The organism is Halalkalibacter akibai JCM 9157, assembly GCF_000513135.1.
In the GTDB taxonomy this organism is placed as follows: Bacteria; Bacillota; Bacilli; order Bacillales; family Bacillaceae_D; genus Halalkalibacter; species Halalkalibacter akibai.
In genome coordinates, this window is sequence record NZ_BAUV01000022.1 from 1 (window position 1) to 57,671 (window position 57,671).

The 57,671-nt window shown below is 36.7% G+C and carries 58 protein-coding genes, 1 tRNA gene and 4 pseudogenes (1 of these 63 running past the window's edge); 50 read left to right on the plus strand and 13 right to left on the minus strand.

Translation table 11 applies throughout. From position 1 onward, the window contains the following. The 7 genes and pseudogenes from JCM9157_RS23430 to JCM9157_RS12795 all read left to right on the plus strand — a co-directional run. On the plus strand, window positions 1-2,581 hold a 2,581-nt coding region (locus tag JCM9157_RS23430; protein ID WP_052013124.1), incomplete at its 5' end, for a DUF4116 domain-containing protein. Between the two features lie 582 nt (window positions 2,582-3,163). After that, the gene (locus JCM9157_RS12765) at window positions 3,164-4,246 is read left to right on the plus strand and encodes a PIN domain-containing protein (RefSeq protein ID WP_035665212.1); all 1,083 of its coding nucleotides are present in this window, start codon (window positions 3,164-3,166) and stop codon (window positions 4,244-4,246) included. A 633-nt stretch (window positions 4,247-4,879) separates the two neighbouring features. Then, entirely contained in the window at window positions 4,880-5,242 is a 363-nt protein-coding gene (locus tag JCM9157_RS12770) for a GIY-YIG nuclease family protein (protein WP_035665214.1), read from the plus strand. Continuing rightward, complete coding sequence (locus JCM9157_RS12775) at window positions 5,235-5,714, plus strand: hypothetical protein (RefSeq protein WP_035665215.1); 480 nt, start codon at window positions 5,235-5,237, stop codon at window positions 5,712-5,714. Before JCM9157_RS12770 ends, JCM9157_RS12775 begins: the two co-directional genes overlap by 8 nt. Before the next feature lie 662 nt (window positions 5,715-6,376). Continuing rightward, window positions 6,377-7,024 carry a hypothetical protein gene (locus JCM9157_RS12780; RefSeq protein ID WP_035665217.1) on the plus strand — a complete coding sequence of 216 codons (648 nt, stop codon included), beginning with the start codon at window positions 6,377-6,379 and terminating at the stop codon, window positions 7,022-7,024. 598 nt (window positions 7,025-7,622) lie between these two features. Then, a pseudogene (locus JCM9157_RS12790) lies at window positions 7,623-7,766 on the plus strand (iron chelate uptake ABC transporter family permease subunit); the annotation flags it as partial. Continuing rightward, complete coding sequence (locus JCM9157_RS12795) at window positions 7,766-7,957, plus strand: hypothetical protein (protein ID WP_035665221.1); 192 nt, start codon at window positions 7,766-7,768, stop codon at window positions 7,955-7,957. The pseudogene JCM9157_RS12790 and the gene JCM9157_RS12795, both read left to right, overlap by 1 nt. 353 nt (window positions 7,958-8,310) lie before the next feature. Here the strand turns inward: JCM9157_RS12795 and JCM9157_RS25340 are convergent, their stop codons facing one another. The 4 genes from JCM9157_RS25340 to JCM9157_RS12815 all read right to left on the minus strand — a co-directional run bounded on the left by JCM9157_RS25340 (window position 8,311) and on the right by JCM9157_RS12815 (window position 13,157). Beyond that, on the minus strand, window positions 8,311-9,066 hold the full coding sequence (locus JCM9157_RS25340) for a restriction endonuclease (RefSeq protein WP_052013125.1): 756 nt from the start codon (window positions 9,064-9,066) through the stop codon (window positions 8,311-8,313). Window positions 9,067-9,929: 863 nt separating this feature from the next. Beyond that, window positions 9,930-10,889, minus strand: a complete 960-nt coding sequence (locus tag JCM9157_RS12805) for a tyrosine-type recombinase/integrase (protein WP_035665222.1) — start codon at window positions 10,887-10,889, stop codon at window positions 9,930-9,932. Window positions 10,890-10,891: 2 nt separating this feature from the next. Next, window positions 10,892-11,962 (minus strand): tyrosine-type recombinase/integrase, encoded by a 1,071-nt coding sequence (locus JCM9157_RS12810; protein ID WP_035665223.1) that lies wholly within the window; start codon window positions 11,960-11,962, stop codon window positions 10,892-10,894. Beyond that, window positions 11,952-13,157, minus strand: a complete 1,206-nt coding sequence (locus tag JCM9157_RS12815; protein WP_035665224.1) for a tyrosine-type recombinase/integrase — start codon at window positions 13,155-13,157, stop codon at window positions 11,952-11,954. Before JCM9157_RS12815 ends, JCM9157_RS12810 begins: the two co-directional genes overlap by 11 nt. A 498-nt stretch (window positions 13,158-13,655) precedes the next feature. On the opposite strand from JCM9157_RS12815, the gene JCM9157_RS12820 reads away from it, so the two are divergent. The 4 genes from JCM9157_RS12820 to JCM9157_RS23440 all read left to right on the plus strand — a co-directional run bounded on the left by JCM9157_RS12820 (window position 13,656) and on the right by JCM9157_RS23440 (window position 16,332). Next, window positions 13,656-14,513 (plus strand): hypothetical protein, encoded by an 858-nt coding sequence (locus JCM9157_RS12820; protein WP_035665225.1) that lies wholly within the window; start codon window positions 13,656-13,658, stop codon window positions 14,511-14,513. Between the two features lie 61 nt (window positions 14,514-14,574). Continuing rightward, on the plus strand, window positions 14,575-14,781 hold the full coding sequence (locus JCM9157_RS12825) for a hypothetical protein (RefSeq protein ID WP_035665226.1): 207 nt from the start codon (window positions 14,575-14,577) through the stop codon (window positions 14,779-14,781). 35 nt (window positions 14,782-14,816) lie between these two features. Continuing rightward, the gene (locus tag JCM9157_RS12830) at window positions 14,817-15,092 is read left to right on the plus strand and encodes a helix-turn-helix domain-containing protein (RefSeq protein ID WP_369384747.1); all 276 of its coding nucleotides are present in this window, start codon (window positions 14,817-14,819) and stop codon (window positions 15,090-15,092) included. 115 nt (window positions 15,093-15,207) lie between these two features. Beyond that, complete coding sequence (locus JCM9157_RS23440; protein WP_052013126.1) at window positions 15,208-16,332, plus strand: tyrosine-type recombinase/integrase; 1,125 nt, start codon at window positions 15,208-15,210, stop codon at window positions 16,330-16,332. A gap of 100 nt (window positions 16,333-16,432) precedes the next feature. Here JCM9157_RS23440 and JCM9157_RS24410 read toward each other — a convergent pair. Beyond that, a tRNA-Sec gene (locus JCM9157_RS24410) sits at window positions 16,433-16,529 on the minus strand. A 255-nt stretch (window positions 16,530-16,784) separates the two neighbouring features. Here JCM9157_RS24410 and hutP point away from each other — a divergent pair. The 7 genes and pseudogenes from hutP to JCM9157_RS12865 all read left to right on the plus strand — a co-directional run bounded on the left by hutP (window position 16,785) and on the right by JCM9157_RS12865 (window position 23,851). Beyond that, a complete protein-coding gene (gene hutP, locus JCM9157_RS12840; protein WP_035665227.1) occupies window positions 16,785-17,225 on the plus strand; it encodes a histidine utilization transcription antiterminator HutP in 441 nt (146 codons plus the stop codon). Window positions 17,226-17,348: 123 nt separating this feature from the next. Continuing rightward, window positions 17,349-18,868, plus strand: a pseudogene (hutH, locus tag JCM9157_RS12845) (histidine ammonia-lyase). A gap of 13 nt (window positions 18,869-18,881) precedes the next feature. Then, window positions 18,882-20,548 (plus strand): annotated as a pseudogene (gene hutU, locus JCM9157_RS12850) (urocanate hydratase). Between the two features lie 3 nt (window positions 20,549-20,551). After that, window positions 20,552-21,835: an imidazolonepropionase gene (gene hutI, locus JCM9157_RS12855; RefSeq protein WP_035665228.1), complete on the plus strand. Its 1,284-nt coding sequence runs from the start codon at window positions 20,552-20,554 to the stop codon at window positions 21,833-21,835. Next, window positions 21,804-22,763, plus strand: a complete 960-nt coding sequence (hutG, locus tag JCM9157_RS12860; protein WP_035665229.1) for a formimidoylglutamase — start codon at window positions 21,804-21,806, stop codon at window positions 22,761-22,763. Before hutI ends, hutG begins: the two co-directional genes overlap by 32 nt. 51 nt (window positions 22,764-22,814) lie before the next feature. Next, a complete protein-coding gene (locus tag JCM9157_RS24665) occupies window positions 22,815-22,955 on the plus strand; it encodes a hypothetical protein (protein ID WP_156321493.1) in 141 nt (46 codons plus the stop codon). A 377-nt stretch (window positions 22,956-23,332) separates the two neighbouring features. Further along, a complete protein-coding gene (locus tag JCM9157_RS12865; RefSeq protein WP_035665231.1) occupies window positions 23,333-23,851 on the plus strand; it encodes a YfiT family bacillithiol transferase in 519 nt (172 codons plus the stop codon). Window positions 23,852-23,960: 109 nt separating this feature from the next. On the opposite strand, the gene JCM9157_RS12870 is transcribed toward JCM9157_RS12865, so the two are convergent. Beyond that, the gene (locus JCM9157_RS12870; protein WP_035665232.1) at window positions 23,961-24,275 is read right to left on the minus strand and encodes a hypothetical protein; all 315 of its coding nucleotides are present in this window, start codon (window positions 24,273-24,275) and stop codon (window positions 23,961-23,963) included. A gap of 169 nt (window positions 24,276-24,444) precedes the next feature. Between JCM9157_RS12870 and selB the strand changes: the two genes are divergently transcribed. From selB to JCM9157_RS12900, 6 genes are all read left to right on the plus strand, one after another. Continuing rightward, window positions 24,445-26,361 (plus strand): selenocysteine-specific translation elongation factor, encoded by a 1,917-nt coding sequence (selB, locus tag JCM9157_RS12875; RefSeq protein WP_035665233.1) that lies wholly within the window; start codon window positions 24,445-24,447, stop codon window positions 26,359-26,361. Further along, the gene (locus tag JCM9157_RS12880; RefSeq protein ID WP_052013127.1) at window positions 26,330-27,376 is read left to right on the plus strand and encodes a glycosyltransferase; all 1,047 of its coding nucleotides are present in this window, start codon (window positions 26,330-26,332) and stop codon (window positions 27,374-27,376) included. The genes selB and JCM9157_RS12880 overlap by 32 nt, the downstream gene beginning before the upstream one ends. An 84-nt stretch (window positions 27,377-27,460) precedes the next feature. After that, window positions 27,461-28,414, plus strand: coding sequence for a phosphate/phosphite/phosphonate ABC transporter substrate-binding protein (gene phnD, locus JCM9157_RS12885; protein ID WP_035665234.1), 954 nt, complete (start codon window positions 27,461-27,463; stop codon window positions 28,412-28,414). A 12-nt stretch (window positions 28,415-28,426) separates the two neighbouring features. Further along, entirely contained in the window at window positions 28,427-29,188 is a 762-nt protein-coding gene (gene phnE, locus JCM9157_RS12890) for a phosphonate ABC transporter, permease protein PhnE (protein WP_035665236.1), read from the plus strand. An 11-nt stretch (window positions 29,189-29,199) separates the two neighbouring features. Further along, window positions 29,200-29,934: a phosphonate ABC transporter ATP-binding protein gene (gene phnC, locus JCM9157_RS12895; protein WP_035665237.1), complete on the plus strand. Its 735-nt coding sequence runs from the start codon at window positions 29,200-29,202 to the stop codon at window positions 29,932-29,934. Between the two features lie 134 nt (window positions 29,935-30,068). Further along, window positions 30,069-30,788: a hypothetical protein gene (locus JCM9157_RS12900; protein WP_035665238.1), complete on the plus strand. Its 720-nt coding sequence runs from the start codon at window positions 30,069-30,071 to the stop codon at window positions 30,786-30,788. 89 nt (window positions 30,789-30,877) lie between these two features. Here JCM9157_RS12900 and selD read toward each other — a convergent pair whose 3' ends face one another. Then, window positions 30,878-31,927: a selenide, water dikinase SelD gene (gene selD / locus JCM9157_RS12905; RefSeq protein ID WP_081734170.1), complete on the minus strand. Its 1,050-nt coding sequence runs from the start codon at window positions 31,925-31,927 to the stop codon at window positions 30,878-30,880. Between the two features lie 177 nt (window positions 31,928-32,104). Here selD and JCM9157_RS12910 point away from each other — a divergent pair. The 3 genes and pseudogenes from JCM9157_RS12910 to JCM9157_RS12920 form a co-directional block, all read left to right on the plus strand. Then, window positions 32,105-32,296: pseudogene (locus JCM9157_RS12910) on the plus strand (Rdx family protein); the annotation flags it as partial. Between the two features lie 96 nt (window positions 32,297-32,392). Then, window positions 32,393-33,802 (plus strand): L-seryl-tRNA(Sec) selenium transferase, encoded by a 1,410-nt coding sequence (gene selA, locus JCM9157_RS12915; protein WP_035665242.1) that lies wholly within the window; start codon window positions 32,393-32,395, stop codon window positions 33,800-33,802. 1 nt (window position 33,803) lies between these two features. Next, the gene (locus JCM9157_RS12920; protein ID WP_035665243.1) at window positions 33,804-34,295 is read left to right on the plus strand and encodes an acyl-CoA thioesterase; all 492 of its coding nucleotides are present in this window, start codon (window positions 33,804-33,806) and stop codon (window positions 34,293-34,295) included. A gap of 274 nt (window positions 34,296-34,569) precedes the next feature. On the opposite strand, the gene JCM9157_RS12925 is transcribed toward JCM9157_RS12920, so the two are convergent. Continuing rightward, complete coding sequence (locus tag JCM9157_RS12925) at window positions 34,570-34,707, minus strand: small acid-soluble spore protein P (protein ID WP_035665245.1); 138 nt, start codon at window positions 34,705-34,707, stop codon at window positions 34,570-34,572. A 111-nt stretch (window positions 34,708-34,818) separates the two neighbouring features. Between JCM9157_RS12925 and JCM9157_RS25770 the strand changes: the two genes are divergently transcribed. Further along, the gene (locus tag JCM9157_RS25770; RefSeq protein ID WP_268870950.1) at window positions 34,819-34,947 is read left to right on the plus strand and encodes a hypothetical protein; all 129 of its coding nucleotides are present in this window, start codon (window positions 34,819-34,821) and stop codon (window positions 34,945-34,947) included. A 44-nt stretch (window positions 34,948-34,991) separates the two neighbouring features. Here the strand turns inward: JCM9157_RS25770 and JCM9157_RS24420 are convergent, their stop codons facing one another. Beyond that, the gene (locus tag JCM9157_RS24420; RefSeq protein ID WP_148296866.1) at window positions 34,992-35,123 is read right to left on the minus strand and encodes a small acid-soluble spore protein O; all 132 of its coding nucleotides are present in this window, start codon (window positions 35,121-35,123) and stop codon (window positions 34,992-34,994) included. Between the two features lie 277 nt (window positions 35,124-35,400). On the opposite strand from JCM9157_RS24420, the gene acnA reads away from it, so the two are divergent. The 6 genes from acnA (at window position 35,401) to JCM9157_RS12940 (ending at window position 40,214) form a co-directional block, all read left to right on the plus strand. Then, window positions 35,401-38,118 carry an aconitate hydratase AcnA gene (gene acnA, locus JCM9157_RS12930; protein WP_035665246.1) on the plus strand — a complete coding sequence of 906 codons (2,718 nt, stop codon included), beginning with the start codon at window positions 35,401-35,403 and terminating at the stop codon, window positions 38,116-38,118. A gap of 155 nt (window positions 38,119-38,273) precedes the next feature. Then, window positions 38,274-38,417: a protein YpzF gene (gene ypzF / locus JCM9157_RS24920; RefSeq protein WP_162831765.1), complete on the plus strand. Its 144-nt coding sequence runs from the start codon at window positions 38,274-38,276 to the stop codon at window positions 38,415-38,417. 76 nt (window positions 38,418-38,493) lie between these two features. After that, entirely contained in the window at window positions 38,494-39,195 is a 702-nt protein-coding gene (locus tag JCM9157_RS12935) for a DUF421 domain-containing protein (RefSeq protein ID WP_035665247.1), read from the plus strand. Between the two features lie 56 nt (window positions 39,196-39,251). After that, window positions 39,252-39,392, plus strand: a complete 141-nt coding sequence (locus JCM9157_RS24040) for an FbpB family small basic protein (RefSeq protein WP_081734172.1) — start codon at window positions 39,252-39,254, stop codon at window positions 39,390-39,392. Window positions 39,393-39,439: 47 nt separating this feature from the next. Beyond that, entirely contained in the window at window positions 39,440-39,586 is a 147-nt protein-coding gene (locus JCM9157_RS24045; protein ID WP_060475452.1) for an acid-soluble spore protein N, read from the plus strand. Between the two features lie 169 nt (window positions 39,587-39,755). Next, window positions 39,756-40,214, plus strand: a complete 459-nt coding sequence (locus JCM9157_RS12940; protein WP_035665249.1) for a VanZ family protein — start codon at window positions 39,756-39,758, stop codon at window positions 40,212-40,214. A gap of 59 nt (window positions 40,215-40,273) precedes the next feature. Here JCM9157_RS12940 and JCM9157_RS12945 read toward each other — a convergent pair whose 3' ends face one another. Further along, window positions 40,274-40,906 (minus strand): TVP38/TMEM64 family protein, encoded by a 633-nt coding sequence (locus tag JCM9157_RS12945; RefSeq protein ID WP_235714987.1) that lies wholly within the window; start codon window positions 40,904-40,906, stop codon window positions 40,274-40,276. 176 nt (window positions 40,907-41,082) lie between these two features. On the opposite strand from JCM9157_RS12945, the gene JCM9157_RS12950 reads away from it, so the two are divergent. From JCM9157_RS12950 to tlp, 5 genes are all read left to right on the plus strand, one after another. Then, window positions 41,083-41,283 carry a hypothetical protein gene (locus tag JCM9157_RS12950; protein ID WP_035665252.1) on the plus strand — a complete coding sequence of 67 codons (201 nt, stop codon included), beginning with the start codon at window positions 41,083-41,085 and terminating at the stop codon, window positions 41,281-41,283. An 85-nt stretch (window positions 41,284-41,368) separates the two neighbouring features. Continuing rightward, window positions 41,369-42,298, plus strand: coding sequence for a DMT family transporter (locus JCM9157_RS12955; RefSeq protein ID WP_035665253.1), 930 nt, complete (start codon window positions 41,369-41,371; stop codon window positions 42,296-42,298). A 42-nt stretch (window positions 42,299-42,340) separates the two neighbouring features. Continuing rightward, window positions 42,341-44,680 (plus strand): AAA family ATPase, encoded by a 2,340-nt coding sequence (locus tag JCM9157_RS12960; protein WP_035665254.1) that lies wholly within the window; start codon window positions 42,341-42,343, stop codon window positions 44,678-44,680. Beyond that, entirely contained in the window at window positions 44,681-45,097 is a 417-nt protein-coding gene (locus JCM9157_RS12965; protein WP_035665256.1) for an acyl-CoA thioesterase, read from the plus strand. An 84-nt stretch (window positions 45,098-45,181) separates the two neighbouring features. Next, window positions 45,182-45,418 carry a small acid-soluble spore protein Tlp gene (tlp, locus tag JCM9157_RS12970; RefSeq protein WP_035665259.1) on the plus strand — a complete coding sequence of 79 codons (237 nt, stop codon included), beginning with the start codon at window positions 45,182-45,184 and terminating at the stop codon, window positions 45,416-45,418. Window positions 45,419-45,477: 59 nt separating this feature from the next. Here tlp and JCM9157_RS12975 read toward each other — a convergent pair whose 3' ends face one another. Further along, the gene (locus tag JCM9157_RS12975; RefSeq protein ID WP_035665260.1) at window positions 45,478-46,974 is read right to left on the minus strand and encodes an amidase family protein; all 1,497 of its coding nucleotides are present in this window, start codon (window positions 46,972-46,974) and stop codon (window positions 45,478-45,480) included. Window positions 46,975-47,097: 123 nt separating this feature from the next. Here JCM9157_RS12975 and JCM9157_RS12980 point away from each other — a divergent pair, with 123 nt between their 5' ends. The 9 genes from JCM9157_RS12980 (at window position 47,098) to JCM9157_RS13020 (ending at window position 53,314) form a co-directional block, all read left to right on the plus strand. Further along, on the plus strand, window positions 47,098-47,409 hold the full coding sequence (locus JCM9157_RS12980) for a hypothetical protein (RefSeq protein WP_035665261.1): 312 nt from the start codon (window positions 47,098-47,100) through the stop codon (window positions 47,407-47,409). A gap of 49 nt (window positions 47,410-47,458) precedes the next feature. Further along, window positions 47,459-48,292 (plus strand): NAD(+) synthase, encoded by an 834-nt coding sequence (gene nadE / locus JCM9157_RS12985; RefSeq protein ID WP_035665263.1) that lies wholly within the window; start codon window positions 47,459-47,461, stop codon window positions 48,290-48,292. A gap of 140 nt (window positions 48,293-48,432) precedes the next feature. Further along, window positions 48,433-48,942 (plus strand): DUF4352 domain-containing protein, encoded by a 510-nt coding sequence (locus tag JCM9157_RS12990; protein WP_035665264.1) that lies wholly within the window; start codon window positions 48,433-48,435, stop codon window positions 48,940-48,942. 12 nt (window positions 48,943-48,954) lie between these two features. After that, window positions 48,955-49,803 carry a PHP domain-containing protein gene (locus JCM9157_RS12995; protein WP_235714992.1) on the plus strand — a complete coding sequence of 283 codons (849 nt, stop codon included), beginning with the start codon at window positions 48,955-48,957 and terminating at the stop codon, window positions 49,801-49,803. Window positions 49,804-49,886: 83 nt separating this feature from the next. Then, window positions 49,887-50,378: a YajQ family cyclic di-GMP-binding protein gene (locus JCM9157_RS13000; RefSeq protein WP_035665267.1), complete on the plus strand. Its 492-nt coding sequence runs from the start codon at window positions 49,887-49,889 to the stop codon at window positions 50,376-50,378. 162 nt (window positions 50,379-50,540) lie between these two features. Then, window positions 50,541-51,668 carry an acyltransferase family protein gene (locus JCM9157_RS13005; protein WP_052013128.1) on the plus strand — a complete coding sequence of 376 codons (1,128 nt, stop codon included), beginning with the start codon at window positions 50,541-50,543 and terminating at the stop codon, window positions 51,666-51,668. Between the two features lie 19 nt (window positions 51,669-51,687). Then, a complete protein-coding gene (locus tag JCM9157_RS13010) occupies window positions 51,688-52,041 on the plus strand; it encodes a nuclear transport factor 2 family protein (RefSeq protein WP_035665268.1) in 354 nt (117 codons plus the stop codon). 38 nt (window positions 52,042-52,079) lie between these two features. Then, window positions 52,080-52,550, plus strand: a complete 471-nt coding sequence (locus JCM9157_RS13015) for a GNAT family N-acetyltransferase (RefSeq protein ID WP_035665269.1) — start codon at window positions 52,080-52,082, stop codon at window positions 52,548-52,550. A gap of 206 nt (window positions 52,551-52,756) precedes the next feature. Beyond that, window positions 52,757-53,314, plus strand: a complete 558-nt coding sequence (locus JCM9157_RS13020; protein WP_081734175.1) for a GNAT family N-acetyltransferase — start codon at window positions 52,757-52,759, stop codon at window positions 53,312-53,314. Window positions 53,315-53,935: 621 nt separating this feature from the next. On the opposite strand, the gene JCM9157_RS13025 is transcribed toward JCM9157_RS13020, so the two are convergent. After that, a complete protein-coding gene (locus tag JCM9157_RS13025) occupies window positions 53,936-54,607 on the minus strand; it encodes a reverse transcriptase-like protein (RefSeq protein WP_369384751.1) in 672 nt (223 codons plus the stop codon). A gap of 173 nt (window positions 54,608-54,780) precedes the next feature. Between JCM9157_RS13025 and metA the strand changes: the two genes are divergently transcribed. Beyond that, window positions 54,781-55,695, plus strand: coding sequence for a homoserine O-acetyltransferase MetA (gene metA / locus JCM9157_RS13030; RefSeq protein ID WP_035665271.1), 915 nt, complete (start codon window positions 54,781-54,783; stop codon window positions 55,693-55,695). 80 nt (window positions 55,696-55,775) lie between these two features. Here the strand turns inward: metA and JCM9157_RS13035 are convergent, their stop codons facing one another. Then, window positions 55,776-57,278: an HD domain-containing phosphohydrolase gene (locus tag JCM9157_RS13035; RefSeq protein WP_035665272.1), complete on the minus strand. Its 1,503-nt coding sequence runs from the start codon at window positions 57,276-57,278 to the stop codon at window positions 55,776-55,778. A 260-nt stretch (window positions 57,279-57,538) separates the two neighbouring features. Between JCM9157_RS13035 and JCM9157_RS13040 the strand changes: the two genes are divergently transcribed. Next, a protein-coding gene (locus JCM9157_RS13040; protein ID WP_035665274.1) for an EAL domain-containing protein crosses the window boundary here: on the plus strand, window positions 57,539-57,671 show its 5' portion. The gene runs 1,085 nt beyond the window's last position; only the first 133 of its 1,218 coding nucleotides appear in the window; its start codon is at window positions 57,539-57,541; the stop codon falls past the right edge of the window.

Below are 57,671 nucleotides of genomic sequence, written 5' to 3' on the forward strand. Positions count from 1 at the left end.
AGCCAATTCCACGTATATTCCTGATTTGTTCCGAACAAAAAAACTTTATCTTGAGGCAATAAAGCAAAACGGCAAAGCCCTTGAATATGTGCCCGATAAGTATAAGTCGGAAAGATTTTGTAGATTAGCTATTATGCAAAATGGTTTAGCACTCGAATTTGTTCCGAAAAATATTCTGTCAAAAGAATTATTCTTGCTAGCAGTTGAGCAAGACGGATTGGCCTTGGAATATGTCCCATATAAAAACAGAAGCAAAGAAATATGTAATGCTGCTCTTAATAATGATGTATTGGCATTAGAGTATGTACCTAACAGATATAAAAAGACGGAGTTGTGCAAAGTGGCAATCAACTCGAGTTGGGAAGCTTTTCTTTTTGTGCCTGAGAGTATGTATACTTTAAATAATTGCCTCGAGTTATTTGAAAGGGTATTAAGGGAATGTGACGATCCTTCTGTGATGTCGTATAGTGACCGCTCTTGTGTTAGAGAGATAGCAAAACGCTTGCCAGATAGTATAAACAATGATATTCAAATTATCAATTTGGCAAGACAATTACGGGTAAGGGAATTTAAGAGAAAATACTTCGATAGTGAAACACATAGATTTATAACAATAGAAAGAATCAGTTATAGAGAAGAGGATGAAGTAAGAGAATTTGATTTATTTGTTGACTTTTATAAATATATAGATGGGGATTTGAGAAATGCAAATCTGCATGATTATGATTTTAAAGAGGTGAGTCTGGCCAATTTTAATATTGAAGGTGCCTATATTAGTAGCGCTGTATTAATCGAACAGCACTTATATGACGATTCTTTTTACGATGAAAACATCAAAGATTTCGAACGCAACACGGAACTTATGATTTCTAAAGAAAATGAGGTAGTAGAATCTATCTCTGTTCTTCATGATATCGGTTTGGTTTCAAATGAATCACTAAATGACAATTCTCACAAGATATATTATATCAGCGATATCCATCTAAATCATAAGCTTCTAAAAGCATTCCCAATAAGTGCAACTGAATTGGAAGTTAAGATGTATATCAGACAGTTAGTAAAAAAAATGGTCGATACTGCTACAGATCATTCTTATGAGGACTACTTATTAATAGCTGGCGATATATCTTTTAACTTTGAAATATCAACATTGTTTTATACAGAATTAGTCAAGTATCTGAAGTCAAAGCGTTGGAATCCTCTTCAAATAGTAGTAGTGCTTGGGAATCACGAATTATGGGATTTCAATAGACACGGGAGCACACATGCCAATTTGCTTACATTGGATGAAATTATTCAGCAATTCCGGGATTTGTTTTCAAGTCTAGGCATATGCTTTTTGCAAAATGATTTGTTGCTTTCAAACGGAGAGATTATTTCAAAACAACAATTGGAATCAATTGATCAGTACGAGTTAAAGCAAATGTGTTTGAAAAGTGCTTTTGTAATACTGGGTGGATTAGGGTTTACCGGATTAAGTTCACAATTTAACGCTACGCATGGAATTTATCGGCAAACCATTATGTCTTTAGATGAGGACATTAAACAGTCAAACCAATTTAACTTTATTTACAATAAAGTTAATGGTGTTTTAGGCAAAGATAAAGTTATTATTTTAACTCATACTCCAAAAGAAGACTGGTCGAATGAAGATTACAATCGTAACTGGATATATGTGAATGGACATACTCATCGAAATGATTACTGTTGTGATGAGGAAAAGACTTTTTATTCGGACAATCAAATTGGTTATTATTCTAAAAGTATAGGTTTAAAGCATTTTAAACTATCAAGAGTGTATGATATTTTTAAGTATTATCCTAACGGAGTTTATTCTATTTCGAGAGAGCAATATTTGGACTTTAACAGGGGTCTTGAGATTAAAGTAATTTTTAATAGAACAGGAACTATACATATGCTTAAAAACAATAATGTATATTGTTTTATACTTGAAGACCAGAATAAAGGCAAAATACATTTGTTAAATGGTGGGAGAATTAATAACTTAGAACATAACGACATCAATTATTACTTTGAGAGAATGGCGTATTATTCAGATGCCATCAGAGTGTTATTTAGCGATTACAATCAAGCATTAAAATCTATAGCTGATAGTATTAAAAAAATTGGCGGTGTTGGGACAATCCACGGCTGTATTGTTGATATAGATTTCTTTAATCACATTTATGTGAATCCGGATGACGGAACCGTAACCCCGTATTATGCCTTGTCGATGGTAGATAAGTATATCTATCCAAATGTCAAATCGCTTTTGTTAGCTCAAAGAAAAGATTTATATGATAATTATATGAAACTTTTAGACGGAGAGAGCGAGGGCGACAAGCTGTTGAGAGGTGAAATAAAAGCAGGAAGCATTGAAATATCAAGATTTGTTCCAGATACTTATATGTATAGACCATCAAGAATAATGAAGTCATTACAGTACCTCACAGAAGTTAATGTTATAAGGATATGGAATGATCGTATTTTCGAATCTCAAGTTCAAAGAAAAAGTAAAGCAAAAGATTTGTGTGATAATAACGACGATACTTTGTTGCTGTCCGCTAAACAACAGGAGTAACAATTAACGCCGCTTTTTGATACAAGAACAACCATATTTTCAATCTTTGCGGAATCATTATATACAGTTGCTTTTTATATTATTCACCGTATTCAAGATATGGAGAATGACTTGGGTATCCTGGAAAGAAACACCCTTAACGTTAAGTGGGGAAGTGTACTTCTTCAAGATTAAGCTGTCAAGGAAAGTAAGCGTAACGCGGAAGTGATGATAGATCCTTGGTTGGACAAGGATCTATCATTTTTGTTTGGATCTATTGCTGAGGAGTACACCGATACATATTGAAAAATTACAGAGACGATTACGTTTATAAGTGAGCGTCTCTGCTGCGCAGTAAACTCATACTGTGCAGTACACTTAATATTGGTTGTTAATTAATTCCCTTATAAAATAATTTTCTCTGTAAAAAATTTAAGCTGAGATCATCTGGTTTATTTTCATTAACAAGTGTTTACTTAATTAGTATCGAAAAAGTGAAAATGAAATGAAACTAACTATCTTGAAGTGAAAAGTGTGATAGAATGCCATTAAAAGATATTTCACTAGTTTGGATATTGCAAATTCAATATACGGAGGAAATTGATGAACTTTTTTCTGGATTCAACGGTGTTCCAAAAAGGAAAAGATGTATTTTTTAATAATTGGCTTAGTCAGGAATTTCTAAATATTTGTAAGCAACAAAATTTTTCAATATATATATCCTCTGTGGTTATTGAGGAGATTCGGAGGCAATTTAGTATATTTATTAATAATCAAATAGGAAATATTAATTCAGGAATCGGTGCTATTAATACAATTCCTCAACTTCACAACATTCATTTACATCTTCCACAGCATGAAGAAGTTATGCGCTCCTTTGATACTTATTTTGAAAGATTACAAGATGAGGGGATATTAAAAGTTGTTCAATATTCAAATGATTTTCTTCCTGAGTTAATACATAAATCAATTCATCGAATTAAACCTTTTACAGAATCAAAACAAGAGTTTCGTGATGCTGTTATTTGGTTTTCATATGCAAAATTAGCTGAAGAACAGCAATTACAAAATTGCTTTTTGATAAGCGGTAATACTACGGACTACCTTAATAAGCATGGGCAACTTCACGAAGAATTAGCCAAAAAATCAAATCGATTCACTTTTTTTAGAGATGTGTATTCATTACTAAACTCCTCCTTAATGGAGCCATTTAAAGAAACCAATGCTTTACTTGAATCACTCAAGGAGAAAGAATGGGACAATGTAACAATCTTAAATTTCTTAAAAGAAGATACGTCCAAAAGCTATATAAAAAAGCGTTTAACTGATGATATAGATGGTCCCTTAAGAGTAGAATTATGGAGTAGTGTGTACTATTCGCAAAGGAAAATATTAAATCTAGACCTTGTGAATTTATCTAGAGTTTCAGTCCGCGGTCTTAACTTTATTAACGATAATTTTATTGTAAGTGGTAATTTCGAAGTGAAGATTCGATTTGTGTCCGAATTAGAATCTGAAACTCCTGATTTAAGGGACACTCAAGTTGGCCATGAAGAATTGATGATATTTTTTGATGCAGTTTATTATCCAGATTCCAACACGTTTTCAAATCTTGAAATTAGTAGTTATGAAGATGCCCATGAGTATTGGATGGGCGTGCATCGTGTTCAGCAGGATAGCTTTTAACATAATTGAGGGTTTCTTTAATGTGTAATTAATGGTGAACGAGTGTGACCGAGCTAGGTCATAGCATATAGCTGGTGGTATTCCCTCCGAGTAAGAACTAGACATTACGCTCGTACCGAGTCTTGGTGGCTAAAGGTAACTTTAGTCGCTAAGCGTAGACAGTGATGGTAGTGAGTCGAAAGCCAAATTATTAAAGGGATTGAACTTCTAAGGGTAGTCATTCAAGAGGGATGAGGCTTTTCGTTCAGCAGGCAAGCTACATTTTCCGTCATTAGGGCGAGAAAGATAAAATCTGGATTCAGAGACCTTTGCATTGTTTACACATTGATATGATACGACAACTTGTGGAGATACTAATGATTTCGTCTAGACACATTTACTACGCCCAGAGGTAAATATAATGAAATTAAAAATTTAAGGAAAGCAGACATGTGAATGGTACAAGGAGAAGCCTTTGTACGTGAATAGCGCAAGGACGGTTCTGTGAAGGGGAACACAATCTAATGAAAGGAAGAAAGGTTCTCTTCTACTTAGCTACTTGCATAAGGTATCCTACGATTTTCTTATTAAACTAAACGGTTTAAATTTTTTCGAGAAGAAACTGCTATTACTAGAGTAAAAGGAGAAAAAGAAATGAATGCTTTAAATTTAAACTACATCGACATCTTACCAACACTAAATATTGCTGCTTTAAAGAGCTATTACATTTGGGATGCTGAAAAATTCCCGCCTAATTCGGGAGTATATATAATGTATGGAAAAAATGATGAACCTTTATATGTAGGTGAAGCTCAGTCTATACAAGAAAGAATAGCTGAACATGTAGAAGAAGGAGAAAAGGGAAGATATAAGAATGTAAAAGAATCAAGGAAACGTAATATCGAAAGGCAAAAAAAAGGTGAAGAAATAATACCTGATGAAAATCAAGCATGGTATAAACGCTATTTTTATAAAGTTAAGTTTATTGAATGTGAACCAGTAGAAAAAAATGCTTGAGATTTATTTAATCAATAGCTTAGATTCACCATTTAATAAGAAAGACAATATGTTCTATAGAAAAGGATACTCGGTTGAGTATGAAACAGAACATTTAGAAAATCTAATGTACTCAGTAGAAGAAGAGGATGTACTTAATCCAGCGGAAGAATTAGCAAAATTTATTAAATCACCTACAGAGGAAGTTATACTTTTCTATTTCTATAATAACTTAGCAAATTCAACTAAAGCGATTATCGGAGAACCAATGATTTATGGGGAATTCAAGGGAAGTAAACTTGAACGCACATTAGAAACAATTCTAAAAAAATGGGCGGGAACAAACTATGAAATACATAAAAGCTATTTTGCTAAGTATCTTCATGATGGTCCAGATTCTTATGACGATTTAGATAATGTCTTTATAATTTCGACGCAGCATGATGAAAAATTTGATGAGTTAATAGAAGTTATTAATAGTTTACATATTTAGATTTGATTAGCTTAAAATGCATACTTTTCTTGAATAGGAAATGGATTTATAACTGGATCTTTGGCTGCGCAGTACAAGGAAACTGTTCAATTGATATTAATATAAAGACGAGACTAAATCTATAATAAAGAACTCTTTAATCAAATCATTCAGGACTTAAATGCTAGAGGCTTAATATCATTAGACTGTTTGCAATTAGTTATATCTGAAAAAGATGAGAAGAAAACTTTTTTAACAAATTTCGGTAGAGAGTTTGTTGATTTTATAAGTGAATAAAATGTCAGATATATATAGATGAGGCGAAATAAATGTATATAACTATATTAGTTGTTTTAATTCGGATAACTGTATTCTATATATCACCTAAATTATCAGTAATAGAGCTTAGCTTCAGAGAAAATTGTATTGGTGGGAGAAAGTGTTGTTTTATCCGTTTGTAGTAATTTTATGGATTGGAATATGGATATTAGGAGCAATGGCAGCAAATAGCTTAAGACCTATTACAGGTGACAACATATTATGTTTACCTTAATAATATTTATTGTTGTATTTATATTTTTATTTATCAAAATAACTTCATTAATGAGCGATCAAGCTATAGAAAAAGCAAAGAAGGAATGGGTATAGATAATTAAAATAATCACTTTAAAGGAGGACAAATCATGGATAAAGAAAAAGCAACACAAATAACACATGCAGCTATAAGAGGTACATTAGGCGCAGTATCAGGTGGAATTCTTGCTGAAGTTTTCAACTTAGTTATCGCAGATCCAGCCTCAAAAAGAAGAGATAATGCATTATCTGAAATAACTGAAAGAATTTTAAATTTAGAGAAAAAAGATATGAATCTAGATGAATTAGCTGAAAATGATGAATTTATATCAGTTGTAATGAAGGCATACAATATTTATCTTAGGACTCATCAGAAAGAAAAGCGACTAGCACTATTAAATGCAGTTGAAAATACACCTATTTTAGACATAGATGAAAGTATTAAGCAAATGTATCTAAATTATATTGACGAGTTTAATGAATGGCATTTGGAGATTCTACACCTTTTAGATAATCCAACAAAGTACCTAAGAGAAGATCAATTTCCTTATATGGGTGGGTTAGAACAAATTCTAGTTATTGCTTTCCCAGAATTAAAAGATAAAGCAGAGTTTTATAAACAAGTGACAAGAGATTTATATGATAGAGGCTTAATGAATACGGATGGACTTGGAGGAACAATGACAGGGCAAGGTTTAAAAGCAAGTAGAACTACAAATTTCGGTAAAGAATTTATAAGCTATATAACATTAAGATAAAGCATCGCTTTATCTTAATAACCTTCTAGGGAGATCTAATCAATCTCTATGTCTATAGTTCATTTCAAATGGAGATCACAGTAGGGTACACTGTGATCTGCCTAGAGGGTTATTAGATAAAAGAAATGATTTAAAGAGGATGTGTGTATTTTGGCGAATAGCGTTCATGTTAGACACAATGGTAAAGGTGTAATACTTAGAAACAGATATAATGGAGAAATGTTTTTTGATGACAAAGTATTAGCAATATGCACAAAGACGGATAAAGGCACATTTATATGTAGACACTTGGAGTTTGGCTTTGTGGTGGAAGACAAGAGGAAAGGTGACTGCCTAAAAAGACTATTTAATTATGTTGAAGACAATCTCAGATAAATAAGGTTTTTAGATAGAAGCAAAGGAGGGGGACAATATTAAGAAAACTAATATATTGACTTCTTATTGAACTTGTAAAAAGAGCTTTAAATGTGTAAATACCTCGAAGGAAGGGTGTATGTAACGAATAGGCATGTATTTGCATTAAGTAGTGATCATATAAAGAGGCATCAAGAACATGTTAACTATCATATCAATAGCGATATACATAAAAGAATTGTCTTTAGGGGCATTGCTTTTAGTTTTTTCGGATATTGGGGCACGAATGATTAATCCACCATTTGAAACTCCAGTTGGTGCCATTACAGCGCTGGTTGGTGTACCGTTTTTCCTCTACCTCGCACGTAGTGAAAGGAGAGGATTGTAATGGTATTAGTGAAAAAGACAAACAAAGATTACAATGGGAATCCTATTTGTACTTATTCTTTTAGCTTTTTTATAAGCTTTAATATGGCGTTTATCCGTATTGTTTCACTTGATGTTATTAAAAAGATTGTTGGAGCTGGAACGGAAAAAGATCAACTTGTTCTTTTTGATTTCCTTTGCCAAGAATGGTGATTGCTTTATTGATAGGAGCGGGTCTAGCTGTTGTATTATTTATTTTCTTCTTTCAAGGGTCGACACCCTCTCACTTAGTACCCTCTCACTTAGTACCCTTTCAATTTTTGTTATGGCATTAGCTACTTTTCTTATTTATACGTTAGCTTAGAAAAAAGGGGTTACTCCTGAGTTGGGATAGGGATTAATGCTGCATTTGGGGCGGCTTTGATCAGCATTCTGATATATCCTCATCTGAAGTAATGTCCTTTCACTTCATTGAATAACATCGCTTTCTTAAGATAATTTGTTACAAAATATCAACTATTTTTTGTCTTATTGATGACTGATGAGGTAAGTCCTTTTTTATTTTATTAGATTGGTTCCACTGAATTTGGTACAGTTTTCTGAGAATTCACTTCTTTAATCATCATAATTAAATTATCACGATTTACTAGCTTTACATTATTAGCAGTAGCGGATATTTTAGCATTTTTAGTAAAGTAACGGTTAGTTACAACAATTTTTTTATTAGCACCATGAACACCTGCACCACCTAGTACTTCATTTATAGCATCAACACCTACATTATTACCTTCACCATTACACTTTGCTTGTACGGCAATTTTATCTTTACCTCTTTTTAATATTAAATCTGCCCCAAAATCACCAGTTGGTTTAGTAACCTCAGCGTAATAACCTAATTTGTTATATACTTTCCCTAAATAATGCTCAAATTCAATACCATCCATATTATCAACTTCTGCAATACCCTCAATTATAGGAGAATGTTTAATAAAGAAAAATTTAATAATTTTAATTCCACCATAAATTGTTATACCTAGAAGAATGATAACGAAGAAATTACTTACAACAAGCGTAATTACACCATTTTCAGTAAACCCACTTAGGAACAGTATACCGAAATATACGACTGCAGCCACCTTGAGTTTATCTTTTAGCCTCCAGTATCTAAATTTATTCCAATCTGTTCTAAGGAGACCCAACAAGCCAAGAGTGTAAATAAAAACAAAAATTAATAGCCAAGGGTATTCGATTGCAGCCAGTATTAAGAACATATATAACCCTATTTTCAATTCACTAGCAGTTAATTGTTTTTTCCTTCTCATGTAACAGTCCCCCTTTACAACTGATAAATTAATTATTCCATTATAAAGGGAAATTATTACAAGTTATTGAGTATTGCGGACAGTTTGAGCCAGCAGTGCGTAGTTTTGAGCCAGTAACTGCGGAAAGGAGAGCCCCGACCGTTGTTCTGCCATAATTAGCGCATACAATTATCCGCCACCATTGACTTAACTTTTGTCCGTGTTGAGAACAATTGCAGGTCTGTCATAAATAATGTCAAATAGGCACAACTGCTTGTTAACACGGACAATCCGATTCCCAGCATTTGCTGGTGGGGCCCGACTCCTTCCACCAAATGCTGGGAACTAGTGATTCATAATAATAGAAATTGATGATTTTAAATGGGAAACCATTACTTAATTGAGAATTTTAAAAAACGACTTAGTTTTTTTATGCTTTGTCGTTTTCTTTATCTGCAAGTATAATTGCAGCACACATTAAACTAGGGGAGATGGTTGTAGTGGTAAAAGTATCTTCATTAAATGATTTAGTAATATGATATTGGAGCAAGTGAAGTTATGGGACTACTATTGAAGGAACATGGATTGCTGAAGTGAAATTTTGAAGTCGATAAGTATAATGAAGAGAATCACATTTATGATTACAAGTATGTTCCTTATATGAGGAAACAGGAAATGTTGAGTTTCTTGAGAAGTATATAGCATAGAAAAAAGAAAGAAGTAAAACACTTCTTTCTATGACTTCTTAAACAATCCATTAAGCGGAGAAAAACTATTATGCTGGCTTCTAACATCCATGTTAGTCATTTGAATATATTTACGAACCATATTCATGTGACCGTGCCCCGAGATTTTTTGAAGGCTGAAAGAGTCTCCACCATTCATTATATCTGTAAAACTGCATTAATCTTATCTTCTATTTTCTTATAAACAATGTGATGCTCTTTAATAACAATATTCTTATTTCTTGTATAATTTGGGGCTACGTAGCTCCTTGTAGAAGAAAGGTATTCGTGTCCTAATAATTGTTGTACTATAAAAATATGGCTACCCGCGTCCAGCATATGGGTTGCAAACGAGTGGCGTATACTATGAATTCTAACATACGGTAAATTTGCTTTTTTAAGGTATTTCTTTAGTTTACTCCTTAGCTTATCTTTAGAAAATTTATGTCCAAAAAGATAGTCAGACTCAGAAAGGTCGTTAGTGGTACAATAGTATTTTAATACTTCGCCAAACCCATTTCGAAGAGAAACGATCCTTTCTCTTCTATTTTTTGTTTTTTCTAGCAATAGCATCTCTCTTTCAAAATCTATTTCATTAATTTTTATATCTAAAAGTTCAGATATTCTCATACCAGTAGAGAAAAGTAAACTGAATAGAAGCACTTCACTTATTAGATCTTCACTATGTGTTACTATGCTATTAAATAATTTCAAAATTTCATGTTTACTTAAGATACGAATAGGTTTCCTCTTTTCTTTATATTTTTTTATATCAAACTTCATAGTACTAGTTACGTCAGGGAAATTTTCGTTTCTATATAAATATCTAAAAAAACTCTTCAATGCACAGGATAAAGTTTTTAATCGATAATAGCTTTTATCTGCACTTTCATAAAGGAATTCATCTAATAATGTAGATCTTATAGGTGTATAAATATCACCACTCTTGATTCTCACAACATATATTCTCTTTAAGTCAACCTCTTCAACACTACACTTTAATTTAAGTGAGAGGAAATCACAGAATAACTGTAACGCTTTTACATACTCTTTTTTAGTAGACACAGCTAATTTACAAGTTTTGTTATATTCCTCAATTTTTAATTTAAAATTACACATACTTAACCCTCAAATCCGAGCATATGTTTTAACAACTTTTCAAATGGAAAAGGATACTTTCCAACAACTTCATCTTTTAAGTCTTGTGGATGTAACTTAGTGTAAATTGCTGTTGTTTCCATATGGTCATGTCCTAATACTTGTTGAAGAATTTCAATTCTCATTCCTTGTTTTATTGACTGAACTGCAAAAGAGTGTCTAAATGAATGGGGAGAGTATTGGTTATCAATCCCTAACGCTTCTAGCAAGTTTTGTAACATTTTCTGGATAGACCTTATTAGGACAGGTTTCCTATTATCATATATTCTCTTTGAGAAAAGGTGGCGCTCATCGGTATAAGCTATTTCTTTGACTCCAGTTCTAGATAGGAAATCTAAAACCACTTTTTTTACTTCAGGGTACATAGGAATATATCTTTCCTTATTGCCCTTACCTTTACGAATGAATATTATATTTTCATCTACCTTAAAATCCCCAATTCTAACGTTTACTAATTCACTTATTCTACAACCGGTTCCAATTAGGAAGTAGAGGACAGTGTAATTAAAGAATGGGGAGGAAGTTTTTAATGATTCATTTAACAATTTCTTAATTACTTCTGTAGGGATATAGCGAGGTAACTTTTCGCACTTATATACTTCGAATCTACTTCGTATATCTTCTGATATATACTTTTGTGTGTAAGCAAAATTAATCAATGCATTAATAATTGCTTGATAAGTATTCTTTGTACCAGGAGAAATTTTACCTTTTCTTATAATAGATAGATTATAAAAATCATCCATTATTTCTTCATTTAAATCAAGTAGACAAAAATTAGGATTTATTTTATTTAGGAAAACTTTAAATCTCTCCAGGAAATAATTGTAATAGTATATAGTGTCAGCCGTTTTTCTTTCTAGCTTTAAATCTTTAGCAATCTTATCTTTATACTCATTGATAATCTCAACAGCAGTCTTAGATGATTCCAATCTTCTACTGCCTTGCAGTAGATTAAAAAAATCTTTTAAATCAATTCCATATTGCTCACAAATAATCTCTGGTTCAATTTCAGGGCGCTGTTCAATGTGCATTGTTTTCTCCTTCTAACAATTGATGTAATGGATTGAATGGTAAAGAATTCTTGAGTAACCTCTTAACACTCTTATGAACATAGTACTCTGTGGATCTCCAGTGTAAATGTCCCATAGATTTTGATACTTCTTCAAAGTCATTCAAATTATCAAGAGCATTGGTTGCATAAGTATGTCTTAAGGCTTTAGCGTTTACTTTTGCTTTGCCAAAGGCTTTCTTATTAATATTGAAAATCATACTTGCAACTCCATTTCGAGATAAAGGCTCTCCGAATACATTAATAAATACATATGTGTGATTTGGATTGTGCTCTTTTCTTATCTCTATATATTTCTTGAGAATTTTTGTTAAATCCTTGCTTATTTTCAATGTTCGTTGACCTGACTTTTTACAAAAGACAGTGATAAGAGATTCACTAAGTCTTAGATCATTGATGCAAAGTCCAGTGAGCTCAATTGGTCTAATACCTAATTCCATAATTAGAAGTAAAATGCACATATCTCTTACTTTAAAATTACTATGTTCTTCTGCCGTTTCAATTAACTTTATTATGTCTTGAGTTGCTGAAAAGGCATTTGTTCGCTTTCCTTGTTTTTTTAAGGATGAGGGTACTTTATAATAAAGAAAAATTATTTTATTCTTCCTTAGAAAATCAACAAATAATTGAACTACATATAAATATTTATATATAGTACTTTCCTGAATTTCTCCGTCATTTTGTCTTTTAATTAGGAAATTTTCATATTCTAGAATATCTTCCATGGTAAGGTCAGAAAAATCACCTCTTGAACCACTTTCTGAAACTCTCCTAGAAGCTATATACTCTCTAAAACATTTTAGATTTCGAATAGAAGATTTCCTACTACTTAAGGCATAACCTTCATTCTCTAAATACTTTAGAAATAGACTAATGGTTGAATCCAGAGAGTCCTTCCACGTCTTTGGAGATTCATGTCTTTCCTTTAAAAGGCTAGAAGATTTATTTCTCCTAAAGTTCTGGCTTCTTGTTTCTTCTAGAATAAAAGTAAATAGTTGGTCTAGATTGGTTTCAGATTTATGATTAATTTGTTTGTTTATCAACTTTAATTTCATTTGGTTCTCATAGTTTTTAAACAGTAGATATAAATTATCTAATGTGATTTTAATCTTCTTATTTACCTCATTAGTAAAAGTATGGTTAGCTAAATTACTCATAGTACTCTCCTTATTTTGACAAAATTTTCAAAAATTTTATTGTATAATTACCAAAATGGATAATTACTTTTTTATATTATCTACTGTATAAGACTGCTTCTTCTTTTAGTCAGCTTATTCAAATACATTAAAGGTTTAGGAAAAAATACTGTCCTAAAAGAAGAGCTAATATATATCCTTTCCAATTTTTACAAATAAATTCGTATTATGTTTTTAATACGAACTTTGCTTTATCGCGTTAAAGGGTTGTTGATTGGAATATTTAAAGGGAGGTGTTGGATATATCAACTTACGGTTTTCTAGAAATACTTAAATTTATTATGTTTGTTCAATTGCATTACATTATTTTTCCTAGTACACTTACGAATTTTTTAAGACATTCTTTCCAACACAAGAACAATCATAAAACAATCCTTTTACTCGATAATAGTTTAAACTTTTAAAAGTGGTAGAGTGATTAATGAATTTTGTTAAGGTATGTTGGTTCTGGTGATATAAATGAAACCAATCCCAGAATTTATACTTCTTAACAAGTATTCTGATATTAGTTTTGGTCTTAAAGATTTTTTAAAGGGGGAAATAAGCGAAGAAGAATATATAAATACACGTAAAGATGCAAGTGGGCGATTAAGATATCCTTGGCCAGAATTGATTTTTCTGAAAAGTGACATGACACTGTACGGAGAATATTTATTGAAATTTTCATTAGTGGGCCGTCGGACAGTACTACTAGTAGAAGAATCAATTGGTTTTAAAAAAACAGAGTTATACGATTTCTATAGCATTCCTAGTGATACAATTGGTAGATACCTTCGTAGAGCCTACGACACAAAAAAAAGTAAGCATCCTCCAAGAATTCGAAATATGACGACTTTACCTCCAACAGTTTCCAGAGAGGTTATTGCATTTTTTGCACTATTAGCGCGAGTTCCAATTTCATGGTTGATCCATGAAAAACCAGACTTGGAATGGAGCGTAGATTACTTTGATTATTTGCCACATACGAAAAAATTAAGTTTATCAGAGTTCAAAAGTTATTTGAAAAATTTCCCTGTTAATATCCAACATGATGTAAGTGGTATTATTATAAATGTAGGTGTTAAGTTTCCTCTCTATATTCGTTTGGAATCAATTTATGGCGGCTTCATTATTGAAGTATTTAACCCTAATTTTGGATTAAATGATATATTCATTCTAAGAGAGTTGTTAAAAGATTTTTATTATATAGAAGAAGGCTATATGGGGACTGTTATAGAATCACATAAAAATTATACATTTATTGTGAATAAAAAGAATATGAAACCTCTTTGTATACCAATGGAATTCAAGAGATTTTCAAACCCTACAACTTTGTAAAGTAGTACCCTATGAGCAAATGAATAAATGTAGAACCTCCTTACTAAAAGGAGTTTTTTTTATGGTTAATAAAAAAACAGAAATTAAACTAATGAGAGAAAAAGCTCTCAAAATTTTAGAAAAATGGACTGAAGAATTAAATAAGGAAATAGAGGATGAGCAAAATGAAATCGCATGCGAGAAAAAACACTTAAAAGAATGTCCAACAGTTCAGAAATATTATGATATTGAGAATCACACAGGTAATCCCAGATGTACCAAAGATTAAAAGTTATTAATCATATCAAAAAAAGAGATCGAAAAATGGCTAATACACATGACGTAACTAATAGAAAACGAAACGTAGTCTCAACAGCCTACAAAATTGAAAGAGCTATAAATGGAGGAAAAAGTATGCGGATTGAGGACTTAGAAGATGTACTAACTGTGAAAGATATTGCGAAATTTTTAGGGATCAGTAGGGCAAAAGCTTATGAGCTTGCTAATTCGGATGAATTTCGAACAATAAGGGTTGGGTCAAGAATTCTCATCCCAAAATCATCTCTTTTGAAATGGTTGAAAGGGGAAACTGATCACTAAAAATTCAATAACAGGCATCTAAAACTTACTATTCTAGTTTAATGCAACTCACAATGAACCATACTGATGATGGTGTTTAAGTTTAGGTGCCCAGTCAATTAAAGGAGGAAGCTGAATGACTGGTCGCGTAACCAAGGATAAAAAGACAAACAAGTATTACTATACAATTGATATTAGAACAAAAGAAAATCGCAAAAGGAAGGTGAAGAAGAATTTCAAAACAAAAAAGGAAGCTAAAAGGGCTTTAGAACTTGCAATGGAGGAACTTCAAAAAGAGGAGAGGGTGAAGGATTCTCAAAAGGAGGGGACCTGGACCTTAGGGAGCTATTTCGATTATTGGCTTAAGACCTATGCCAAGTCAAATACCGCTCCTAACACGTTTAGAGGGTATGAAGGAATTATTCGTGTCCACTTAAAACCTGATCTTGGCCATATAAAGCTTCATGATCTTACAATTAATCAAATTCAAGATTATTATACGGATAAATTGGAACAAGTATCTGCCCAAACTGTCAAACATCATCATCGATTATTATGTAAAATGTTAAATGATGCTATCGACTGGGAATTTCTTACCAAAAATGTGGCACTGAAAGCCAAGCCTCCCAAACCAGAGAGATTTAAACCGACCTTCTATTCAAAGGAAGAATTAAATCATCTTTTTGAAGCTGCAAAAGCAAGTACCGTGTACCATCCGATTATTTTTACGGGAGGACATACAGGAGCGCGTTTGGGAGAATTGAGAGCTTTACAATGGGATGATATAGACTTCCATGCACGTAAAGTGTCAATTACTAAGTCTGCTTATATGGAAAAAAACGGAAAGACCTTAATTAGGGATCTGACTAAAGGGAAAAAAGACCGTACCATTATATTTGGTAAGAATCTAATGGTGTTTCTAAAGAGTCACTTCGAACGCTATCAAGAAATGAAAACGCTATTAGGGGAAACGTTCAATCCAAACAACCTTGTTTTTTTCAATGCTATTGGCGACTACATTAAGCCGCGTGAGTTGCATCGTGCTTATAAAAATGCCATTAAACGATCAGGTCTTAGTGATGCACGTTTCCATGACTTACGCCATTCTCATGCTACAATCTTGCTCAAAAAAAATGTACATCCTAAAATCGTTAGTGAGCGTTTAGGTCACTCTAAACCAAGTATTACATTAGAGATCTATAGCCACGCAACATCTTCTCTTCAAGAAGAGGCGGCTCATGTGTTTGATGAGGATGAATAACTCATTTGGCACCCAAAAGGCACCCAAAAAGAAAGGGTATCTAGATGAGGCTTTTAGATACTATTAATTAAAAGCCTTCCAACCCTAGATATGTAAGGTTTGGCGGGACTGTGTAGGAATCGAACCTACCGAAGACGGCACGCGCCTCCCAAGCGGTTTTGAAGACCGTGGCGAACACCAGTGTCACAGCCAGCCCCATGTATGAAAATAAAAAATCTAGCATACGAAAATATATTATAAAGGTTATGTTAAGAAAATACAAGGAGTAAAACAGTAGGCCTTTTAGTAAAAGCAATTTAGTAATAGGTCAATGACAAGCTTGCTAGTCTAGGTATTCATGCGTTTATATAATTCCTGGAAATTATTGTTGACACTCCCTAATAATGCGCTTACACTTAAAGTAGTTATTAGACATTAGAGTTTTATAGATAAGTTGAAAGAGTTGTTGTTGAATGGGATTAAATAAAGACCGTCGTATTGGTCGACAAGCCATTTTGCTGTTACTTTCTGATGATGCAACAAGTCAATTACAGTTGTTAGAGCAATCAAATTGGAAAGGTTGCATAGGTAAAGTTGGTTCAATGGAGGCACATAAAGTTGTAGCGGCTATTGAGACAGCAGCGAAGAAAAATGGCATTATTGATTTGGTTTATCGTGAATCTCACGCCTTGTATCATGCGATTATTGAAGCACTCCATGGTGTAACCCGAGGTCAGGTTCAATTAGGATCTGTTCATAGAACCGTCGGCTTGTCATTTGCTGTATTACGGGGAAATCCGTATGATGATGAGCGAGAAGGGGAATGGATTGCCGTTGCGTTATACGGGACCATTGGAGCACCAGTTAAAGGCTCAGAGCACGAAGCCATCGGACTAGGAATTAATCACATATAACATGCCCATAGGTATTTTAGCTAATAGGGGGCTATATCTTGAAATCAAAAAATGATTTCAATGATATAGTCCCCTTTTTTATTGCTTCTTTACCTTGGTAAAGAGATGAAGGGAGAGAAGAAGATGGTTACATTAAATGGTCAAACCCTTACCTTTTCTGAGGTGAGACGTGTTTTATTTGATCAAGAAAGAGTTAGTTCTTCTGATGAAAGCATAAGGAAAGTGGTTGCGAGCAGAAAAGCCGTTGAAAAAATTGTGGAAGAAGAAAAGGTTGTATACGGCATTACAACTGGTTTTGGCAAATTTAGTGATGTGTACATTGGGAAGGAAGATGTTGAAGCGCTTCAATTAAATTTAATTCGTTCACATGCGTGCGGAATGGGAGAACCTTTTCCAGAGATTGTTTCAAGAGCGATGTTATTGCTTCGCGCAAACGCGCTACTAAAGGGCTTTTCCGGGGTAAGACCAGTTGTAATTGAGAGACTTCTAGATTTAGTTAATGCAAAAATTCACCCAGTAATCCCGCAACAAGGTCCCTTGGTGCGAGTGGGGATCTAGCGCCGCTTTCCCATTTGGCACTTGTTTTGATCGGGGAAGGCGAGGTGTTTTACAAAGGAGAGAGAACGGCGTCCATTGATGCCTTAACGAAAGAAGGTATTTTTCCAATTACCTTAACAGCCAAAGAAGGGTTAGCTCTCATAAATGGAACGCAAGCGATGACAGCAATGGGAATTGTTGCTTATTTAGAAGCTGAAAAACTAGCTTATCAATCTGAAATGATTGCCGCCTTAACGATTGAAGGATTAAGGGGAATCATTGATGCATTTGATGAGGATATTCACATTGCACGCGGATATAAGGAGCAGATTGATGTTGCAAAAAGAATGCGTGAGCTTTTAGTAGATAGTCAGTTAACGACGAAACAAGGTGAAATTCGTGTTCAAGATGCGTACTCGATTCGGTGCATTCCGCAAGTTCACGGGGCAACGTGGCAGACACTTATGTATGTGAAAGAAAAACTTGAGATTGAGATGAATGCGGCTACGGATAACCCTTTGATTTTCAATGATGGAGAGAAAGTGTTGTCAGGTGGTAACTTCCACGGTCAACCTATCGCGTTTGCGATGGACTTTTTAGCGATTGCCATCGCCGAATTAGCGAATATATCAGAGCGGCGAATTGAGCGTTTAGTGAATCCGCAGCTAAATGATTTGCCACCGTTTTTAAGCCCACAACCAGGTTTACAATCTGGTGCGATGATTATGCAGTACGCAGCCGCATCACTTGTTTCAGAAAACAAAACGCTAGCGCACCCTGCAAGTGTTGATTCAATCCCGTCTTCTGCTAACCAAGAAGACCATGTCAGTATGGGCACGATTGGTTCAAGACACGCCTATGAAATTATCACAAATACGAGAAGAGTCTTGTCGATTGAGGCCATTTGCGCGATGCAAGCAGTTGAAATTAGAGGAAGAGAAAAAATGGCTCAGACTACACGTGAATTTTTACAACAGGGAAGAGAGTTTGTGCCTTCCATCACACAAGATCGTGTTTTTTCAAAGGATATCCAAGCAATGAATGATTGGTTAAAAAAAGAAACATTTCATTTTGAAAAAAAACAAACAAGAAAAATTCACTCATAAAGGAGAGAGCATAATGACGACTAAAAAAAGAATCATTCAAGCGAAAAAAGGGGTAGAAAGAGAATGTAAAGGCTGGGAACAAGAAGCCGTCCTTCGTATGCTGTATAACAATTTAGATCCAGAAGTAGCGGAAAAACCAGAGGATTTAATCGTTTACGGTGGCATTGGTAAGGCTGCGAGAAACTGGGAATCGTTTGATGCGATTGTTCGCTCTTTAAAAACACTTGAAGCAGATGAAACATTACTCATTCAATCAGGAAAGCCGGTCGGGATGTTTAAAACGCATGCTCATGCGCCTCGTGTGTTACTCTCCAATTCGGTCTTAGTACCAAAATGGGCGAATTGGGATCACTTTCATAAACTTGAAAAAGAAGGCTTGATGATGTATGGGCAAATGACGGCTGGGAGCTGGATCTATATCGGAACGCAAGGAATTTTACAAGGGACGTATGAGACATTTGCTGAACTGGCAAGGCAGCATTTCGGAAGTGGTCTAAAAGGGACTTTAACGTTGACAGCAGGACTTGGGGGAATGGGGGTGCTCAGCCTTTAGCGGTGACGATGAATGATGGAGTAGTCATTGCAGTAGATGTCGATGCTGAGCGAATTCAGAAGCGGATTGATACGAAATACTGCGACCGAATGACAAAGTCGTTAGATGAAGCACTAAGTTGGGCTGAAGAAGCAAAGGAAAAAGGCGAATCTCTCTCCATTGGTTTAGTCGGAAATGCCGCTGCGGTTCATCACGAAATCATCGCTCGCAATATTCACATTGATATAGTAACGGATCAAACGTCAGCACATGATCCATTGAATGGATACGTTCCAGAAGGATTTACTGTAGAAGAGGCAATATACCTTCGTAACGAAGACCCATCTAGGTATGTGATGTTAGCTAAGCAAAGCATGAGAAAACATGTGGAAGCAATGGTAGAACTACAAAATCGCGGCTCCATTGTATTTGATTATGGAAATAACATTCGTCAAGTAGCGAAGGATGAAGGGTTTGAAGAGGCATTTAACTTCCCAGGCTTCGTTCCAGCTTATATTAGACCGTTGTTCTGTGAGGGAAAAGGACCGTTCCGTTGGGTTGCATTATCAGGCGATCCAGAAGACATTTACCGGACGGATGCTTTAATTAAAGAATTGTTTCCTGAAAATAAAGCGCTTTGTCGCTGGATTGACATGGCTCAAGAAAAAGTTGCGTTTCAAGGTTTGCCAGCGCGGATTTGCTGGTTAGGATATGGGGAGCGCCAAAAAATGGGGCTTGCGATCAATGAACTTGTAAGAAACGGAGAATTAAAAGCGCCAGTTGTCATTGGGCGCGATCACTTAGATTGTGGATCAGTCGCTTCACCGAACCGTGAAACAGAAGCAATGTTGGACGGAAGTGATGCGGTTGGGGATTGGGCGATTTTAAATGCTTTAATTAATACTTCAGCTGGTGCGAGCTGGGTTTCGGTTCATCATGGCGGCGGGGTTGGAATGGGATATTCTTTGCACTCAGGGATGGTTGTTGTAGCCGATGGTTCAGAACTTGCCGAACAACGATTGGAACGTGTTCTAACGACAGATCCTGGTATGGGCGTGATTCGTCATGCAGATGCGGGTTACGAGCTTGCTAGAAAAGTAGCTAAAGAGAAAGATGTAGTAATTCCAATGGAGAGAGAGGAGAGATAATCGATGCAACATGTTGACTTATTATTAACCAATATCGGTCAATTGTTAACGATGGAATCAACTGGTCCAAAAGCAGGAAAAGAAATGCAACAGCTAGAGATGATTGAGGATGCGGTACTAGCGATAGCAAATGGGAAGGTTGCCTTTATTGGAGAGAAGGGATCGGAACAACATTTTAAAGCTAAGAAAACAATTGATTGTCAAAGTAAACTCGTTACTCCTGGTCTAGTAGATCCACATACTCATGTTGTATTCGGGGGGTCTCGTGAACACGAGATGGCCTTGAAGCAACAAGGAGTACCTTATCTTGACATATTAAAACAGGGTGGAGGTATATTATCAACAGTTGAGAAAACACGAGAGGCGAGTGAAGACCAGCTTGTTGAGAAAGCTAGATTTCATTTGGACCGGATGTTGTCTTATGGAGTTACAACTGCTGAAGTGAAAAGTGGTTATGGATTGAATGGTGAGACAGAACTGAAGCAATTGAGAGTAGCTAAGAAGCTTCGAGAAAGTCATCCGATTGATTTAGTTTCTACTTTTTTAGGAGCACATGCAATTCCAAAAGAACACAAAGAAACTCCTCAAGTATTTCTAGAGGAAATGCTCACACTATTAGATCAAATTAAAGAGGAGCAATTGGCTGAATTTGTGGATATTTTTACTGAAACCGGCGTGTTTACGGTTGAGCAATCTAGGTCGTATTTATCAGCAGCTCAGGCAAAAGGTTTCGGGTTGAAAATTCATGCAGACGAAATTGATCCGTTAGGCGGAACGGAATTAGCTGCTGATTTAAAAGCGATTTCCGCTGATCATCTTGTTGGTGCTTCGGATGAGGGAATTAAAAAGCTTGCTCAATCTGGTACGATTGCCGTACTTTTGCCTGGAACCACTTTTTATCTTGGAAAAGATACATTTGCTAGAGCTCGTAAAATGATGGAAGAAGGCGTAACCGTTGCGTTAGCGACAGATTTCAATCCGGGCAGTTGTCCAACAGAAAACATTCAGTTAATTATGACCTTTGCGGCTCTTAAGTTAAAGATGACACCAGAGGAAATTTGGAATGCGATGACTGTCAATGCTGCTTTTGCGATTGGAAGAGGTGAAAAAGCGGGACAGTTAGTAGTAGGGCGAGGAGCCGATGTTGTCATTTGGGACGCACCAAACTACATGTATCTTCCTTATCATTACGGAGTGAATCATGTGAATACGGTCATTAAAAATGGCTGTGTCGTCTCAAAAAGGAGGGACATCATTGAAGCAGTTGCCGTATCTCCAGAAAGCTAATACACCTTTTCGTGATCGGGATGTTACAAAAGTAGCCGACATCATTCATGATTGGAACGGTGATAAAATCAACGGTGTCGGTTTGATTGGAGCGCCTCTTTCTAAATCGTCGATTAGTCATTCAGGAGCGTGTTTTGCTCCTGGAACAATTCGAAAAGCATTAGCGGGTTATTCTACTTATTCGATCGAAGAGAAAGTTGATCTTGCGGAAATCGTTGTGCAAGAACTTGGAGATATTATGATGCATGTGACGAATATCTCTGAATCACAGAACCGTGTTTATGAAACTTTGAGTCAGTTGCTAGTGAAAAATCCTGACTGGTTGCCAATTGTTCTTGGAGGGGATAATTCCATAACATATCCGAGTATTAAGGGATTTGCTCAAGCAAAAGGGAAAGTCGGAGTCATTCAGTTTGACGCGCATCATGATGTTCGCAATTTGGAAGATGGAGGTCCGAGTAATGGAACCCCTTTTAGAAGTTTACTCGAGTCTAAGACAATTGAGGGTGAACATTTAGTTCAAATTGGAATCAGAGATTTTTCTAATAGTAAACCATATTATGATTATGTAAACAAAAATAGTGTGACCGTTTATACGATGAAAGATGTTCGCCGCATGAGCATGATGCAAATTATTCAAGAGTCGCTTAAGAAGTTAAAAGATCAAGTCGATTCAGTCTATGTCTCTGTCGATATGGACGTTGTTGATCAAGCGCAAGCGCCAGGCTGTCCTGCAATCGGACCTGGTGGGATGGATGCTCAAGATTTACTTGATGCAGTTGCTTTTCTTGGTGAACATTCAGTTGTAGAGGGACTTGAAATTGTTGAGATTGACCCAACGGTAGATTTCCGGGATATGACCAGCCGACTCGCTGCACATGTCATTTTGCAATTTTTGAAAGGGAAGTTTAAAAAGAGACTGATTTAAGTGATTTGATTTGTTTGGGATTGGAAAGCTAAAGGTGAGGAGGGATGACCAATGACAAATATTATTGATGGAATGGACGCTGCCAGATTTAAATCAGCGAATCACCAGGACGGCAAACAACGAGAAAAGAAAATGAAAGAAGAAGAGAAGAAAATGCCAATGGTGTTGAGAAATTTAAAGAATGGTTCTTGAAGAGTTTTGCTTGGAGGCGAATCGCATTGGAGATGATCCAGTGCGATTTTTTTGGAGTCCTTGCTGGTAAGTGGACATCAGATTCCTTATTGACCTGAAATGGCTATAAATTTCGAATTTGGAGGACAGCAGGTGCCTTATCCTAGCATTATCAGCTTAAAACACAGACTATTTTGTAAAATAAGGTCTCCTGAGGCCGATAAGTTTAAAAAAAAGCTATATTTTTGTATGATAAGGTCTTCTGAGTCCGCCTAGCACAAACGATCTCACACACTTCCTATTTAGTGGTAATCACATCGTTCTTCGACAAAACATTTCCCTATTAATTCACCAAATGGAATATAATAGAAATAACACTAAATTAGGGGGAAGAGATGATGAATGAACGGTATCCTATAGGAGAGTTTGATATTAAAGTTGATCCAACTCAAGACAATATACAAAGTTGGTTAAAAGATATTAAAATGCTTCCAACGTTATTAAAAGAAGTTGTTCAAAACTTAGATGAGGAACAAGTTAATACTCCGTATCGTGAAGGGGGATGGACCGTTCGGCAAGTGGTTCACCATATTGCAGATAGTCATATGAATGCCTTTGTTCGCTTTAAATTAGCTTTAACAGAAGAGCTACCTGTGATTAAGCCATATGATGAACAAAGGTGGGCAGAACTGCCGGATTATGAATTGCCAGTTGAGGTTTCGCTTTCGCTTATTGAAGCGCTCCACAAACGATGGGTGATTGTTTTGAGTTCATTAGTTGAATCTGATTTTCAAAAGTGCTTTATGCATCCGGAATTGGGAGAAATCGCCATTGGTAAAAATATTGGATTATATGCTTGGCATGGAAATCATCATTTAGCCCATATTACGTCTTTGTGTCAACGAAAAGGCTGGTAATGTTTGTCGGTCCCTAAACTAAAACTGGCCCACTTAGTCATTCTACGAGGTCACTGAAAAAGGGAAATACCCCCTTTTTCAGTGGCCTTATTTCACTAAGGGGGAATGGTTAATCTCCTAGTGTGCCTTTTGGTTCAGTTATATCCAAATCAATATACTCTAGTCCGGCATTATCATCTTTTTTTGGTTCAAGAGTTTTGACAATGAATGTATAAGTTTCTTTTTCATTTTGAAATGTTTTTTCAGAAAAAACTTCTTTTGTATCTGGATCAAATACAACGGCTTGGAAGCTGTCGTCATCATTTAGTAAAAGCTTTACTGCATCGCCGTGTTCTTCAGGTGGTCGGTGATGAATGAAAATTTCATATTCTCCCTTGTTATGTTGAAGGTGCTTAATTTTCTGCATGATTTCTTGTTTTTCCATGAGCATCTCCTTTGTAGCGATATATCTTTCTATTTTGCTATGGTTGGAGCATTTTTATCACAATTCAATGCTGTTACTAAGTTCAAGATGTACTTTTCTTTTGTTTCAGTAATCTCTATATAGTAGAATAAGAAAACGTGAGTAATTCGCAAGAGGAGAAGGGATTTATATGAATCATTATACAGTTGGAATGGCAGGTCATATTGACCATGGCAAAACAACCTTAACAAAAGCATTGACGAATGTTGATACTGATCGTTTAAAAGAAGAAAAAGAACGTAGCATCTCGATTGAATTAGGATATGCCCCTCTTACGTTAAATGATGACATGGAAGTTTCACTCATTGATGTTCCTGGTCATGAACGTTTTATCCGTCAAATGATTGCTGGTGTGGCTGGGATAGATTTAGTGATGCTAGTAGTGGCTGGAGATGAAGGGGTCATGCCACAAACGAAGGAGCATATTGATATTCTTCGCTTACTTGGTATTAAAAATGGCATAATCGTTGTAACGAAAGTGGATAAAATTGATGAAGAAATGCGGCAGTTAGTTGAATTAGATATAAGAGAAAGTGTGGAGGAAACGTTTTTTAATGACAGTCCTTTATTTTTTGTTGATGGGGTCAGTGGGGCTGGGGTCGAACAGTTGAAAGCTGGGATTGAACTTGCATTACAAGGTCAAGAAAGTCGAGATGCAAGTGGTTCTTTTCGTTTACCGATTGATCAAGTTTTTACAGTCCATGGTCAAGGAACAGTTGTGCGTGGAACGGTTTACGAGGGGATTGTACAAGAAGGTGACGTCCTTGAAATCTTGCCTCAAAAAATACCTGTTAGAGCTAGACAGCTTCAAGTTCATCATCAACGTCGTGAGTCAGGACGAGCTGGCCAACGGGTCGCCGTTAATGTTGGTGGAGTCTCAAAGGAGGAGCTTACGAGAGGCGATGTGCTTGTGGCAAGTGGGCATTACGAAACAACCGACACGATAGATGTTTCGTTATCCACGGTTGCTGAACTTAAGTATGCTCTAAAACAAAGAGGAGCGATTAAACTACATATTGGTACAGCTGAAGTATATGGAAAGATTGTCTTCTTTGATCGTAACGAATTATCAGAGTCAAATGAAGAAGTGGTATGTCAGTTACGTCTCGATGAGCCGGTTGTGACAAGAAGAGGAGATCGCTTTATTTTAAGACGCCCGACGCCGACCGAAACGATTGGTGGCGGGGTTGTGATAGATGCTCATGGGTTAAAGTACCGCTTTGGCGAGCAAACCATTCACCAACTTAAAAGCAAGTTAGAAGCCACTCCAAAAGAACGCATGTTGCAACTTTTAATGGATAAGAAGCTAATTACTGTAGAAGCTGTTAGTAAAGAATTGAACTTAACGGAAACTACTATTGAAGAAATTGTAAATGATTCAGATGAATTAATTGAGCTTGTGCAGGGAGAAATCTCAAGTAGGTCCGTTATAACGTCTATGACTGACTTATTACGAAGCGAGCTTGAGAGATACCACACAGATCACCCAATGAGAGAAGGAATTAAAAAAGCGGAAATCATCCAAAGTTATGAAAAAACGTTTCCGAAAAAGTTCATTAACGCGATTCTTGAAGATCAAACCAAAATCGGCATGATTAAAGTGATGGGTCCCTTTGTTGCCCTTTTTGAGCATGAGCCACACCCGCCAAAGCAATGGGAAAAACGGGTTCAACAAATAGTTGAGCAAATTAGAAAAGAAGGTTTATTGGTCACACCTGTTCAGGAACATTTAAAAGCCCAGCAACTACCTGAGAAGCTTCATGAAGAAGTTATTTTCTATTTGCATCAACAACAGATTTTGTTCCAACTTGACGAGAAACTTTCCATTCATGCTGAAGCCTTTATTGATGCAGTAAGCAGGTTATATTCAGGGACTTCTGAAACGTTCACTTTGCAACAAGCTAAAGAGATAACAGATTTGTCGCGAAAGTATCTAGTTCCATTTATGGAAAAACTCGACAAGCTAGGTTTGACACTGCGCCAAGAACAAGAGCGGAAATGGAGAGTGACCGAAGTTGAAAATTGGCTCCAAAGAAACAACCATTAATATTTTGTTTTTTACTCCTTATTATAAAGAAAACAGAGGAAATTCCACGACGGCAAAAAGAATTGTAAAAGGTTTGAGAGAACGCGGGGCAACAGTAAAAGTGTTTGCGTATGAGGAAGAAGATTGGACGGTTGAGTGTGAGTCTTTCTTTCACAATGCGGACATTTATCACGTTATCCATTTGAAACGTTTTGCCATGTGGTTAAACAAACAATCACTTGAGCTAAAGAAACCGTACATTCTCACTTCGGGTGGCACAGATATCAATGAAGATATAAAAAATCCGGAGGCGCTAAAACTAATGAATGCAGTAGCTTACCACTCCTGTGCGGTTACCGTTTTTAGTGAAGAGGCCAAGGAAACCATCATACAAGCCAATTCTTTACTGGCTGATCGTGTTTTTGTAATACCGCAAAGTGTGGAATTACCTGAAGCGGTTGGTTGTGAGGTTAACTTAATAGGAGAACCGATTTTCCTATTGCCGGCTGGTTTAAGACCAGTGAAAGATGTTTTCTATTTATGGGATGAGTTAGTAAAACTAAGAAGCAAACTGCCTCATTTAACTTTTTATATTATTGGTCCTGTTTTAGATGAAGATGTTCACCAAGAAGTTATCAATCGAGAAAAAGCAAATAACTGGTTTCACTATTTAAATGTGGTTCCGCTTGATCAAATGAGGGCGTTTTACACAAAAAGCGATTTTGTTTTAAATACATCTATTTCCGAAGGGCAGTCGGCTGCTGTTCTAGAAGCAATGTTATCTGGGAAAGTAGTTTTAGCTAGAAATAATACGGGAAATGCTAGTGTTATAACAGATCAAGTAAATGGTGTGTTATACGAAAATCCAGTCGACTTTCATGATAAACTCATTAAACTTGTCGAGTCGCAAAAGTTAACAGCAGAAATCAGTAGAAATGCCGAAGCTTATATAAAGCAATATCACTCATTACAAAAAGAAATGGACCAATATGAAGAAGTTTATACCCATTGTTTGGAAGATGTTGTTGCGACCTGAGTTGTAAGTGTAATTGCTTTACATCATTCCTAATTAGGTGGTAAATTTTACAATGCAATGTAACAAACAAAAGGTGGAGAGAACATGAAGAAATGGTTAGTGACGATAGGGTTAGCTTTAACCTTAACAGCATGCGGGGCGGCAGATGACCCAGATGAGGTAGTCCAATCACCCACAGTAGATGAAGAAATTACAGAAGAAGCTCCTGCTACAGAACAAGAAGAAGGAGTCTTTAAAATCGCTGTTATCCCGTCTCAGTCAATGGGAGAAATGCAGACAGGTTTAGATAATCTCGAAACGCACTTGTCCGAAAGTCTTGGTCGTGAAGTGGTCGTTGAGCAATATCCGAATTACAATGCGGTGGTTGAAGCAATTAACTATCACCATATTGACCTTGCTTTTCTTGGACCACTTACTTATCTAATTGCGCATGAACAAAGTGGAGCCCAAGCGATAATTACACAAGAAGTAGATGGAAGTCCTTTTTACTATTCGTATATCATTACCCACGCAGATCGGGAGTGGGAAGATTTGGACGAAATGCTTGAAGATAGAGCGGAAGTCGATTTTGCATTTGCGAGCATTTCTTCAACATCTGGTCATTTAATTCCTGGGTTGCATCTTCGTAACTTAGGACATTACGATAGTGAAGATGATCATGAGTTCAATCAAATTCAATTTGCTGGTTCTCATGATATTGTTACAACTTTAGTTCGTGATCAAACAGTTGACGCTGGTGCTGTGGATAGTGCTATTTTAGAAGCACTTATGAAAGAGGATGAAGCAAATGGTGGTAGTCTTCGCGAAGATATAAAAGTAATTTGGCAATCTGAGCAACTTTATCAATATCCGTGGGTGGTTCCTGCTGACACGAGTGATGCCTTAATCACACAACTTCAAGAGGCTTATGCTGAGATTGAAGACCCTGAAATTCTACGTATTTTCGGTGGAGCAACTCGCTTTGTTGAAGCTGATGATAGTCAATATGCTGATGTACTTGAGGCTGCTCGAGAATTCGACATGCTTTCATTAAATTAGGAGCCAACAGTTATGGTTTGGTTTCGTAGGCGCTATATCGTTTATATTCTGTTCATCATGATTGCGCTTTGGTGGAGTATGGATATGACTGATTTCGAATGGAGAAAGCTTACGCAAATCGGAAATATTGTTGATATGGTGACCACTCGTTTCTTTCCAATTGAGTGGTCTCTTTTTCCGAGAATGGCGTATCACAGCTTGGTCACACTTGCTATTGCCTTTTTAGGGACTTTTCTAGCTGTAATTGTTGCTTTACCACTAAGTTTTCTAGCGGCCAAGAACACGAGTGGTTCTCAAGCGATGTATGGATCAGTCCGTGCAAGTTTAAGTGGTCTCCGCTCGATTCCAGAAATTGTTTTCGGGTTGATTTTTGTTTCAGCATTTGGTTTAGGTCCGTTTGCCGCGGTGCTCGCAATCATTCTTCATAACATCGGTGTTTTAGGGAAGTTGATATCAGAGCTGATAGAAGCTGCTGATACAGGTCCTCAAGAAGCAATGAGATCAGTCGGGGCAACGAAATGGGTAGGACACTTATTTTCTATTTTGCCTCAAATATGGCCAAACGTGCTTTCTCAGTACTTTTATCGATTTGAAGTGGCAATTCGTACTTCGTTAATTTTAGGTTTTATTGGTGGTGGAGGAATTGGACAACAGTTATTTAACCATTTCCAGAGTTTCTACTATACCGCGGTTGCGCTTGATATCGTTTTAATTATGATCCTCGTGATTCTCGTTGATTTCATCGGTGGTGTCATTCGCGCCAGAGTCATATAGGAGGGGTGCAAGTGTTAACAATTAATCATCTAAAGGTAAAATATCCGAAGGCTGAAGAGTATGCACTTCATGATATAAATCTTCGTTTTACTAAAGGAGAATTTATTTGTGTGTTAGGGAAAAGTGGGGCAGGTAAATCTACCTTCATTCGTGCGATTAATCGTCTTCAAGCACCAACATCAGGTGAAATTATTTGGGAAGGAAAAGATGTGACCCAATTGTCTGAGGCTAAAATGAGAGCTGTTCGTTCAGATATGGTTATGATTTTCCAACATTATAATTTAATCCCACGCATGACCGTTTTCCAAAACACATTAACAGGTTCATTTGGAAAACGCCCTCCTATTAAAAATTTACTAGGACTTTTTTCTGCACAAGAAAAACAACGAGCTTATGAAGCTCTGCATGAGGTCGGCTTAGAAAAACACATTTCTAAACGGGTAGAGGCATTGAGTGGAGGCCAAAAACAACGAGTTGGAATTGCTAGGGCCTTGTTACAAGATCCTAAATTAGTGCTTGGAGATGAGCCTGTCGCAAGTTTAGATCCTTCAACATCACGGAGAATCTTTGAACTTTTACAACGAATTCACCAGGAACGTCAATTACTGTCGATTATAAACGTGCACGATGTAAATTTGGCGAAAGAGTTTGCGACTAGAATCATTGCTTTTCGAGATGGGGAATTACTGTTTGACGGATCGCCTGAACAAGTTGATGACAGTATGTTTGCCGAAATTTATCAATAAAGAAGCTAATTCTTTTTAGAACTAGCTTCTTTTTGTTTGATATCGGGATAAAAAATAGATCCTTCGTCATAGAGAGAGTGTGGTAAAATATCGTTTGATCATGATTTCATGATCAAGAAAGGTAGAGGATAACCATGCAAAGGCAAAATCAACTCAAGTTTAAACTAAAATCAGCTTTTACTGGTAAGTTAGGTAATGTAGCTAGCGTCTTCGGAGCAATTATCATCTTGTATTTCTCGGTACAAAATGAAATTATTTTTCGACTATTTGTCATCTTATTTTTACTAGGTTCTAGCTATTATTTAAATAAAAAAATAAATGCAATTAAATTGAAAACTGATTCACCTATCATACCTAAAATACCGGTGGAAGAACTAGATAATCAACAGACGCAGATCTTTCAAAAAACGGTCTCGGAAAAAGAACAACAGTTAGAAAAAATTGATTTAGACAGGACACAATTGCTTGAGGAATTGTTTACGAAGGCAGAATTAGATGAGCTTGAAAAGAAAGCGTATCGAGAAAAAATCAAGCAAAAAGAATCAGAACGATCTTACATTCTTGAAGATCTTTTGATGGTTAAAGGCAAGTTCCAGCATGCTGTGCTGGAAACGAAGAAATATTTCGTGAAGCAAGATCCAATGAAAGAAGTTGCTGCTGCAATAGAAATGGACTACGTAGAAAATGCATCTATTGCTAAATTGAATGAAGAAGTGAAACAGATTATTTCCACATCATTGTCTAGCGCAACCGTTCAAGCGCTGTTGAAGGGGCACTATGTTGACGAAGAATACAACCTTACTCGTAGTGGCTATAAAGCTCTAGTGAAAGTGGTACAAGAAAAGGCGAAGTAGTATTCAGTCTTGAATAGACGCTTTGAAAACAAATGTAAAAAGGCTTAGAGAATTGTTCTCTAAGCCTTTTTTTTATATGTTTGAGCAACTTATCTCACAATAATCGGCTTACTTTGTTTTTCTGTTACTTGTCCAATTATCGTTGCGAATGCTCCGGCTTGCTGCATACTAGCCACATATTGCTCTGCTTCAGTTGCAGGTAAACTAATTAGTAACCCACCTGAAGTAATGGCGTCGCATAAAATGCTTTTTTCAACTGAGGTAATGGAATCACCATATTCCACACAGCCTTCAAGCCAGCGCTCATTCGCTTTTGAACCACCTGGAACGATCCCTCTTTCTGCTAAATCACGCGTTCCGTCAAGCATTGGAACTTGATTCATCACTAGTTCAAATGTGATATCACTACCGTTCGCCATTTCGTAGCTATGACCAAGTAAACCGAAACCAGTAACATCAGTTACCGCATTTGGATGTAAACCTTCGAGCAATTCTGCTGCTTGTTTGTTTAACAAAGCCATTGTGTCTGTTACAGCCTGCTCTTGTTCAGCAGTTACAGCCTCGCGCTTAATTCCAGTTGTTAATATCCCGACTCCAATTGGTTTAGTTAACACAAGAGAATCGCAAGGTTTGGCCCCAACGTTTTTAAAGATTCGGTCTGGGTGAGCAAGACCTGTTACAGAAAGACCAAATTTAGGCTCTTGGTCATCAATGGAATGGCCGCCGACAATAATGGCTCCTGCTTCTTTTGTCTTATCAGCTGCCCCACGCAGAATGTCTGCTAGAATCTCTGGTGGCAGTTTCTTGATTGGGAATCCAACAATGTTCATGACTGTAGTCGGTTTTCCGCCCATTGCATAAACATCGCTAAGGGCATTGGCTGCTGCAATCTGACCAAACATATAGGCGTCATCAACTACAGGAGTAAAATAGTCTACCGTTTGGATCATCGCTAAATCATCAGTTAGGCGATAAGCCCCTGCATCATCACATGTATCTAAACCAACTAATAAATTTGGATCGTGATTTTGTTTAGGTAAATGACGCAAAACTTGCGCCAGGTCTTCAGGACCAATTTTGCATCCTCAACCAGCTTTAGTTGAGAAAGAAGTTAAACGAATTTCTTCCTTTTTGTCCATGTTAGGACACCTCCTAATGTAAACAGTTCGAACACATATAGTTTGTCTATAATGACATAATTTTTGCATCCTTCTTTGTCTTATCCTACAATAGAATTGAAAACAAAGTAAAGGAGATTGATTTGGATGGAATTTAAAGTAACAATAGAATTTTGTATGATGTGAAACTATGCACCAAAAGCCGTGAGTGTCACGGATGAGTTGCTTGACCACTTTCGTGGAAAGGTTAAAGAAGTAAACCTGATTACAAGTAGTGGAGGCGTGTTTGAAGTTACTGTTAATGGGCAAAAAATATATTCAAAAAAAGAAACAGGTAAATTTCCTGCTGCAAAGAAAATTATTGATTTAATGGAACAAATGAACGATTAAGTAAGGGTGTTCATATATCTGGCCTTTGTTAAAAGTTAAGTAAGCTTAGGTCAGATTTTTTTAATGATGCCCTCAAATTGATAAAGGGGGCTTATTATGGTGAATCATGTTTTAAGACAAATTCCTGCAATTCATGAATTGCAACAAGACAAACGATTTAATGAATTGGCAAAGAATTATAGTGTTTCAAAATCTAAGTTGACAGAGTGGTTACAAGAGGCGGTTGCTGATATCAGACGGGGAGTTCTCGCTGAATTGGTCGATTTAGAGAATTTAGAAGTAGTTGGTATAGATGATGTTATTTTCTCAAGTTTATCAGAACGTCTTAGTCACCATTCCTCTTTTAAGCTAAGAAGAGTGATTAATGGTACAGGTACGGTGTTACATACGAACCTTGGTCGCGCGAAGCTAAGCGAAGGAGCCATCCGGCGAGTAGTAGAAACAGCTTTTTCCTATTCTAATTTAGAGTATAACCTTACAGAAGGAAAAAGAGGTTCGCGCCATGAGTTAATTGAAGAACTTGTGCAAGAGGCAACGGGTGCAGAGGCTGCGATGGTTGTCAATAACAATGCTGCAGCTGTTTACCTTGTCTTAAAAGCACTAGCTAAACATAAAGAAGTGATTGTTTCTAGAGGTGAGTTAGTAGAGATCGGGGGCTCTTTCCGTGTTTCTTCGATTATGGAAGAAAGTGGAGCAGAGTTAGTTGAGGTTGGTACGACAAACAAAACACATCTTTATGATTATGAGCAAGCAATCACAGAACAAACAGCAATGATTATGAAGGTACATACAAGCAATTTTAAAATTATTGGATTTACAAAAGAAGTGTCGATTCAAGATTTACAACCCCTTGCAAGTCAATCTGATCTTATTTTGTATGAAGATCTAGGTAGTGGAGCTCTTTATGATTTAAGAAAACATGGAGTTGGTAATGAACCGACGGTATCTGAGGCATTAGCTAGAGGTGTGGACATCGTGACGTTCAGTGGGGACAAGCTTCTAGGTGGGCCTCAAGCAGGAATTATTGCAGGAAAGAAAAAGTGGATTGATCAGTTGAAGAAGCATCAGTTAGCTCGCGTATTACGAGTCGATAAAATGACATTAGCTGCTTTAGAAGCCACTTTAAAAGAATATCGAAATGAGGAAACGGTCGTTGAATCTTTGCCCACTCTTCAAAGCATTTTGCTTTCAAAGGAGAAAGTTGAAGAAAAAACCATTCATTTTCAAGCTAAATTAAGCCCGTTTTGGCAAACAGAGATGAGGGATGGAGTTTCTCAAGTTGGTGGAGGAACGATGCCTGAGGTAGAGTTACCGACCAAATTAATATTATTGTCTTCACAAGCAATTAAAGCACAACTTATTCACGATAAGCTAAGGCAAGGGTCACCCGCGATTATCTCTCGTATCATAAATGAGAAAATTGCTCTTGATTTTAGGACGATTACTTTCAATGAAATAGATGAAGTCATAAATCGGTTAACGGAGATAGAAAAGGAGTTGAGTTAATTTGCAACAGGGGAAAAAAACGTCGGATTCAAAAACGGTATTGACCGATATTGTCCTACCGCCAGATACAAATTTTCACGGAACGATTTTTGGAGGGAATGTCATGGCTTATATTGATAAGGTGGCATCCATTGCTGCGATGAGGCATTCTCGCTCGATGGTCGTTACAGCTTCAAGTGATAGCTTAGATTTTATTTCACCAGTCAAAACAGGCGAGGCAATTTGCCTGGAAGGGTATGTGTCGTTTACGAGAAAAACATCAATGGAAGTGTTTGTAAAAGTGGAAGCCGAAGATCTATTAACAGGTGAGCGTAGGCTAACGGCCACTTCTTACTTAACTTTTGTGGCACTTGATGATCAAGGAAAACCGACTCCAGTACCTCCTGTCATTCCGGAGACTGAACAAGAAAAATGGCACTATGATGGAGCAGAAGAGCGTTTTCAACAAAGAAAGAAAAGAAGACAACAACGGTTGGAACGGAAAAATATATAAGTATTTAAATTAGTTACTTCAAGACAGATTTTGAAGAGGCTGGGACATAGCTACGAACGATGCAGAACCTTAGCGGAGGAAATATACGAAGACTCCTGCGGGATCAAAAGGCAAGGGTGAGACCCCGCAGTGCGTAAGCACGAGGAGGCTCACCAGCCGCCCGCGGAAAGCGAAGTGTATTTCCGGAGCGATTGCTACCTGAAACCGTTTATCGTTCGATTCTCGTTATTAAAAACTCTTTTGTCCCATCCTCTTTAAAATTGTGAACTTGTGATTAACCTTCACCGTTTGATTGGCTAACCTGGTTATGTTTTTTAACTTTTTTTGATCCGCTTAATGGCTCTGGTTGACCAGAAGCTGCATTTTTGGGTTGATTTCTACGTTGATCTTTTGACGTGTTTTTTTCAGTCATGACCATCCCTCCTCTATTTCTGTAGTATGTCGGGAAAAGGCTTTGCTATACGCATATTCTTAGCTTAGAAACGCATGCTAGTATGGAGCTCTTGCCAAGGGGGACATTGTCATGCCACTTTCAGAAAAAGAAAAGGTCATGCAAGCTGGAAGGAGAGCAGTAGCGAAAGCTCGGGAACAACTTGGAAATATTAATACACATGAAGCGGACCTTCAAGCTAAGGAGAAGCCTCATAAATAATTAGAGGGTATTCAATCAACAATTGAATACCCTCTTTGCTTTTTTTACTGACGTTTTTTCGTTTTCTTATTGTTTTGACGCTCCATTTCAGTTAATGGTTCATTGATATTGTTATCTGGCATTTTATCGCCTTCAATAATTCTTTTATCGTTTTCATGTGATCGTTGCTTAGCCATGTGAACACCTCCCATTTTTCATTACTTTTTGTTATGTGGGTTCGTTTTATACGAACTGGTCAAATTAAAATGACTAGTGAAATGTTTTAGCAGAAAATGATTAATTTGAAAAAAATATATTTATTCTTTAGATAACATTTGATATTCTATAGAGGGACTGTTTTTGTCGATTCTTTTAAGCGCTTTCTAAAATCGCTAAGATCGACGGGCTAGTCGGTCTGTTTTAGACAATATGTACATTTTAAGGTATTATAGTCTTGTGAAGGAGGGTTTACATATGTCAAAGAAAAATGATGTTTTTAAAGCAAGATCATCCTTTTCTCTGGATGGAAAAACAATTAACTATTACTCTTTAAAAGCTTTAGAAGATGCTGGATTGGGCAATGTATCAAATCTACCTTATTCAGTAAAGGTTTTACTAGAATCCGTTCTTCGTCAATATGATGGTTATGTTATTAAAGAAGAGCATGTAACAAACCTTGCGAAGTGGGGAACAGATGAACTGAAAGATATCGATGTTCCGTTTAAGCCATCTCGTGTAATTTTACAAGATTTCACTGGAGTACCAGCAGTTGTTGACCTTGCTTCTTTACGTAAAGCAATGGCTGACCTTGGTGGAGACCCAGATCAAATTAATCCTGAAATTCCTGTTGACTTAGTTATTGACCACTCTGTACAAGTTGATAAAGCTGGTACGATGGATTCATTAGATTTCAACATGAATTTAGAATTCCAACGTAACGAAGAGCGCTATCAATTCCTTAGCTGGGCTAAAAAAGCGTTTGATAACTACCGTGCTGTACCACCAGCAACAGGTATCGTTCACCAAGTTAACTTAGAGCATATCGCTAATGTTGTTCACGCGGTTGAACAAGATGGCGAAACAGTTGCTTTCCCTGACACGCTTGTTGGTACTGACTCTCATACAACGATGATTAATGGTATCGGTGTACTAGGTTGGGGTGTAGGTGGTATCGAGGCAGAAGCAGGAATGCTTGGACAACCTTCATACTTCCCAGTTCCAGAAGTAATCGGTGTTAAACTTACAGGTTCACTTCCAAGTGGAACAACAGCTACTGACATCGCTTTAAAAGTGACTCAAGTATTACGTGAGAAAAAAGTAGTTGGTAAGTTTGTTGAGTTCTTCGGTCCTGGTCTTGCAGAAATGCCACTAGCTGACCGTGCAACAATTTCAAACATGGCTCCAGAGTACGGCGCAACATGTGGTTTCTTCCCAGTTGACGTTGAAGCTCTTAATTACATGCGTCTAACAGGCCGTTCAGAAGAGCAAATCAAGCTTGTAGAAGCTTATTGCAGAGCTAATGGATTGTTCTATGTAGCTGGTGAAACACCTGATCCAACTTATACAGATACAGTAGAAGTTGACCTTAGTGAAATCGAAGCGAACCTTTCTGGTCCTAAGCGTCCACAAGATTTAGTTCGTCTTTCTGATATGCAAAAATCTTTCCGTGATGCAGTTGTAGCTCCTCAAGGAACTCAAGGTCTAGGCCAAACAGAAGCGGAATTCGATAAAAAGGTACCAGTTAAGTTTAAAGATGGTCGCGAAACAGTTATGGAAACTGGTTCAATTGCGATCGCAGCTATTACAAGCTGTACGAATACTTCTAACCCATACGTTTTAATCGGAGCAGGTCTTGTTGCGAAAAAAGCGGTTGAGTTAGGTTTAGAGGTTCCAGAGTTTGTAAAAACATCTTTAGCTCCTGGTTCAAAAGTAGTAACAGGTTACTTAACTGATTCTGGACTTTTACCATACCTTGAAAAGTTAGGTTATAACCTAGTTGGTTACGGCTGTACGACTTGTATCGGTAACTCTGGTCCATTAGAAGATGAAATTGAAGAAGCGATTGCTGCTAGTGACTTAACAGTAACTTCAGTTCTTTCAGGTAACCGTAACTTCGAAGGGCGTATCCACCCATTAGTGAAAGCAAACTATCTTGCTTCACCACCTTTAGTAGTTGCTTATTCTTTAGCAGGTACTGTGGATATTGATCTTCAAAATGATCCAATTGGAAAAGACCAAAATGGTAAGGATGTATTCTTTGCTGATATCTGGCCTACAGCAGATGAGATTTCTAAAGTTGTTTCTGAAACAGTTACACCTGAGTTGTTCCGTCGTGAATACGAAAATGTATTCAGCAGCAACCCTCGTTGGAACGAAATCGAAACAACGGATGATGCTCTTTATAAGTGGGATGCAGAGTCAACTTACATTGCTAACCCTACATTCTTTGAAAACTTATCTCCAGATCCTGAAGATATCAAACCGCTTAACGAGCTTCGTGTAATTGGTAAGTTCGGTGACACTGTTACAACTGACCATATTTCACCAGCTGGTGCAATTGGTAAAGATACACCTGCAGGTAAGTATCTAATTTCTAAAGGTGTTGAGCCTAAAGACTTTAACTCTTACGGATCTCGTCGTGGTAACCACGAAGTGATGATGAGAGGTACTTTTGCAAACATCCGTATCCGTAATCAGATCGCTCCTGGTACAGAAGGTGGATTCACAACTTACTGGCCTACTGGCGAAGTGATGTCAATTTACGATGCTGCGATGAAGTACAAAGAGCAAGAAACTGGTCTAGCTATCTTAGCTGGAAAAGATTACGGAATGGGAAGCTCGCGTGACTGGGCTGCTAAAGGAACAAACCTTCTTGGCATTAAGACAGTTATCGCTGAAAGCTATGAGCGTATTCACCGTAGTAACCTTGTTCTTATGGGTGTTCTTCCACTTCAATTTAAAGAAGGCGAAAGCGCTGAGACACTTGGTTTAACAGGTGAAGAGGCCATTTCTGTAGCAATCACAAATGATGTGAAACCACGTGATATCGTGAAAGTAACAGCAACAGATAAAGCTGGTAAGAAAACTGAATTTGAAGTAGTTGCTCGTTTTGATAGTGAAGTTGAAATGGATTACTACCGTCACGGTGGTATTTTACAAATGGTACTTCGCAACAAGCTTGCTAACAAATAATATTGTCAAAAACCTTCATTCTTTATCTCAAAGAATGAAGGTTTTTTTGTGTCCGAAATAAATTTCATATACCGTATTTATGAAAAAAATGGATTTATAGAGATCAGAAAGTTGCACATCCTAAAAAAGATATTTTAGGAAATGGAGGGATTCAATTGGGTCGTCAGAAAAAAGGAAATGCAAATGCACAAAGAAATAACAATGCTAAAAAACAAGGCAAAGACAATCACCCTGAAACAGGATTTGAATCATACGCAGAAAGAGAAGCTGAAAAAATGAGTCGTAATCAACATTCGTAATTTAAATAAAAACCAAGTCTAGATTCTGGACTTGGTTCGCTTACTTTAAATGAGAGGGTAAACGGAGGGGATTTCTTTGTTTGATTTTTGGCAAGGCGCTGAAGGATTACCTGTTTATGGTTATATGATTCGCGCTACAATCGTGTACTTTTATATCTTTTTTATTGTAAAAGTTCTTGGTCAACGATCTATGAGTTCCATTGATGCACTTGATTTTATCTTCGGTGTCGTTATCGGGGATATACTCGGAGAGCCACTTACTGATGGTGAGTTACCACTAGCTGGACCTGTTGGTGCTGCAGCAATGACAGCGGGGTTACATCTTGGCTTGTCTGTTTTGGCATTAAGAGCCCCTCGTTTTAGAAGAATTATTGAAGACGAACCCGTTATTCTTATGCGTCATGGGAAAATATTGCATAAGGAGTTAAAGAAAGCAAAGATCACATTAGAAGCATTTTTAATGGACTTAAGGTTGAATAATGCCAATGATCTTTCAGAAGTAGATTATGCAATTTTAGAAATGAATGGATCCATTAGTGTCATTAAGAAATCCAACTATGAAAGTGTCACGTTAAATGACCTTGATAAAAATGTTCCATCAAAAGGATACACTTCTGTTTTAATTGAGGATGGTCATATTATTGAAGCGAATGTCAAGAAGTTTGGAACGCTAGATTGGTTACGAGATCAAGTTCAGCAAAAAGGATTTGCTAATGTTAAGGAAATCTTTGTGATGACAATAGATGAAACGGGTAACATCTACGTTAGTCCTAAATAATGTATAAAAACACTCCTTTCTGACTAGAATGGTCATAAAACAAAGGAGTGTTAATCATGAGAAGAGTCAGAAAATTATCATTTGAGGAATTAGTTAGAGAAAATAAAGAAAAATTATTGAATGACAAAGAAGAGCTTGATCGTTTAGAAGAACGCTGGGAGCAAAGAAGATCGTCTGTGAAACAAATTGAAATGTGAATAGCTTTGCTTTTTAGAGGTAACCTAGTGATAGGGAGGGGTTACTTATGAAAAGCAATAGCACAAAGTCAAATTTCGCTCAATTTCGTCCAGATCATCTAGGAACACAACCTGTGAAGGCTAAGGCGAATAATGGGAAAAAAATGGCGCAAAAAAGTAATGAGCAACCTGATTATATTCCTCCTAAAGGATAAAGAGGTAAAACCCTGTAGCAAGATTGCTACAGGGTTTTTTAGGTCTTTAGAAAAAAGATTTCATTTTATCAAAGAAAAAAGTTGTCGACTTAAAAGGCTTGTCATAGAATGAGAAAGACGAAATAATAAAAGAAGTTGATGTCATGCATGAGGGGGTAGGGGAGAAAACATGAGACATCAGAAATGGTTGAAGCTTTTTTTGTTGGTGAGCTATTTAGCCGCCTTATTTTATGTAACATTATTAGCATGGAACTATGGTGCTTCACTTGGACCAGCAGGACCAGGGGGAAGAAATTATAACCTAATCCCATTTCGAAGCATTTACCGGATTGCTGTTTTTAGTCCAACTATAAACGATCCTTTGAGAATATTAGTAGGAAATGTCATTTTGTTTATGCCTTTAGGATTTTTATTACCAACGGTTTGGAAGAAGGCGAGACGCTTTAGTTTTATTCTGCTGGCAGGATTCTTACTTTCTCTATTGATTGAAGTGAGCCAGTTTTTATTCACTCACAGAGTGGCAAATGTAGATGATGTCATTTTAAATACACTAGGAGCAATGATTGGCTATTTAATCTTTTCTTGTGTTTTTTGGTTAAAAAAACGAATTGTCTATATACATACATAAACAAGAGGGTGTCTAAAGGTTATTGTTTAACCTGAGACATCCCTCTTGTTTTATCTGTATTAAGCTTGTTTTTCTTTTAACGTCATTCGGTTAAAAAAGGTAAAGCCAATATAAACAACTAACAGAAAGAGTCCGTAAAAGAAAGCGACCAAAAGCAACCCTTTAGGATCAGTAACGATTGCATTTCCAACTGTTGCAAATAAAATCATAGAAGGAATTTTCCCCAAAGATGAGGCGACTGAGTAACGCAAGAAACTAACCCGACTCAATGCAGAGTATATATTGACAATGATTGAAGGGATAAAAGGAATAAGTCTCGACAAGAATATAGTCATAAAAGCATTGCTTTCAAACAATTTTGTTAGTTTGGAAAGACTTTTATATTTATGGAGCCACTGTTTCCCCCAGTCTTGATAACCATAACGCACGAATGCAAACATTAAAATTGAAGCTAGTGAAGAGCCGACCCATGTAACGAGGCTTCCTGCAGCAGGTCCATAAGCAGCTCCAAGCACTCCGCCGATAATAGGATATGGAATTATAGGGAAAAGGGCGAAAAAAGTTGAAAGCAAGGCCGTGACTAACATATACTCAGTGCCACCTTGACGAATCCAATTCAATAACGCTTCCCCATATAAATACATCAGTACAGCAATAATGACATAACTAAAAAATACGATGCTTTTCTTCATAATACCTTCCTCTCTACCTCCTCATTTTCTCATATTTTTGCTCGGAATTCCCCATTAAAATGATAACGTTTCTTGAAATTTTCAAGTCACCGACTTAGGTTATGATTGTTCTTTTCTAAATTCCATATATCTGTTAAAATGTTAGAACTAAGTTGATAGAAGAAAAAGGTGTAGTTATGATTAGGCTGTTAACGAGTTTCATGTTGTTTTATTTTTTTATACCAAATCAAATAAGTGCATTTACTATCGTAGCAAATGGGGTTGTGGACAATGAAACAGTTACCTCATCGGTTGGTCGATTGCTCTTTCCTATTGTGATAACTGCAGTCATTGCACTCATTGTTGGAATTAAACATCTCGTAAAAAAGAAAAAATAAGCTGGTTTTAAAGGGAAAGGATCGTTAATTAATCATTCCTTTCGTTTTTATTATTATTTCGTTACTCGAAGAAAGAAGGACTTACATGGATCGTAAAAAACAGTGGATGATTTACGGAATGCTTACATTAGCGACAAGTACGTGGGGAAGTGCTTTTATAGCTGGAAAAATAGCGATAGAAAGTTTTGAGCCAGCTACAATTTCATTTCTTCGTTTTTTCGGTGCCGCAATTCTATTATTTCCGATTATGTGGTTAGTAGAGAAGAATATTCCAAGGATTACGAAAAGAGATTGGTTTTTATTTGCGCTTCTTGGCATAACAGGAATTGCCATTTATAATATCTGCTTCTTTTTAGCTAGCAAACATGCCCCCGTGATTAAAAGTTCTCTGTTTATTGGGGCAAATCCGATGCTAATCATGCTTTTATCAGGATTGATTCTAAAAGAAACGATAACGAAGCGAAATGTAATTGGACTCTTACTTGCTTTTGCTGGCGTAGTTACGATCGTCACGGAAGGAGATCTCTCCGTAATTATAAGCTTTCAGTTTGAACCGATTGACTTCATTTTGCTAGGGGCGGTTATTACATGGGCACTATATAGTGTGATCGGACGAATTGTGTTAAGGAAATTTAGTTCGATAGTGTCAACTACTTATGCTGTTGGATTTGGTTCACTATTTCTATTGCCTTTTTCAATCCTTGAGAAGCCTTGGGAGAGTCTAGCGACTAGTACTTGGTCTTCATGGCTAGCGATCGCACATATGAGTGTATTCGTTACGGTTCTTGGATTTATTTTATACTATTATGGGATTCAACAAATTGGAGCAGCCAAAGCATCGATCTTTATAAACGTGATGCCAGTCTCGGCTGTTATTATGGCGACTGTCTTTTTAGGAGAGACTTTAACTATAGCAACGATGATCGGAGCTGTATTTGTCATTTCTGGTGTTTATGTTGGAACGTCTGTTAAACGTACGAAACGATCAACTACTGTTCATGCAAAGATAGGTTAGCCGTGGTAGAATGAGGGCGTGAAACGAGAAAGTGGGGTAAGAATGCTACAGCAAAAATGGACAATAGATAAAATTCAAGATTGGCTTGAAAAAATAGATAAAGGTATGATCACTTTTCAAGAGGGAAAAGCCTGGGAGATACTTTGGCAACTAGATCAAGTCGAATGGGTTGATGGAGAGCAGAGTCAACATAAGGCTCAGCTTTTCGCAATGCTTGCTAAAGCTAGATACGATCGCATTGGGAAGATTGATCCTTTGGTTGAACGTTGGACAAACGAAGCTTTACAAAAGAATCACTCATCTGTGATTGCCCACGAATTACGAGTAGAGATGTTAATTAATTTTTTGAAAAGCATCCCGATTCCTAATAAATTTCCTCCGATACGAGAAACGGATCATAGTTCAGCCAAGAAACAGACTGCAAAAGAATATGAAGAAATAGCGGAACGCTTTTTCAATTATTATGAAACATACAAAGAAATGAGCACAGAGGTACAAGATTCTTTGCCATTTATATCTGAAAATTCTAATGCGAAATTAAAATTGTTATCAGATCTTATTGAACAGTTTCAATCTCCCTTTGACTCTATTTTAAAAGCAGTTAGACAATATGCTAGCTCAGTGCAGGGTGTTTACTATTCAGCCACACAGTTTCAAGAAGTGGCTAAAGCAACTAGTGAAATTGAACAATTAATGGGACGTTGGAATGCTGAACGAGCAAATGAGCTTCAGTCAAAAGAGCAATCAGCTTTACAAGAATTAAAAGCAATGATTGGTTTAGAAGAGATTAAAGAGCGTGTGAGAGAATTATACCAATTTCTTCATTATCAAAAAGAAAGAATGAGACAAGGCTTTCAAGCTAAAGACAGTATTAACTTACATATGATTCTCCAAGGAAATCCAGGAACAGGAAAAACACACCTTGCAAGATTAATAGCGAAAATTTACAACGAGCTGGGTTTATTAGATCGAGATGAAGTGCATGAGGTTGATCGTTCTCGTCTTGTCGGGGCTTTTGTCGGTCAAACCGAAGAAAATACTTTAAAGGCGATTGAGGAAGCAAAAGGTGGTGTTCTTTTTATTGATGAAGCTTATACATTAAAAAGAACAGGCGCAGCGGGAAATGATTATGGCCAAACCGTTATTGATACGTTAGTTTCGGCCATGACAAGTGGGAAATATGCAGGCACATTTGCTGTTATTTTAGCAGGATATCCAGAAGAAATGAGAAGTTTCTTAAGAGCCAATCCAGGGTTAAGGAGCCGTTTCCCTGATCAAAATCAGTTGGAACTCGTGAATTACTCTTTAGAAGAGTTAGTGCAAATCGGGGAACAAGTAGCAATTGAAAATGATTATATATTAACGATCGAAGCAAAACGAGAGTTCATGAAAAGAATAGAAAAAGCCCAAGTAGATGAAAGTTTTGGCAATGCAAGAACAGCTAAAAATATTATTTTAGACGCTATTTTCCAAAAAGGTGCTCGGATGTCCCTTGAAAATCCTCAAACCGATGATTTTGTATTTCTCGAAGCAAATGATTTCAAAGGAAAGAGTCCAACTAAGATTGAATTATCGGCAAGGGATGAGTTAGACGATTTAATTGGGCTTGAACAAGTAAAAAAGGAAATAAATCAATTAACTTCTTTTGTTCACATTCAACAACTAAGGCGTGAAAAAGGAATGAAGACTCTTCCTTTGCAAGTTCATTCTGTTTTCACAGGAAATCCTGGAACTGGAAAAACAACGGTAGCTAAATTATACGCTAAATCATTAAGAGAGATTGGTTTATTAAAACGTGGTCACTTAGTCGTTGTAAGCAGGGCTGATTTAGTTGCTGGTTATGTCGGTCAAACTGCTCAGAAAACAAAAGAAAAAGTAAAAGATGCCGTTGGTGGCGTATTGTTTATAGATGAAGCTTATTCTTTGCTTTCAAAAGGACAAGGGGACTTTGGTAAAGAAGTAATTAACACTTTGATTCAACAAATGACAGAATACGAAGAGAATTTAGCTGTTGTGCTAGCGGGATACGGTGAAGAAATGGAAGAACTGTTGAGTAGCAATCCTGGATTACGTTCTCGTTTTAAAAAACATATTTCTTTTCCTGATTATGGTCAATCAGAATTATTGAAAATCATTTTGTTACGGGCGAATCATGCTGGTTACCAATTCGGAGCAGAAGTAAAAGAAACACTTACTAAATTATTACCAGAAGCGGGGCATGCTGGTAATGGACGCTTTGCGGTTGATATATTTGACCAGCTCGCTCAGACGCAGTCTTTACGGTTGTCAGATCGCCTCGAGAATGAACAACTAGACGTCGAAGAGTTGTCTACCATCAAGGAAGAAGATGTTCTACAAGTACTAGGAAACAGGGGGATATAAATGTTTATTTCAAAAAGGGAAATTCAAGTTTTGTATGCAGATACGGATATGATGGGAGTCATTTATCACGCGAACTATTTAAAGTATTTTGAACTAGGTCGTGGAGGAATGGTTGAAGATGTAGGTTACAGTTACATTGAGATGGAAAATGCCGGGTATTATGCGCCGGTTTATGATGTAACTGCGACTTATAAAAAGCCACTTCGTTATGGCGACAAGGCTTTTGTGAAAACGTGGATTGAGTTAAATGACGGAATTAAGACCATTTATGGCTATCAAGTGGTTAATGGACAAGATGAATTATGTGTAGAAGGAACAACGACACACATTATTGTAAAAAAGGAAACATTTAAGCCTACATCATTTAAAAAAGCTTTTCCTGAGTGGTTTTTAAAATATGAAGAAATAAAGAAATAATTAATGGACAGGTATTAAGTTTTCTGACAACATCCATACTAAGCTTGCGCTATATGCGCCAGTAAATGTAGAGGGGTAATAAAGATGGCTAAACCTGATAACCGTAATGACAATGTTGAAAAACTGCAACAAATGAAGAAAAACACAGAACACAATATTGAAGCAGCAGAAGAGTCTTTAGTTCATACAGAGATGAAGGATGAACAAAAGCAATCCATTAAGCAAAAAAATCAACGTCGTGTTGAAAGTATTCGTGGCTTCGAAGCGGAAATTGCTGACGAAATGCAAGCTCGAAAAAATGGATACAAAAACGAGCAATAATTAAAGGGTTTATAAAAGTTCCCCGAAAGACCAAAACAGGTTTTTGGGGAACTTCTCTATTACGCAGTGATAATAGGCTTTACCCAAGCAGATGATTGCTCTAATTGTCCTGCTAATTGATACAACAAAGACTCTTTTCCCCGTGCAGCCATAACCTGTACGCCACAAGGCAGGCCTTCTCTTGTTTGGTATAACGGTAAGCTCATGGCTGGTTGACCAGTCAGATTAGCTAACTGAGTGAAAGGAGTTTTCTCTAAGCTTTTTATAGCTAACTGATCTACAAAAGCAGTTTTTTTCAATATAGCTCCTAGTCCTAATTTACTCACAATGGAAATCATTTTTCTCTCGTAATTTTTTAAGGCAAGTTCCCCGATTTTTGCAGGAGGAAATGCGGTTGTTGGCGTTAGATATAAATCGTAGGTTTCATGAAATGCTTCCATTGCAAAAGCAGCTTTATCCCACTCACGTAAGCCAAGTACAAATTCCTCTGCCGTTGTTGCCTTATCTAGCAACCCTAATAACCAAGTCGTAGGCTCTACATCTTTTTGGGCTACTTTCCTTCCTAATTGTTCCGCTGCTAAAGAAAGAGTTGCAGCAACTTCTCCGAAATACATAGTTAAATAACTTTTAGCGAGAGTCTGTCCATTTACCGGAGCGCTTTTTTCGACGACATGATGGCCTGCGTCTTCCAACATTTGAACACAGTTCAACACTGCTTGTTTGCAGTCTGAGTGAACCTCTGTATCTAAAGGAGATTGAACAGAAAAAGCAATCGTTAAAGGCTTCGAAATCAATTTCTGTGTTGAAGATAAGAATGAAGTGGTTGAATTGCTTGTATGGAATGCAGCGCCTTTTTCTGAACCTTGAATTGCGTCAAGCATGGCTGCGCTATCACGTACACTTCTTGAGAGAATGTGATCGACCGAAGCTCCTTGCCAATGACGACCGTATGACGGGCCAGTGGGGGTTCTTCCACGCGTCGGCTTAAGACCAAACAAACCACAGTAGGCAGCCGGTATTCGAATAGACCCACCTCCATCATTGGCCCCAGCAATTGGAACCATTCCTGATGCAACGGCCGCTGCAGAGCCACCGCTTGAACCGCCTGGTGTATAATCGTGATTCCGAGGATTTCGAGTTGGTCCGTATAATGTAGGTTCAATAATCCCCATAAGAGCCAGTTCAGGCACATTCGTCTGACCGATGAAAACGGTACCTGTTTTTCTAAGACGTTTCACGAATTCTGAATCGTCTTTAGCGATATTGTGTTGAAATAATAATGAACCTGAAGTAATCGTCTGGCCCTTGATTTCTTGCGTTATATCTTTTAAAAGCATCGGAACTCCGGCAAAAAGGTGATGGTCTGTATATGATGTTTCTCTAGATTCTTTTTTAGCCAATTCATAAAATGTATTAATAACAGCATTTAAAGAAGGATTCTCTGTCTCAATCTGAGCAATCGCTGCTTCGATCAATTCCAGTGAGCTCACTTCTTTACTTTTAACGAGTGAAGCCAAACCTAAGCCGTCAAATTGCGTATATTCTGAAAATGACATGATGACGCCCCCTTTTTTTTATCATAATACAAAATAAGAACGAACGGGTACCGTTCTTTGTAACTAGCAAAGAAGTTGTTTGAACTGTTATAATCAAAACAAATGGAATGATGGAGGAGTAGTATGGCTTTTGGTCTTACAAGATTAAAGTTGGATGAATGGAAAACAAAAGCCGATAACGGGGAGATTGCTTTTTTAACTCACTACTGGATAGATGAACGTTTTCCTGAGTGTACGACGGTTACAAAAGTGGCTTGTGCTGATTTAAACAAACTCATTCAATGGGGAGAACAGTACGGACTTAGACCAGAGTGGATTCACACAAGAGATCAATATCCTCATTTTGACTTACTTGGTGAAAGACAAATAGATGTGTTAACAAAAGAAGGAAAGTTGGATCAGCTCGAACATCTTGGGTATGACTTCCAACGATAGTGTTATTGTTGTTATAATAAGGGTATTGGAATGTTAGGAGGAATACATAATGACTACGAAGCAAGAAGCTATTATGGCAGATTTACAAACAAAACCATCTATTAACCCGAAGGATGAAATTCGTACAAGGGTAGATTTTTTGAAAAATTATTTACTACATACAGGAGCCAAAGGCTATGTTTTGGGGATTTCAGGTGGACAAGATTCTACATTAGCGGGTAAATTGGCGCAAACAGCTATTAATGAATTAAATGATGAATCAAATGAGGCGAGCTTTTCTTTTTATGCAGTAAGACTTCCATACGGTGTTCAAAAAGATGAAGAGGATGCTCAAGATGCCATTCGTTTTATCGCACCAACAAAAGCTATTACAGTTAATATAAAAGCGGCAGTAGATGCTTCAGTAGATGCATTTGGCGCAGCAACAAATGGGGAGAAACTATCCGATTTTAATAAAGGGAATACGAAAGCACGTGAACGAATGAAAGCTCAATATGACCTAGCTGCTCATTTCGGTTGCTTAGTTATTGGAACAGATCATGCTGCAGAAGCGATAACTGGATTTTTTACGAAACATGGTGATGGTGCTTGTGACCTTGCTCCATTATTTGGATTAACTAAGAGACAAGGCAGAGCTTTATTAAAAGAGCTTGGTGCTCCTGAACATTTATATTTAAAAGAGCCTACAGCTGATTTAGAAGATCAAAAACCGGGATTGCCTGATGAGGTTGCTTTAGGTATGACCTACGACCAACTAGATGATTATCTTGAAGGAAAAACCGTTGATCCAGAAATCACTGCGAAAATTGAAACACGCTATGATAACACGGAGCATAAGCGCCAAACACCTGTGACGATTTTTGATTCTTGGTGGAAAAAATAAATTACTGTCATAATAACTCGTCTCTCATCATACATTTGTTAGAGTGTCTGGTCATAATGGATAAAACCTGATTGGATATTTACTAGCTAAACTACTTAAAAGTATGTTCAATATGAATGACTGATTAAGGAGAGAAAATGATGCAAGGGAAAGTGGTTTTATTACTAAGCTTAGTTACGTGTTTACTGTTGCTTGGCGGCTATTACGGTTTTCAATACTTTCAATCTGGTCAATCCCCGGCGTTAGCTATAAGTGATTCTGTGGAAGAGACTATAGAATCAAAGGGTTCTGGGGATGTTCGTTTCATTAATGGAATAGGAATTACATTAAATGAAGTTAGAGTAGAAGAAATTTTAGAGGATGAAGGAAACCAGATTGTATTCGTGGACTTACAATTCGATAATGAAAGAGAAACGGTTTATGAATTCTCTTCTTATAAAATTACGTTAGTCGATAAAGAGGGATTTGCCTATAGTATGGATACATCCATTGAGACCAGAGGGATCTTAGGTGGTCAACTACATCCAGGTCGAACAAATCGCGGGGAAGTAGCTTTTGTTGTACCTATTGGATCTGAATACGAACTCGTATACACCGATCACTTACGTACAGGACAAGTTACGTGGCAAGTAACTTTAGACGAGGAATGAGGATAAATAAATATGAATCATAATAGTGATCTTCATATGCACTCTACAGCTTCAGACGGTGGTTATTCACCGTCTGAATTAATGAAAAAGTGTAAGGACGTTCAGTTAAAAATCGTTTCGTTAACGGACCATGATAGTGTCGATGGACTTGAAGAAGCGATTCAAACAGGAGAAAAGTTGGGGATTCAGGTTATACCAGGTATTGAATTTTCAACAAAATATAAAGGGAAAAGTGTACATATTTTAGGGTATCAGTTTGATTGGAAAGATGAAGAGCTTCAACGGATGCTTGCTTTACAAAAGCAATTAAGAAGAGAGCGCTTAGATACTATCATTGAAAAATTAGCAAAAATTAATCTTTTTATTGAACCAGAACAAGTGATTAAACATACAGATGGAGGAAGCATCGGACGTCCACATGTAGCAAAAGCTTTGATTGAGGCTGGTTATGTCAAAGATGTGGCAGAAGCATTTGATCGTTTTTTAGCAGAAGGACAAGCTGGTTATGTTGAAAAATCTAGGGAAATGTCGGTGAAAGAGGCCATTGATTGGATTCACGGTACAAATGGAATTGCGATCGTTGCCCATCCTGATTATTACGGAGTTGATGGAGATTTTATTGACTGGGTTAGGGAATGGGGCCTCGATGGAATTGAAATTTATCACCGTGATCATGACGAAGAAACAGTTAAACGTTATGAAGAACTGACCGAAGCCATTGAAAGCGAGCTTGGGGTAACACTTTACCGAACGGGAGGGTCTGATTTTCATCATGAGGAATACGGACGTGTTCGTGAACCCCTAGGGATAACAAGGCTATCAGATGCATTAGCTCAGAAGGTTGCTAACATCCGTACATAACTACATTCGCTTTAGTTACAGTTGCTCACATATATTGTTTTACCTATAATAGAAGAATATGATATCCGGAGGTTTGTTGAATTATGGCTAAAGAAAGTTCGTTTGATATTGTTTCAAAAATTGATATGTCAGAAGTAACCAATGCGGTTACTATGGCGACAAAAGAAATCTCAACGCGTTATGACTTTAAAGGAAGTAAGAGTAGCGTCACATTAGAAAATGAAGAGCTTGTGTTAATTTCTGATGATGAATATAAATTAGAGCAACTGAAAGATGTTCTAATAACAAAGTTAATCAAGCGTGATGTATCTGTAAAAAATCTAGATTATGGCAAGATTGAAGGCGCTTCTGGTGGAACTGTACGTCAAAGAGCAAAGTTAATTCAAGGAATTGACAAGGAAAACGCCAAAAAGATAAATACGATCATTAAAAATAGTGGAGTCAAAGTAAAAAGTCAAATTCAAGATGATCAAGTTCGTGTAACTGGAAAAAACCGTGATGATTTGCAAGCAATCATCGCAGCAATTAGAGGAGCCAATCTTTCTATTGATGTTCAGTTTATTAATTACAGATAAATAAACAAAAATCTGACTTAAGTCTTAAGAGACTTAGGTCTTTTTTTTGTGAGAGTATTCTAATAGGAGTGAACCTGTAGTAAAATATGGAAGATCTTAACTATTGTAGAAAAATAAAGACATTTTAAAATGGTGACAATCTGGAAGGAATGGGGTAGATTCATGCACGAACATAGACGTTATGACCTAGATTGGATTCGTGTAATCGCTACGTTAGCAGTGTTCTTTTATCATTGTTCGATGTTCGTAAATCCGTTCCCGTGGCACATCAAAAATAATGAACTTAATTCTACTAGCATTTTGGTTTTTTCACTTTTTCTTGGTTTATGGATTATGCCTATTTTTTTTGCTGTATCTGGGATTAGTACTTTCTATGCATTAAAGCAAAAGCAAATGAAGGGTTATATAAAAGAAAGGTTTCAGAGATTAGCGATTCCCCTTATTTTTGGGGTTTTCGTACTCGCCCCTCCTCAAGTCTATATCGAAAAAATTTACTATCATCAATTCAATGATTCATTTTTACGTTTTATCCCAAGGTACTTTGATGGATTATATTTAGAAATTGGTGGGGCTGGAAACTTTGCCTTCTTTGGATTACATTTATGGTTTTTACTTGTACTATTGGTTTTTTCCGTATTAGCTCTCCCTTTATTTGTTTTATTGAGAAAATGTTCATTTAAAAGACTTCATTTTGTATTATTGCCGAGTTTGTTAGTTGGAACAGGCTTCGTTAAAACTCAAAATTTAGGAGGGTGGGATCTTCTTTTCTACCTGGTTCTTTTTCTATATGGTTATTATTTTATCTTGAGTGATGATTTTAGGAGAGCATTACAATCTCAAATAAAAATTTATTTCATTTTGGCTGTTAGTTTAACGATTGTTTATGTTATTTGGTTCCTCAAAGGATCGTTAGTTACAAATAGCGCTCAAGGAATCATCTTTCACGGTATTCAGACCCTTTCAAGCTGGAGCTGGTTGTTAGTCATTTTTTCTTTAGCGAATAAATATTTGTCTTTTTCTAATCGTTTTTTAACATATGGAAGTGAAGCTTCAATGCCGTTTTACGTACTTCATCAACCTGTCATCGTCTTTTATGGTTTTCTTATTTACGACCTAACTTGGCCGACGACAATTAAAATACTTTTCCTATTAACCGTATCTTTTATTACAATCATGGTTACTTATCACTTTTTGATTCGGAACGTAGCTGTGTTAAGAGTTGTTTTCGGTTTGAAGAAGAAACGACCTATAGGAGAGTCGACCACGCCGAAAATGGTGACACTTAGTTAAGTAGCTTAGGAGGACTAAAATGAATGAATCAGATTTATATAATCATTTAATAGAGTTGGAACAAACTCTATTAAAGCCTGAGGTAAGACTATCATCAGAAGCTCTTGATGAGTTATTAGCAGATGATTTTTTGGAGTTTGGAAGTTCCGGCATTGTTATTGACAAAGAGGACTGTTTAGGAGAAGGGGGAGTCGGGGCATTAAAGATGACTTTGTATGATTTTAAAGTGTCTTCTTTAGCTCCAGATGTTGCTCAGACTACTTATCGTGTTTTTGATGAAACGAGAAATCGTCATACGTTAAGAAGTTCAATTTGGCGATACCGGGATAATAAATGGCAAATGTTTTTTCATCAAGGGACTATTTCAAAATAGAACGGCTAAAATGGGTGATAGATTTAGGGGGGCTGTAAGTGAAATTAAGGACAATCGCAGAAGGAGATTATGAGAAAATTAAACCACTCATTAATCATTGGTGGGGAGGAAGAGAGATGGCACATTTACTACCAAAACTGTTTTTTACTCATTTTAATAACACAAGCTTTATTATTGAAAAAGATAGACAAGTAGTTGGTTTTTTAATTGGTTTTTTATCACAAACAAATTTGTCTGAGGCGTATATTCACTTTGTAGGTGTTCATCCCGAATATAGAAATCAGAATATAGCAAGGGGTCTTTATCAGGCTTTTTTTGATCAGATTATAGATTTCGGACGAACAAATGTGAAGTGCATTACTTCACCTGTAAATAAAACGTCCATCGCCTTTCATACAAAGATGGGGTTTAGTATTGAAGATGGAGACAGTGAAGTCAACGGTATCGCGGTTTCGAAAGATTATGACGGTCCTGGACAAGATAGGGTTTTATTTGTAATAAATCTCTAATATTGTTAAATGTAAGATTGGAATAAAATTCAAAATAAAGCTTGATATCATAAAATAAACTGTTTATATTAATGGTATTAACCAATAAGGAGATGCGCCTATGTTATCGCCAATTGCAGTTGACGTTTTGGAAAATAATTTGAAAATAAAAACGTCGCAAGGGGTAGAGTAGACCCTATACTGCTGCCCCTGCCAAATTGGGGGAAATGAAATTGATAAAGGCTTATACTGAAACATTTTTAACTGGTAACAAAGTGAAATTACGTAAGATCACTCAAGAGGATTTTCAAAACTATATGAACATTGAAGATGTGATGGAAAGTAGATTGTTGATGAATGACGGCATCCCCTTTCCTCCGATGTTAGCGGATCATGAAAAGTTTATTAGTGAAATAAGCTCTGAAAAAGATGATTTTATGTTCGCGGTAGAGTTACTAGATCAAAATGTGTTTATCGGAACAATTGCTGTTTACTTAGTTAATTGGAAAAATGGAACTTGCTATGTAGGCATTTCATTAGGTTCTGATTATCAAGGCAAAGGGTATGGAACGGATGCTATGAATGTGTTATTAAACTTTATTTTCAATTATATGAATGTGAATAAAGTCAAACTTCAAGTATTTGGTTTTAACAAAAAAGCAATCCGTTCTTATGAAAAATGTGGTTTCCGTCTAGAGGGCACACTTCGAGAAGAGCTCTTCCGTTTCGGAAAATATCAAGATGTGTGTGTGATGGGAATTCTTAGGGGAGATTGGCAAGAATAGATTTGAAAAATAAAGCCCGAATCAATTGCTGATTCGAGCTTTATTTTCGTTTGGGTTAGAGAGACACCTGAGCGGACACAGGGGATCTTATAGGGAGGAAACCCGTCTCGATTTTCGTAGAATATGGGGAATAAGGAACTAGGAGTCCACGTGCATCACCAACCGAGTCATTTTCGCATGAATAAGGTCATCTGAGTCCGCCTCACGATAAGCGCGGACTCAGATGACCTTATGTTACCAAAATCAACTGATTTTCAACTCTGAGCGGACACAGCGGATCTTAGAGGGAGGAATCGAGTCTCAATTTTCGTAGAATATGGGGAATAAGGAACCGAGAGTCCACGTGCATCACCAACCGAGTCATTTTCGCATGAATAAGGTCTCCTGAGTCAGCCACACGAGAAGCGCGGACTCAGATGACCTTATGTAACCAAAATCAATTGATTTTCAAGGCTGAGCGGACACAGAGGATCTTATAGGAAGGAATCCCGTCTCGATTTTCGTAGAAAATGAGCAATAACGAACCTGCTGTCCAATACATCCACAAAAAGAGCGATATCAATGAAAATAGAGGCTTGTGTGTCCTTACTAAACGCACACGCGTCCCTCATACCACTTACCTTAAGCTTGTTTCTCAATTGTCGCTTCAATTTTCGTTCCGACTAGAGCTTGAGTGGCTAATTGATCAGCTTCCTTATTTAGGCTACGGTCGATTAATTCATAGTTTATAGTTAAACCTAGTTTTGCTGTTAATTGATCAATTCGTTCAAGCCATGCTAAATAATGTTCTTCATAACAAGGCCATTCGCCTGATGCTTGGTTAACCACAACCATTGAATCGGAATAAACCTGAATCGTTTGATGGTGAACACCTAGCTCTTCAAGTTGTCTTAATAGTAAATAGAGTGCAGCATATTCTGCTTCATTATTATCTTCAAGTAGTTCTAACGTATCATTGAAGCGTAGTCGCCAATTTTTATGGTTTTGCTTATAATAGATGGCCAAGCCGACGCCGGAATTTTTAGTTTCTTTCTCGAATCCTCCATCAATGTAGGCTTTTACATCATGTGGCTCTGTTTCAAATTGCTTTAAAAATTTGAGTAGCTCTTTTTTAGTCCATGTTGTATCTTGTTCATCATAAAAATCAATGCTTTTTAATCGACCAGTTTTCTCTAGATCATCATGAAGCATCAGAGCGTGAGCAACAGACATAAATTCAGATTTCATAAAAAATGATTGTTTTGTTTTTAAAACAAGGTAACTCCATTCAATTCTTATTTTCAATTCGATCATCCCTCTTATTTTAGGTTAAAATAATTGCAGAATCTAACAATTCATGATAAGTTAAATTATCGAAATGTTATGTTATTTAAGTATGTTCTAAAGATCATATCATAAACTAGTATGATGAGATCAACTGATTTACATACCGACAGATTGAACCTAGTAAAAGGAGTTTATGATCAATGCCAATTAAGATTCCTGATAATTTGCCCGCAAAAGAGATTTTAAATGCTGAGAATATATTCGTAATGGATGAGAGTCGTGCTTACTCACAAGATATACGACCTTTAAAAATAGTAATTTTAAACCTTATGCCAGTAAAAGAGACAACGGAAACACAATTATTACGATTGCTAGGGAATAGTCCTCTTCAAGTTGAAGTATCTTTCATTTATCCAAATACCCATGTATCCAAAAATACATCACATGAGCACTTGCATTCATTTTATAAAACGTTTGATGAGATTAAAGCTCGTAAATTTGATGGGATGATTATAACAGGGGCTCCGATTGAGATGCTTGAATTTGAGGAAGTTACATATTGGGAAGAACTTCAAGAAATAATGAATTGGAGCGTCGATAATGTCACGTCCACGTTGCACATTTGTTGGGGAGCTCAAGCTGGTTTATATCATCATTATGGGATCAATAAATATTCATTAGAAAAAAAGGTTTTTGGTGTTTATAATCATTCAATTGAAAAGCAAAATGTCAATTTATTACGTGGTTTTGATGATGAGTTTCTAGCTCCACACTCTCGTCATACAGATGTTCGAAAAGAAGACATTGAACAAGTCAATGATCTTGAGATATTAAGCATGGCTGAAGGGGCAGGAGTGTATATTGTTGCCTCTAGGAATGGCAAACAAATTTTTGTGACAGGTCATTCTGAATATGATGTTTGTACGCTTCAACAGGAGTATGAAAGAGATTTGGAAAAAGGGTTGGACATTCATTTACCACATAATTATTTTCCACAGAATAACGATCAATTACCGCCTAGACTAAGGTGGAGAGCACATTCGAACTTGCTTTTTTCAAATTGGCTTAACTATTATGTGTATCAAGAAACGCCATATGATCTTGGAAGTTTGTAGTCATAAAAACCCAAAAAACAAGCGATTCAGTTCCATGACGTAACTGAGCGCTTGTTTTTAACATAGTAGGTTTTACTGTTTCAACTCACAATATGTTCTTTTTCCATAATCCATTCTATAAAGTAATCTACAAATAAAGGCTCCCATTGTGTCCCTTTACCTGAAATGAGGATTTGTAGAGCTTTTTCCTTGGTCATTCCTTTACGGTAGGGACGGTCTGATGTCATCGCATCAAATGCATCTGCGACGGCTAGTATACGTCCGTAAATAGGAATTTGATCACCGTGAAGTTGATCAGGATAGCCTAAGCCATCTATTCGCTCGTGGTGTGAACGTACCCCAGGTATATACTTAGCCATTATTTCTCGTGGTTGGATTTGCTGTAGAATTTCTTCTCCACGTACTGGATGTTGTTTTATGAGTTGGAATTCCTCATCTGTTAAATGACCATCTTTTAAAAGAATGGCATCAGGTACAGCGATTTTACCGATATCGTGAAGCAAACCAGTTTTTTTAAGAATAGTTAATTCCGCCTGCGATAATCCCACTTTTTCTCCGATTGCAACAGCATAAACAGCGACTCGCTCTGAATGGCCTGAGGTGTAGGGATCTCTAGCATCAAGAGCAGCTGCTAATGTAGTGAAAAAACTTTCATTCATTTTTATATTTTTGGTTTCTCTTTCTTGAAGTCCCGCTACCATATGATTATAACCATGGACTAATCTTGAAAATTCATCTGAATAGAAATCTGCCGTTTCTCTTGTGAAATTCCCTTTTTCTACACTTGCTATATCTGAGGTTAATTGATCTAATGGACGCATAACAATGGTTAATAATAGCTTAGCACCATATATAGATAAACAAACACCAACGATTAAAACTAACATGGACCAAATCCAAAAGTGTTCAATTAAGAGGTGACCTTCTTGAGTTAATCGTACTTGTGTAGCTAAACTAAATAACAATAGTGGAAATGCTCCTATTACAATAGAACTGAATTGGAATTTTGTCCGAATGGGAACGAGAACTTTCCCTTTCAAGGTGAGCTTATGTTGATAATGTTGGTAAGCCATCTCCTGTAATTTCTTAATGATTGGCTCAATCGCGATAGTCGTCTTATAATACTCAATCATGGCATGCATTGAAGCAATTAACACGGCACTCAGAAATCCATAAAGGACATAAATGTAACTGAGCGTAAGCCATTCATAATAAATGGCTCCTGTCGTGAGTAAAACGGCAGGAACACTAAACCCTAAGAAATGTGGGATTAAAATCCGCATACAAGTTAAAATCGGGAATAGGTGTGTTTGTTTATAAGCGTTCTCTAGTTGCTTTAATGTTGGGTTAGGTGATTGAAGAGCAATTAAAATTGGCTTGCGATCCTGTAGAAACTTTAATACTTCAAGTAAAGCCATGCTACAGAAAGAAAGTAAGATAATTAAAATCAAAACAGGGATATCCGCTTTCTGAATTTCTAGTGTAGTGGCAATTAAGACACCACCACAACCGATTACGGAAATGAATGAACTGAAAAAGTAATATCGCAGTAATTGATTAATAAATGTGTTATAGGTGTTCATTGTATCGTTCCTTTACATGTAAGTACTTCTATTGTAGTTCTTTCGGATTACAAGAACAACGATTTTTACATTAAGTGGGGGACTTTTCTAATGGTTGATTCACTAATTGTTTATGATAGAAAAATTACAATAACTAGAACAAATACCTCTTTTCAGTAATTGTAGCTATGCTATAATGAAATTGCTAAATTGAAACGGAATTACTACTGTATAGACATATGAGTGACGTTCATGTCTTTTTCTCAGTAGGAGGTGGAGTTATGGATCCTTTAGACGTCATGATGAATAAAGAACAAGTTATTCCTTTTTTTCAGCCAATATTTAGTGCCGATAAACAACTAGTAGTTGGGTATGAAGTACTGGCTAGGTTAAAAACTTCTGAGGGAGTGGAGA

What these genes read in the sequence shown, in the direction of transcription:
- JCM9157_RS12765 (WP_035665212.1), top strand. Translation starts at nt 3,164, where the DNA reads ATGAACTTTTTTCTGGATTCAACGGTGTTCCAAAAAGGAAAAGATGTA.
- JCM9157_RS12770 (WP_035665214.1), top strand. Translation starts at nt 4,880, where the DNA reads ATGAATGCTTTAAATTTAAACTACATCGACATCTTACCAACACTAAAT.
- JCM9157_RS12775 (WP_035665215.1), top strand. Translation starts at nt 5,235, where the DNA reads ATGCTTGAGATTTATTTAATCAATAGCTTAGATTCACCATTTAATAAG.
- JCM9157_RS12780 (WP_035665217.1), top strand. Translation starts at nt 6,377, where the DNA reads ATGGATAAAGAAAAAGCAACACAAATAACACATGCAGCTATAAGAGGT.
- JCM9157_RS12795 (WP_035665221.1), top strand. Translation starts at nt 7,766, where the DNA reads ATGGTATTAGTGAAAAAGACAAACAAAGATTACAATGGGAATCCTATT.
- JCM9157_RS25340 (WP_052013125.1), bottom strand. Translation starts at nt 9,066, where the DNA reads ATGAGAAGGAAAAAACAATTAACTGCTAGTGAATTGAAAATAGGGTTA.
- JCM9157_RS12805 (WP_035665222.1), bottom strand. Translation starts at nt 10,889, where the DNA reads ATGTGTAATTTTAAATTAAAAATTGAGGAATATAACAAAACTTGTAAA.
- JCM9157_RS12810 (WP_035665223.1), bottom strand. Translation starts at nt 11,962, where the DNA reads ATGCACATTGAACAGCGCCCTGAAATTGAACCAGAGATTATTTGTGAG.
- JCM9157_RS12815 (WP_035665224.1), bottom strand. Translation starts at nt 13,157, where the DNA reads ATGAGTAATTTAGCTAACCATACTTTTACTAATGAGGTAAATAAGAAG.
- JCM9157_RS12820 (WP_035665225.1), top strand. Translation starts at nt 13,656, where the DNA reads ATGAAACCAATCCCAGAATTTATACTTCTTAACAAGTATTCTGATATT.
- JCM9157_RS12825 (WP_035665226.1), top strand. Translation starts at nt 14,575, where the DNA reads ATGGTTAATAAAAAAACAGAAATTAAACTAATGAGAGAAAAAGCTCTC.
- JCM9157_RS12830 (WP_369384747.1), top strand. Translation starts at nt 14,817, where the DNA reads ATGGCTAATACACATGACGTAACTAATAGAAAACGAAACGTAGTCTCA.
- JCM9157_RS23440 (WP_052013126.1), top strand. Translation starts at nt 15,208, where the DNA reads ATGACTGGTCGCGTAACCAAGGATAAAAAGACAAACAAGTATTACTAT.
- hutP (WP_035665227.1), top strand. Translation starts at nt 16,785, where the DNA reads ATGGGATTAAATAAAGACCGTCGTATTGGTCGACAAGCCATTTTGCTG.
- hutI (WP_035665228.1), top strand. Translation starts at nt 20,552, where the DNA reads ATGCAACATGTTGACTTATTATTAACCAATATCGGTCAATTGTTAACG.
- JCM9157_RS24665 (WP_156321493.1), top strand. Translation starts at nt 22,815, where the DNA reads ATGACAAATATTATTGATGGAATGGACGCTGCCAGATTTAAATCAGCG.
- JCM9157_RS12865 (WP_035665231.1), top strand. Translation starts at nt 23,333, where the DNA reads ATGAATGAACGGTATCCTATAGGAGAGTTTGATATTAAAGTTGATCCA.
- JCM9157_RS12870 (WP_035665232.1), bottom strand. Translation starts at nt 24,275, where the DNA reads ATGGAAAAACAAGAAATCATGCAGAAAATTAAGCACCTTCAACATAAC.
- selB (WP_035665233.1), top strand. Translation starts at nt 24,445, where the DNA reads ATGAATCATTATACAGTTGGAATGGCAGGTCATATTGACCATGGCAAA.
- phnD (WP_035665234.1), top strand. Translation starts at nt 27,461, where the DNA reads ATGAAGAAATGGTTAGTGACGATAGGGTTAGCTTTAACCTTAACAGCA.
- phnE (WP_035665236.1), top strand. Translation starts at nt 28,427, where the DNA reads ATGGTTTGGTTTCGTAGGCGCTATATCGTTTATATTCTGTTCATCATG.
- JCM9157_RS12900 (WP_035665238.1), top strand. Translation starts at nt 30,069, where the DNA reads ATGCAAAGGCAAAATCAACTCAAGTTTAAACTAAAATCAGCTTTTACT.
- selA (WP_035665242.1), top strand. Translation starts at nt 32,393, where the DNA reads ATGGTGAATCATGTTTTAAGACAAATTCCTGCAATTCATGAATTGCAA.
- JCM9157_RS12925 (WP_035665245.1), bottom strand. Translation starts at nt 34,707, where the DNA reads ATGACTGAAAAAAACACGTCAAAAGATCAACGTAGAAATCAACCCAAA.
- JCM9157_RS25770 (WP_268870950.1), top strand. Translation starts at nt 34,819, where the DNA reads ATGCCACTTTCAGAAAAAGAAAAGGTCATGCAAGCTGGAAGGAGAGCA.
- JCM9157_RS24420 (WP_148296866.1), bottom strand. Translation starts at nt 35,123, where the DNA reads ATGGCTAAGCAACGATCACATGAAAACGATAAAAGAATTATTGAAGGC.
- acnA (WP_035665246.1), top strand. Translation starts at nt 35,401, where the DNA reads ATGTCAAAGAAAAATGATGTTTTTAAAGCAAGATCATCCTTTTCTCTG.
- JCM9157_RS24040 (WP_081734172.1), top strand. Translation starts at nt 39,252, where the DNA reads ATGAGAAGAGTCAGAAAATTATCATTTGAGGAATTAGTTAGAGAAAAT.
- JCM9157_RS24045 (WP_060475452.1), top strand. Translation starts at nt 39,440, where the DNA reads ATGAAAAGCAATAGCACAAAGTCAAATTTCGCTCAATTTCGTCCAGAT.
- JCM9157_RS12940 (WP_035665249.1), top strand. Translation starts at nt 39,756, where the DNA reads ATGAGACATCAGAAATGGTTGAAGCTTTTTTTGTTGGTGAGCTATTTA.
- JCM9157_RS12945 (WP_235714987.1), bottom strand. Translation starts at nt 40,906, where the DNA reads ATGAAGAAAAGCATCGTATTTTTTAGTTATGTCATTATTGCTGTACTG.
- JCM9157_RS12950 (WP_035665252.1), top strand. Translation starts at nt 41,083, where the DNA reads ATGATTAGGCTGTTAACGAGTTTCATGTTGTTTTATTTTTTTATACCA.
- JCM9157_RS12955 (WP_035665253.1), top strand. Translation starts at nt 41,369, where the DNA reads ATGGATCGTAAAAAACAGTGGATGATTTACGGAATGCTTACATTAGCG.
- JCM9157_RS12960 (WP_035665254.1), top strand. Translation starts at nt 42,341, where the DNA reads ATGCTACAGCAAAAATGGACAATAGATAAAATTCAAGATTGGCTTGAA.
- JCM9157_RS12965 (WP_035665256.1), top strand. Translation starts at nt 44,681, where the DNA reads ATGTTTATTTCAAAAAGGGAAATTCAAGTTTTGTATGCAGATACGGAT.
- tlp (WP_035665259.1), top strand. Translation starts at nt 45,182, where the DNA reads ATGGCTAAACCTGATAACCGTAATGACAATGTTGAAAAACTGCAACAA.
- JCM9157_RS12975 (WP_035665260.1), bottom strand. Translation starts at nt 46,974, where the DNA reads ATGTCATTTTCAGAATATACGCAATTTGACGGCTTAGGTTTGGCTTCA.
- JCM9157_RS12980 (WP_035665261.1), top strand. Translation starts at nt 47,098, where the DNA reads ATGGCTTTTGGTCTTACAAGATTAAAGTTGGATGAATGGAAAACAAAA.
- nadE (WP_035665263.1), top strand. Translation starts at nt 47,459, where the DNA reads ATGACTACGAAGCAAGAAGCTATTATGGCAGATTTACAAACAAAACCA.
- JCM9157_RS12990 (WP_035665264.1), top strand. Translation starts at nt 48,433, where the DNA reads ATGCAAGGGAAAGTGGTTTTATTACTAAGCTTAGTTACGTGTTTACTG.
- JCM9157_RS12995 (WP_235714992.1), top strand. Translation starts at nt 48,955, where the DNA reads ATGAATCATAATAGTGATCTTCATATGCACTCTACAGCTTCAGACGGT.
- JCM9157_RS13000 (WP_035665267.1), top strand. Translation starts at nt 49,887, where the DNA reads ATGGCTAAAGAAAGTTCGTTTGATATTGTTTCAAAAATTGATATGTCA.
- JCM9157_RS13005 (WP_052013128.1), top strand. Translation starts at nt 50,541, where the DNA reads ATGCACGAACATAGACGTTATGACCTAGATTGGATTCGTGTAATCGCT.
- JCM9157_RS13010 (WP_035665268.1), top strand. Translation starts at nt 51,688, where the DNA reads ATGAATGAATCAGATTTATATAATCATTTAATAGAGTTGGAACAAACT.
- JCM9157_RS13020 (WP_081734175.1), top strand. Translation starts at nt 52,757, where the DNA reads ATGAAATTGATAAAGGCTTATACTGAAACATTTTTAACTGGTAACAAA.
- JCM9157_RS13025 (WP_369384751.1), bottom strand. Translation starts at nt 54,607, where the DNA reads ATGATCGAATTGAAAATAAGAATTGAATGGAGTTACCTTGTTTTAAAA.
- metA (WP_035665271.1), top strand. Translation starts at nt 54,781, where the DNA reads ATGCCAATTAAGATTCCTGATAATTTGCCCGCAAAAGAGATTTTAAAT.
- JCM9157_RS13035 (WP_035665272.1), bottom strand. Translation starts at nt 57,278, where the DNA reads ATGAACACCTATAACACATTTATTAATCAATTACTGCGATATTACTTT.